This is a genomic window from Paracoccus sp. M683, assembly GCF_007096355.1.
Taxonomy (GTDB): domain Bacteria; phylum Pseudomonadota; class Alphaproteobacteria; order Rhodobacterales; family Rhodobacteraceae; genus Paracoccus.
This window is the reverse complement of the sequence record NZ_VKDF01000001.1, coordinates 113,787-170,331: the sequence shown is the minus strand read 5'-3', so window position 1 is coordinate 170,331 and position 56,545 is coordinate 113,787. Positions and strand designations below refer to the sequence as shown.

Below are 56,545 nucleotides of genomic sequence, written 5' to 3'. Positions count from 1 at the left end.
GGGCTTGCCCGTCAGCGCGTTCAGATAGGCGGGAAAGGTGGCCACAAGGGTCTTGCCCTCGCCGGTCTTCATTTCCGCGATGTTGCCCTGATGCAGGAAGATCCCGCCCATCAGCTGCACGTCAAAGGCGCGCAGGCCAAGCGCGCGGCGCGCGCCTTCGCGGCAGTTTGCGAAAGCTTCGGGCAGCAGCGCGTCCAGCGACTCGCCACCCTTGGCACGGGCCTGAAGGGCGCGCGTGGCCTCGATCAGCTGATCGTCCGTGCGGGCCTTGGCCTCGTCTTCAAGCGCGTTGACGCGCGCGACCAGCGGCCGAACCGATTTCACCTTGCGGTCATTGGGGGTGCCAAAGACCATCTTCGCCAGATTGCCGATCATGTTACCTTCACAGCTTTGGGAAAGCGCGCGGCCGGAGGGCCACTTGCCCGCACCCTCCGCCTTGCCGTATCAGGGGCCGGAACGAAAAGCGGCGGGTGCGCCTTTCTTGGTTGCGCCGGATGTATGCGCGCCCCGCCTGACTGTCAACGCCGCCGGCCCTGGTAAGGCCGGGAATGGCCTGTCCGACAAAGGATTTCCTATGCTGAAACGCACCGTAACTACCGCCCTGTTCGCGCTTGCCGTGCAGTGCGCCCCCGCCCTTGCACAGGATGCCGACACCGTGGTCGCCACCGTCAACGGAACCGAGATCACCCTGGGCGAGATGATCGTCATGCGTCAGCGCATGGCCGAGCAGGGCCAGCGCACCGCCCCTGATGCCGCGACCTGGGACATGATGCTGGATCAGCTGGTCCGCCAGACCGCCGTTGCCTCGGCCAAGGACGATGCGCTGGATGCCGCCGATCGCGCCAATCTGGAATTGCAGCGCCGGGCCTATCTGGCCAGTGCCGCGCTGGAGACGGTTGCGGAAACCGAGCCCACCGATGACGAGATTCAGGCCGCCTATCAGCAGTATTTCGGCGATGCCGAGGCCCAGACCGAATATTCCGCCGCGCATATCCTGGTCGAGACCGAGGACGAGGCCAAGGAAATCAAGGCTGAACTGGATGGCGGCGCCGATTTCGGCACCCTGGCCGAGCAGCGCTCGACCGGGCCGTCGGGCCCGAACAAGGGCGATCTCGGATGGTTCGCAGCCGAACAGATGGTGGCGCCCTTTGCCGATGCGGTGAAGGCGCTTGAGAAAGACCAGATCTCGGATCCGGTGCAGACCGAGTTCGGCTGGCATGTCATCAAGCTGAACGACACCCGCGTGGTCCAGCCGCCGGAACTGGCCGAGGTTCGCGAACAGCTGGTGACGCAGGTGCGCCGCGACCGCGTCGATGCCGAGATCGAGCGTCTGGCCGGCGGTGCCGAGGTCGAAAAGACCGAAGGCCTTGATCCCGCCCTGCTGGATGACACGGCGCTGCTTGACGTGCGCTGATTTGGGTTGTTGATCTGATCCCCACATTCACCCCTGACGGAGCACGCCATGGCCAAGGACAAGAAGAAAACCGATAAGGAAAAGCTCGGCAAGAAGGTGCAGAAGTCCGACAAGGTGAAGAAGGTCAAGGCCGAGATGGCCGAGATCAAGACAGCGGCGGCGCGTCACGTCTCGCCGCTGGCACCGGCCCATTTCCCTGATCTTCCGGTCATCGAGGGGGTCGAGTTCGCCAGCGCCTCGGCCGGGATCAAATATCAGGGTCGAACCGATGTGACGCTGATACGGATCGCGCCGGGATCGTCGATCGCCGGGGTGTTCACGCGCTCGGCCACGCGGGCGGCCAGTGTGCTGGACTGCCAGGCCAAACTGCTGCGCCCGCAAAAGACGCAGCGCGGGGCGGCGATCATCGTCAATTCCGGCAATGCCAATGCCTTCACCGGCGCGCTTGGCCAGCGCGCGGTGGATGACGTGACCGGCGCGGTCGCGGAGAAGCTGGGCGTCCCGCAGGAGCGGGTGTTTTCCTCGTCCACCGGCGTGATCGGCGAGCCGCTGCCGGCCAACCGGATCACCGCCGTCATCGACCAGCTTGCCGCCGGCCTGGATCCGGCGGGCGTGGCAGGTGCTGCCCATGCGATCATGACCACCGATACCTTTCCCAAGGGTGCCTCGGCCGAGATCGAGGGCGAGGGCGGGCCGATTCGCATTGCCGGCATAGCCAAGGGATCCGGCATGATCGCGCCGGACATGGCGACGATGCTGGTCTATATCTTCACCGATGCCGCGATCGAGCCGGAACTGCTGCAAAAGATGCTGTCGGCGCGTGTCGATGGCACGTTCAACGCGATCACGGTGGACAGCGATACCTCGACCTCGGATGCGCTGATTCTGGCGGCGACCGGGCGCTCGGCCGCCAAGCCGATCGCCCGCGCGGCCTCGGATGCCGGGCGCGCCTTTGCACAGGCGCTGGATGCGGTAATGCTGGATCTGGCCAAGCAGGTGGTGCGCGACGGCGAGGGGGCGACGAAATTCGTCGAGGTGCAGGTGACGGGCGCGGCCTCGCGCGCCGATGCCCGCAAGGTTGCCAGCGCCATCGCCAATTCGCCGCTGGTCAAGACCGCCATTGCTGGCGAGGATGCCAATTGGGGCCGCATCGTCATGGCCGTGGGCAAGTCGGGCGCACGGGCGGACCGCGACAAGCTGACCATCCGTTTCGGTGATATGGTGCTGGCCCGTGATGGCTGGCGCGACCCGGATTACGACGAGACCAAGGCCAGCATCTATATGAAGCGTCAGGAACTGATCGTCGCCGTGGATCTGGGGCTGGGCGAGGCGTCGCAGACCATGTGGACCTGCGATCTGACCCACCGATATATCGACATCAACGCCGATTACCGGTCGTGAAGATCGTTCTGGTCGCCGCCGTTCTGCTGATCGACCCTGACGGGCGGGTGCTTCTGGCGCAGCGCCCGCAGGGCAAGTCGCTGGCCGGCCTGTGGGAGTTTCCCGGCGGCAAGGTCGAGACGGGCGAAACCCCCGAGGCCGCGCTGATCCGCGAGTTGCATGAGGAATTGGGGATCGAGACCTGGCAATCCTGTCTGGCGCCCATGGCTTTCGCCAGCCACAGCTATGACGATTTCCACCTGCTGATGCCGCTGTTCGCATGCCGCAAGTGGGATGGCATCGTCCAGCCGCGCGAAGGGCAGGGGCTGGCCTGGGTTCGCGCCGAAAAGCTGGCCGACTATCCGATGCCGCCCGCCGACATCCCGCTGATCCCCCAGATCCGTATGTGGCTTTAATGCAACACTAAACCGGAACCTGCCGAAAAAGTTAACTTGGCACGATTCTGGTACGGATTGTTCATTCCTGTTTAACGAGAGTCACGGCACTGTGCTCATACCTTGAATTGAACAAGATGGTATGGACATGATTCGCACGATCACGATCGGTAGCTGTATTTCAGTCCAGGGATTGTTTGAGCGTAAGGACGCCAACGGCATGATCGCCGTTCGCGTCGGCGACAAACTTTATGTCGGCAAGCCGGTCTGACACCGGCTGACATAAATCCTTGAGTTTTACACGTTTTAAAATCTGAAAGGGCGCCGGGGAGGGCGCCCTTTCTGCTTTTCGGGAAGGCGAGACGCCAGCTTTACAGCTGACGCTCGACCTCTTCGCGTTCAAAGATCTCGATGACGTCGCCCACGCGGATGTCGTCATAATTTTCAAAGGCCATGCCGCATTCCTGACCGGATTGCACTTCCTTGACCTCGTCCTTGAAGCGCTTCAGCGTTTTCAGCGTGCCTTCGTGGATCACAACGTTGTCGCGCAGCAGGCGAACACCGGCCGAGCGGCGGGCAACGCCTTCGGTGACCAGACAGCCCGCGACCTTGCCAACGCCGGTGACCTTGAAGACTTCGCGGATCTCGGCATAGCCGATGAAGTTTTCGCGGACCTCGGCCGACAGCAGGCCCGATGCGGCGGCTTTGATGTCGTCCACCAGATCATAGATGATCGAGTAATAGCGGATCTCGACCCCCTTCTGGTTGGCGGCATTGCGCGCAGGTGCATTGGCACGAACGTTGAAGCCGATGACGGGGGCCTGGCTGGCCTCGGCCAGACCGATATCGGATTCGGTGATTGCGCCGACGCCGTAATGCAGCACGCGCACGCGTACCTCGTCATTGCCGACCTTTTCCAGCGCCTGAACGATCGCCTCGGCCGAGCCCTGCACGTCGGCCTTCACCACCACGGGCAGTTCGGCAACGGTTTCATCGGCCTTGGCCTTGGCCAGCATCTGATCCAGCGTCACCGCCGCACCAGCCGCCGCACGTTTGTCCTTGGCTGCCTGGATGCGGTAATCCGCGATCTCGCGGGCCTGCGCCTCGGTTTCGACCACGTTCAGCACGTCGCCGGCCTCGGGCGTGCCATTCAGGCCCAGAACCTCGACCGGGACCGAGGGGCCGGCTTCGTCGACGCGGTCGCCCTTGTCGTTGATCAGCGCGCGAACCTTGCCCCACTGTTCGCCGACGACAAAGATGTCGCCGCGCTTCAGCGTGCCGTTCTGAACCAGGACGGTGGCGACGGGGCCACGGCCAACATCCAGCTGCGCCTCGATCACGGCGCCTTGGGCGGCGCGATTCGGGTTGGCCTTCAGTTCCAGAATCTCGGCTTGCAGCGCGATGGCTTCCAGCAGCTGATCCAGACCCTGACCGGTCTTGGCCGAAACCTCCACATCCTGCACTTCGCCGGACATCGCCTCGACCACGACCTCGTGCTGCAACAGGTCGGTGCGAACCTTTTGCGGATTCGCATCGGGCTTGTCGACCTTGTTGATCGCCACGATCATCGGCACCTTGGCGGCCTTGGCGTGGTTGATCGCCTCGACCGTCTGCGGCATGACCGCGTCATCGGCGGCCACGACCAGCACGACGATATCGGTCACGTTCGCGCCGCGCGCGCGCATCGAGGTAAAGGCCGCGTGGCCCGGCGTATCGAGGAAGGTCAGCAACGCCCCGCTTTCGGTTTTCACCTGATAGGCACCGATATGCTGGGTGATGCCGCCGGCCTCGCCCGACACGACATTCGCGTGACGGATCGCGTCCAGAAGGCTGGTCTTGCCGTGGTCGACATGGCCCATGATGGTGATGATCGGCGGGCGCGATTCCAGGTCTTCCGACTTGTCCTCGACCGTGTGGATCACCTGTTCCACGTCCGAATCGCTGACGCGAACGGCGTGGTGGCCGAATTCCTCGATCACCAGTTCGGCGGTGTCGGCGTCGATGGCCTGATTGGCCGAAACCATCATGCCCATCTGCATCAGCGACTTGACCACATCCGAGGCGCGTTCGGCCATGCGGTTGGCCAGTTCCTGCACCACGATGGTTTCCGGCAGCTGAACGTCGCGCACCTGCTTTTCGGCGCGGGCCGACATGCCCATCGCCTTTTGCTTGGCACGTTCCTGCTTGCGCTTCATCGCGGCCAGCGACCGCTGACGGCCGCCTTCGCCACCAGCCAGCGCGTCGTTCAGCGTCAGCTTGCCGCCGCGGCGGTTGTCACGCTCGGTGCGGCCACGGCTGTCAGCGGCGCGATCGGCGCCGCGATCGGACCGGTCGCGGTCCGATTTGCGCGGCCCGCTGGCCGAGACACCCTTCGCCTCGGCGCGTGCGGCGACGGCCTCGACCGAGGCCTGGTCGGCAGGTGCCGGCTTTTCCGGGGTGGCGGGTTTGCGCACCTCGGCCTTCTTCTGCTTGCGCAGTTCGGCCTCTTCGGCGCGGCGGGCGTCTTCCTGTTCCTTGGCCTTCAGCGCCTCTTCGCGCTCGCGGTCCTCGCGTTCCTTGGCCTCGGCTTCGGCACGGCGGCGTTCGCGTTCTTCCTCGCGGGCCTTTTCCTCGGCGGCGCGGGCGGCAGCTTCCTCGACCTCGCGCGCCTTGGCGGCGGCAAGGGCCTTCAGGCGGCGCTCCATCTCGGCATCGGAAATGCCGGCGGGGCGCTTGGAGGCGCTGGCAGCCGCACGGGCCACGGCCTGAGAGGTCGCGGTACTGGTATCCGTTGCAGGTGCGCCGGGCTTGGGCACCACGACGCGCTTGCGCTTGGTTTCGACAACCACGCTTTTGGTGCGGCCATGGCTGAAGCTCTGCTTCACCTGACCCGAACGCCCGCCACCAAGGCCCAATGGCTTCTTACCGTCTTTATCGCTCATCTCGCGTCCAAATCCTTTCCGGCGGCGGATCCGCCGTCATGCTCGCGCAGGCCGGTCAGCCTGCCCGCATCCTTGATAATCCTGTCGGTCAGCCCACCTGGCGCAAGCGCGCCGTGTATGACATGTTCACGACCGAAGGACAAACCCAATTCTGACGCCGTCAGGCAGCCGAACCAGCGGCCTCCCTCGGGTGTCCACAGCTTTCCCTTGCCGCGCTCCGAGCCGTCGCTGGCTTGCAGCAGAACCTTGACCCGTCCGGCGGCCAAAGCACCTTTGACCTTTTCGAACCCGGCAATTGCATCGCCTGCCTTGCGCGACAGCGACACCAGTTCCACCACGCGCCGCGCCAGGCCATCTTCGACCTGGTCGGCCAGATCTTCGGGAGCCTTGACCGGGGCCTTAAGCCCGCGGGCAAACAGCCCCTTTCGGACGGCCTTGTCGATCTCGGCCCGACTGGCCGTGACCCAGATCCCGCGACCCGGCAGCTTCTCGGCCAGATCCGGCACGACCACACCGTCCGGTCCCGCGACAAAGCGGACCAGACCCCGTTTTGGCTGAACCTCGCCGGTGACGACGCAGCGCCGTTCGCTTGGCGCGTCGCGGTCCTTGTCCCGGCCCCCGCGGCTCATCGTTCAGGAACCCGAGGCGTTAAGCCCCGGCCTCCGCGCTGGTTTCGCCTTCGGTCTCGGGTTCTTCCTTCGGTTCCAGTTCGGTGGGGTCAACCCAGCCCAGCATGACGCGGGCAGTCATGATCATGGTTTGCGCTTCTTCAAGCGACACGTCAAAGGGTTCAAGCAAGCCATCATCCTTGACGCGCTGTCCGTCAACCGTCGTCCAGCCGCCGGCCAGTTCCCAATCGGCACAGGTGGCAAAGTCTTCCAGCGTCTTGACGCCGTCCTTGGCCAGTGCCTCGACCATCTGGGGAGTCAGCCCCTCGAATTCAATAAGGCTGTCTTCGGCACCAAGCGCGCGGGCATTTTCCAGCGCGGCGCGGTTCGCGGCCTCCAGCACGTCGCGGGCGCGGGCCTGCAATTCGTCGGCCGTATCTTCGTCCACGCCCTCTATCGACAGCAGCTCGTCCTGATCGACGTAAGCCACCTCTTCCAGATTGGTAAAGCCCTCGGCAACCAGAAGCTGAGCGAAGAATTCGTCCAGGTCCAGCTTGTTCATGAACAGCTGGGTGCGTTCGTTGAACTCGGCCTGACGGCGCTTGGATTCCTCTTCCTCGGTCAGGATGTCGATATCCAGGCCGGTCAGCTGGCTGGCCAGACGCACGTTCTGGCCGCGACGACCGATGGCCAGCGACAGCTGTTCATCCGGCACGACGACCTCGATGCTGGTCGAATCTTCGTCAAAGACGACCTTGGTGACCTCGGCCGGTTGCAGCGCGTTCACCAGGAAGGTGGCCTGATCGTCATTCCACGGAATGATGTCGATCTTTTCGCCCTGCAATTCGCCGACAACGGCCTGCACGCGGCTGCCGCGCATACCGACGCAGGCACCCACGGGGTCGATCGAGTTGTCATAGGAAATCACGGCGATCTTGGCGCGGCTGCCGGGATCGCGGGCAACGGCCTTGATGTCGATCACGCCGTCATAGATTTCCGGCACTTCCATCTTGAACAGCTCGGCCATGAACTGCGGATCGGTGCGCGACAGGAAGATCTGCGGGCCACGGGCCTCGCGGCGCACATCCTTGACATAGGCCCGGATGCGGTCGTTCGGGCGATAGCTTTCGCGGCCGATCTTTTCGTTGCGGCGCAGGATCGCTTCGCCACGGCCCACATCGACGATGATGTTGCCATATTCCTCGCGCTTCACCACACCATTGATGATCGTGCCGGCGCGGTCCTTGAATTCTTCGTATTGGCGGTCACGCTCGGCCTCGCGGACGCGCTGCAAAATGACCTGCTTGGCAGATTGCGCGGCGATGCGGCCCAGTTCGACCGGGGGCACCTGTTCCTGAAACACGTCGCCAACCAGGGGCAGGCCGGCGAATTCCTCGACCTTTTCGCCTTCGCGGGTCCAGAAGCTGGCCGGATCACGCGATTTTTCGAAATAGGGCTTCGCCTGCTGCGGCGTGAACTGCGCCTGGTAATTCTCGACTTCTTCCTCGTCCACGACGGTGCGGACGCGGGTGAAGGTGGCATTGCCGGTCTTGCGGTCGATCTTGACGCGGATGTCCATCTCGGCGCCGTAACGCGACTTGGCGGCGCGCGCGAGGCTGTCTTCCATCGCCTCGATGACCAGCTCGGGCTCGATCATCTTTTCGCGGGCGACGGCCTCGGCGGTTTGCAGCAGTTCAAGCTGGTTGGCAGAGGTGATTGCCATCACTTACTCCTTCACTGAGCCGGCGTCGTCCTCGGCGCCGTCTTCGGTTTCTTCGGTTTCGATCTCGTCAAAATGGGTCTCGTCGAGATTGTCGATCTCGATGCCCGCATCTTTCTTCTGGCGCAGCATTTCCCGAATCAGATCATCGGTCAGCAGCAGCTTGGCATCGCTCAGCAGGTCAAAGTTCAGCCCGATGGTCTGTTCCTCGCCGGCTTCCTCGATGTTGACCAGAACCTCGTCGCCCTCGACCCCGGCCAGCACGCCCTTGAACCGCTTGCGCCCGTCGATGGGCAGATTCGTTTCCAGCTTGACCTCATAGCCCTCGAAGGTCGCGAAATCCTTCAGCCGGGTCAGCGGGCGGTCGATACCGGGGCTGCTGACCTCAAGGTTGTAATTGTCCTCGATCGGGTCCTCGACATCCAGCGTCGCGCTGACCGCGACCGAGATATCGGCGCAATCATCGACATTGATGCCGCCTTCGGGGCGGTCGGCCATGATCTGCAAGGTGGCGGTCTTGCCGCCCTGCAAGCGCAGGCGGACCAGTTCAAAGCCCAGATCCTCGATCACCGGGATCAGAATCTCGGCCAGGCGCCGGTCGATGGCGGTCTTGGCGATCAGGTCGTTCGACTTGGTCAGGTCACTGGACATGGGTGTCCCCAGAAATGAAAAACGGGCCATCAGCGGGCCCGGTCGTCTTGGTCGGTGGGGCAGGTTTTGGAAGCCTGCACCGCTGTTAACGGGCTATATAGGCCTGTACTACGGCAATTGCAAGCGGCGCGTTACCACCTAGGCGGTGCCGGGTTGGCGCAGGCTGTCCATGACGCGAACCAGCTCGGTCGCGATCGGGGGTTCGGACAGGGCGTGGCCGGCAGCGCCGACGATCCGCAATTCGCACCGGTCCCATCCTTCCGCCAGTCGCCAGGCGCTTTGTGGCGGGCAGACCATGTCATAGCGCCCCTGGACGATCACTGCCGGCAGATGTTCGATCAGATGGCGGTCGCGCAGCAACTGGCCCTCGTCCAGAAAGCAGCCATTGACGAAATAGTGGTTTTCCAGCCGGGCGAAGGCGCGGGCATAGTCCACCGGCGCAGAGGTCGAGGCCGACGCGCTAAGTCCGGCCAGCGCGTTTTCCCAGATCAGCCAGGGCATTGCGTAACGAGCCTGGCGGGCGGGGTCGTCATCAAACAGCCGGCGGTGATAGGCGGCGATCATGTCGCCCTGTTCGCTTGGCGGAATGACCTCGCAGAACCGCGCCCAGAGATCGGGGAAGAACCGGCCCGCCCCGCCACCATAAAACCAGTCAAGCTCGGTCCGCATGCCCAGGAACACGCCGCGCAGCGCCAGCGCGGTCACCCGGTCGGGATGGGCCTGTGCATAGGCCAGCGCCAGGGTGGCGCCCCAGCTGCCGCCGAACAGCGCCCATTGGTCGATTCGCAGCAGGTCGCGAATCGCCTCGATGTCAGTCAGCAGATGTGCGGTCGTGTTGGCATGCACGCTGGCCGAAGGGCGCGACCGGCCACAGCCCCGCTGATCGAACAGCACCACCCGATAATGTCCGGGGTCGAAAAAGCGGCGCATGAACGGGCTGCACCCGCCGCCCGGCCCGCCATGCAGCACCAGCACGGGCTGCCCTTCGGGGTTGCCGCATTGCTCGACATAGATGTGATGGCCATCGTCGCGGTCGATCATGCGCTGGTCAAATGGGCGCGCATCGGGGTAAAGCCTCCCCGCCGTCGCGCCGATTTGTCCTGCCAATCTGTCCATATGCGCAGTATAGATCGCCCGCGAGCGACCCGCCAGCCGAAGGAGCCGTGATGAGTGACGACAGCATGACCATACCGGGCGCCCATGCCCAGGGCAGCAGCGTTGATGCCGCCGAACTGGCGAAATTCGAGGCGATGGCAGCCGAGTGGTGGGACCCGAACGGCAAGTTCAAGCCGCTGCATATGCTGAACCCGACGCGGCTGGACTATGTCGTCAGCCGCATCGCCGCGCAGTTCGGCCGCGATCCGCGTGCGCCTCGGCCGTTCGAGGGGCTGCGCCTTCTGGATATCGGCTGTGGCGGTGGTTTGCTGTCGGAACCCATGGCGCGATTGGGCGCCGATATCGTGGGTGCCGACGCGGTGGAACGCAATATAGCGGTGGCCAGTCTGCATGCGGAACAGCAGGGTCTGAAGATCGACTATCGCGCGACAACGGCCGAGGCGCTGGCCGAGGCGGGTGAGCAGTTCGATGCTGTGCTGGCGCTGGAGATCGTGGAACATGTAGCCGATCCGGCCGCATTCGTGGCCACTTGCGCGGCGCTGGCCCGGCCCGAAGGGGCGCTGATCATCTCGACCCTGAACCGCACGCCGAAAAGCTTTGCCGCGGCGATCATCGGCGCAGAATGGATCATGCGCTGGCTTCCAAAGGGCACGCATGAATGGCACCGCTTTATCACGCCCGAAGAACTGGCGGCGATGATGTCGGCGGCGGGCATGCCGGCGCTGGATCGGCGCGGCATGGTCTTTAACCCGATTCGTTGGGATTGGAGCCTGTCTGACCGTGACCTGTCGGTGAACTATATCATGACGGGCGCCAGACAGGCCGGATAGGCAGCTTGCGGTTCAGCCGTTCGGGTCGCCTTCCAGCCGCAGGCGCAATTCGCGCAGCACAGGCAGGGTGGCGCGCACACGCTCGGGTCCGATGTCGCGGACGACATCGGCGATCAGCGGCATGAAGGCGGCAATGGCGGCGTCCCGCGCCGCGCGCCCTGCCGGGCTGATCGCGACCAGCTTGCGCCGCGCATCGTCCCAATCGGGGCGGATATGGACATGGCCAGCCCATTCCAGCCGCGACAATGTGTTTGTCATCGCGCCGCGCGTGACGTGGAAAGCCGCTGCCAGTTCGGCGGGGGTGCGTTCCTCGTTCATATGGGCCAGCAGGTTCAGAACCGAAAAATGCGAAATCTGCATGCCGCGCGGCAATGCCTTGCTGATCAGGTTGCGCGACAGCTGGTCAGCGATCAGCACCTCGGCGAACAGGCTTGCGGCCAGACGGTCGGGCGCCCGGTCGTTCTGCTCGGTGGTTGGTGCGGATGCGGTTGTCTGCGAATCGGAAGGGGGCACGGCGATCTTGGCGTTCGGGGTCAAAACGGGATGGGCGACCGTGCCCCGCGGATGCCCTTCAGGTCAAGCGTGGTGATGAATGGACCTTGCGTTCCGCCCTGCGACATGGCGTCGAACGCTGCCCACCATGCATGTCCCGCCGATTCGGATGTTTGCCTGATGTGGCGCTGGTTGCCGCCGCCGGCAGGGCCGCATGGTGGCAGGCGAGGACTGGCCCCGAACTGAAGGTCGGCGCAAGCGCCGCGCCGGTGCCAGGCCCGCAGCGACAGCCGGCATCGAATCCGCGGCTGATCTTTCCGTCAACTGGTCCGGCAATGCAGCCTTGTATCCGAAATATGGCGGTTTGCGGACGCAACCAGATCCGCCTGCCGCCAAGGCCGTCAGCTGTCAGCGGTCAGAGGCAGCGTCAGCCTCGGTCGCCAGCAGCGCGTCCAGCCTGCCGGCCCGTTCCAGCGCCTGAAGATCGTCATTGCCGCCGATCGGCAGCCCGTTGATGAAAATCTGCGGCACGGTTCGGCGGCCCTCGGCCCGCTGGGTCATCGCGGCGCGCAATTCGGGCTGGTTCGATACGTCGATCTCGTCAAAGCTGACCTGCTTTTCACGCAGCAAGGCCTTGGCCCTTTGGCAAAAGGGGCAGGTAGGGGTGGTGTAGATTTCGACATGTGCCATTGCGGGACCGTTCCATTCACAAGTTTCCCCCTATCTAATGCGCCTTCACCGCCCGCGCCACCACCGCGACCGAAATCGGACCCGAGCCGGCTGCCCGCAATGCCTCGGCCGCCTGGGCCAGGGTGGCGCCTGATGTCATCACGTCATCGACCAGCAGGACGGCCCGCCCCTCGATCCGTGCCGCATGGCGGCGGCTGACGGTGATGCTGCCGGCCACATTGGCAAAGCGGTCGGACACGCCCTTGTGATCCTGACCTTCGGTATGGCGCGTGCGGTGCAGCAATTCGGGCCGGTGCTTCAGGTCGAAGGCCTGCGCGACATGGGCCGAAAGCAGCTCCGACTGGTTGTATTTCCGGCGCAGCAGGCGCCAGGGGTGAACGGGCACCGGCACCACGACCATGCCCGGCCTGATCAGGGGGCGCGCCGCCCGCGCCAGCCAGTCGCCAAGCGCAGGCGCCAGATCGGGTCGATCCGCGTGTTTCAGCGCCAGAACCAGCTGCCGGCCGGTCCCGGAATAGACCAGCGCCGCCCGGCCATGCCGCCAGGGTCGCGCCATGACCATGCAATCGTCACAGATCATCTGTGCATCGACCGGCCGGTCGCCCGCTGCCTCGCCATCGGCGGGCAGGGGCGCGCCGCAGCGGCCACAGGCGGGGCCGGTGATGAAATGCGCATCGGCCCAGCAGGATCCGCACAACCCACCCTCGGCCGAGACGGGATCGCTGCATGACAGGCATTGCGGCGGATAAAGGATGCGCAATGCGCCTTTCAACATCCCGCTTAGGCCCTTATGTTGCATCGTCATGCATGCCCTTTCCCATCCTGACCGACCGGCATTGACCGACCGCACCGCCCTGGCCCGAAACCGGGATCGCGCGAACCGCGCCGGCATGGCCGATTTCCTGCATCGAATCGCTGTCGATGAGGTCAAGGATAGGGTCGGTGAGGTTAACAGAACCTTTCGTGACATGGCGATTGTCACGGGCCATCCGCAGCTTTGGCAGCAGGCCTTTCCGCAGGCGGCGATCATCGCCGATACGCCGGCGCTGGATCTGCCCCCGCCGGGCAGTCTGGACCTGGTCATTCACGCCATGGCACTGCATTGGGCCGACGATCCGGTCGGCCAGATCATCCAATGCGCGCGCGCTCTGCGTCCCGATGGGCTTTTCATCGCCGTCTGCCCCGGAAACCAGACCCTGTCCGAGGCGCGACAGGCCCTGGCCGAGGCCGAGGCCGAGGTTGCCGGCGGTCTGTCGCCGCGCATCCTGCCGATGGGCGAGGTGCGCGACATGGGCGCGCTTCTGGCGCGTGCCGGGCTGGCTTTGCCGGTCGCCGATCTGGTCAGCCAGCGTGCCAGCTATCGCGATCTGATCCATCTTGGCCATGACCTGCGCGCCATGGGCGAGGGTAACGCGATGGCCTCGCGCCTTCGCCGCCCGACGCGCCGCGAGGTCTTGGGCCGTGCCGCCGCGATTTATGCGCAGCGTTTCCCCGACCGTGATGATCCCTCTCGTATCCGCGCGACCTTTGATCTGGTGTTTTTGACCGGTTGGGCGCCTTCGGATAACCAACAGAAACCCCTGCGTCCCGGCAGCGCCAAGATGCCGCTGGCCGACGCGCTGAAACAGATAAGAGACAGCGAATGACGTCAGCACATGCGCCAGCCGACCATCCCGCGATAAAGCCGGGCAAAACCGGCATCCTGATTGCCAATCTGGGCACGCCGGACGGCTATGACTATTGGTCGATGCGCCGCTATCTGAACGAGTTCCTGTCGGACCGTCGGGTGATCGATTATCCCGCCTGGAAGTGGCAGCCGCTGTTGCAGGGGATCATCCTGACCAAGCGGCCCTTCACCTCGGGCGCGAATTACAAGCTGATCTGGAACGAAGAGCGGAACGAAAGCCCGCTGATGACCATCACCCGCGACCAGACCGAGGCCCTGCGTGCCCGCGCCGCCGCCGAATGGGGCGATCAGGTGATGGTCGAGTTCTGCATGCGTTACGGCAACCCCTCGACCCGCGAGGTGCTGGACCGGATGATTGCGGCGGGCTGTCGGCGGATCGTGTTCCTGCCGCTTTATCCGCAATATGCGGGGGCCACTTCGGCCACGGCCAATGATCAGTTGTTCCGGGCGCTGATGGAACAGAAATGGCAGCCTTCGGTGCGCACCTGCGATCCCTATTTCGACCGGCCCGATTACATCGCCGCGCTGGCGGATTCGGTTCGGCGCGTGCTGGGCGATCGCAAGCCGGGGCGGCTTGTGGCCAGCTATCACGGGATGCCGAAACGCTATTTGACCGAGGGTGATCCCTATCATTGCCAGTGCCAGAAGACCTCTCGCCTGTTGCAGCAGGCGCTTGGCTGGCAGGACGGGATCATCGACACCACCTTTCAGTCGGTCTTCGGCACCGAGGAATGGCTGCGCCCCTATACGGTTCAGCATGTCGCCCATCTGGCGCAGCAGGGTGTGGGTGATATCGCCGTCATCTCGCCCGCCTTCGCCGCCGATTGCATCGAGACGCTGGAAGAGATCAATGGCGAGATCCGCGAAAGTTATGAACATGCCGGCGGGAAGGATTTCACCTATATCCCCTGTCTCAATGCTGATGCCGCCCATATCGAGGTGATGATGGGCATTATCCGCGACAATATCGGCGGCTGGGTCAGCCCGGCTTAGGGTGGCGAAGCCGGGGGTTTCACACCCCCGGACCCCCGTGGGATATTTCGGCACGGATGATAGGGTGATGTCGGGTCAGACCGGCATCGCCGTTGTGTATTTCGTTTGCCGCAGGACGAAATTGGTGACCGTGCCGCGCACGATGCCCAGGGCCAGCATCCGGCGCATGATGAAATGTTCCAGCCCCTCGGGATCGGCTGCCACGATCTTCAGCAGATAGTCCGAGGTGCCGGTGATTGTCGCGCATTCGATGATCTGGGCCTCGTCCTGCACGAAGCGGTCAAAGGCGGCCAGCGAAACCTCGCGGTGATCCAGAAGCGAGACCTGGACATAGGCCATGGCATGCATTCCGGCCTTGGCGGGCGGAACGATGGCCACCTGTCGGGTGATATAGCCCTCGTCCATCAGGCGTTTTACCCGCCGCCAGGCTGGTGAGGCCGACAGGCCGGCATGCTCGGCCAGCGTCTGGTTCGACAACGTGGCATCGCGTTGCAGCAGGCGCAGAAGGCGGCGGTCGGCATCATCGAGATCGGGCAAATTTATCCTCTGATCTGGCCTGTTTGGGAATATTTATTCCAGATTTTGCGCCATAACCTGCCAATCGGCAAGAAATTTCACCCGTATCAGGTAGAATATAGGCAAGGAGGATCCGCCATGCCCAAATCGACCGAATATGAGGCCAAGACGCCCGATGAGCGGGGCTTCATCGCCTATACCGCCGACGAGGATGCCGTCTGGCATGACCTGATTACCCGCCAGTTGCCTGCCGTGGGCGAACATATGGCGCAGCCCTATCTCAGGGGGTTGCAGCTGTTGGACATGCCGGTCGACCGCGTGCCGCAATGCCCCGATATTTCGGCGCGTCTGGGGGCTTTGACCGGTTGGCAGGTCGAGCCGGTGCCGGCGCTGATCGGTTTCGGAAAGTTTTTTGGCATGCTGGCCGATCGGACCTTTCCCGCCGCCAGCTTTATCCGCAAGCGCAAGCATTTCGATTATATCGAAGAGCCGGATATCTTTCATGAGATCTTTGGCCATACGCCGCTGTTGACCGACCCCGCATTCGCGGCCTTTTCGCAGGCCATCGGTCAGGCCGGAACCCGCTGTGACAAGGCGGATTACAGCTGGCTGATCCGGCTTTACTGGTTCAGCATCGAATTCGGCCTGACGCGCGAGGAGGGGCGGCTGAAGGCGCTTGGCTCGGGGCTGGCAAGTTCCGTCACGGAACTGCCCTGGTCGCTGTCAGAGGGGCCAGAGCATCGGCCCTTTGACGTGATCGACATTCTGCGCACGCCCTATCGGATCGACATTCATCAGCCGGTCTATTTCGTGATCGACGATCTGTCGGACTTGTTCGCGGCGGCAAAACGCGATCTGCTGGCCGATATCCGAGAGGCGCGGGGCCTTGGGCTGCATGCGCCGAAATATCCGCCCAGGGACGCGGCATGAAGGAGGCAAGGATGAGCAGCAGCGATCTTTTCAGCAATGAGTGCGAACCCTGTAAGGGCGGCGTGGCGCCGCTGGCCGCTGAAGCGGTCGGCGTGCTGATGGCGCAGCTTGAGGATTGGGTGCTGTCGGATGACGGCACGACTATCCGCCGGCGGTTTGCGTTCAAGGGCTTTCTGAAATCGGTCGAGATGGCGAACCTGGCTGCCTGGCTGGGCAACAAGCAGGGGCACCATCCCGATATCAGCTTTGGCTGGGGTTATTGCGAGGTCGCCTTTACCACGCATGAGGCCGGCGGGCTGACCCGGAACGATTTCATCTGCGCCGCCAAGCTGGACACGCTGGTTGCCTGAGGCGGCCGATCAGCCCTTGCCCTTGAAGGCGACCAGTGCCGGGCCAAGCTTTTCGGTCATTGCAGCGTAAAGCAGCTGCAAGGCGTTCAGCGGGCGGATCATCACTTCGAAGTCGACGATCCTGCCGTCCGCGTCAAAGCGGATCATGTCGATTCCCTTCAGCGATTTGTCACCGACGCGGGCGCTGAATTCCAGCACCACGCTGTGCCCGTCGTCACCGGCAAATTCGCGGTGATAGCTGAAATCCTCAAAGACGGTCAGGACGGTTTGCAGGGCAAGGGCAAGCGCAGGGGCCGATTCAAACCCGCGCAGCACGGTGGGCGAGCGGAACACCGCGTCAGGGGCGGTGATCTCGGCCAGTCGCGAAAGGTCGCGCGTGGCGATCATCTGGTGCCACAGCCGCAGTGACGCAAGAACGGCGGGGTTCAGGGGCAGGTCGGTTTTCAGCATCGGTGTTCCTTCGGTATGGGAAAGGGATCAGATCGCGGCGGCCAGCGTGACGCCCTGATGAATGGCGGTCTTGGCATCCAGTTCGGCTGCGACATCTGCGCCACCGATCAGGTGCACGGTCCGCCCCGCATCAAGCAGCGGCTGGAAAAGGTCGCGCAGCGGATCCTGACCGGCGCAGATGACGATATGGTCGGCGGGCAGGGTTTCGTCGCGGCCGTTAACGGTAAGGTGCAGCCCTTGATCGTCGATCCGGCGGTAGGTGACACCGGAAACCATCTGCACGCCTTTCGCCTTCAGCCCGGTGCGGTGGATCCAGCCGGTTGTCTTGCCCAGATCCTTGCCCGGCTTCGATGACTTGCGCTGCAACAGCCAGACCTGCCGGGGCGAGGGATGAGGATGGGGCGGGGCAAGGCCTCCGGGCTGGGTATGGTCGGGGTCGATGCCCCATTCGGAATAGAATTTCGCGAGGTTCAGGCTGGCGCTGTCGCCGGTATGGGTCAGCCGTTCGGCCACATCAAAGCCGATGCCGCCGGCGCCGATGATGGCGACGCGCGGGCCGATGCTGTCGCTGTCGGCCAGCGCCTGAAGATAGCTGACCACCTTGGGGTGGCCGATGCCCTGAATGTCGGGCAGGCGCGGGGTGATCCCGGTGGCCAGCACGATCTGGTCAAAGCCGCCCAGATCCTGCGGGCCAACACGCCTGTTCAGGTGCAGCGTGACGCCAAGCCGGGCGATCTCGGCCCGGAAATAGCGCAGCGTTTCGTGAAATTCCTCTTTGCCGGGAATGGTCTTTGCGATGTTGAACTGGCCGCCGATCTGATCGCCTGCGTCGAACAGGTTGATCTTGTGGCCGCGCCCCGCCGCCGTCGTGGCAAAGGCCAGACCTGCCGGACCTGCGCCGATCACGGCGATGGATTGCGGTTTCGTGGTCGGTTCGATGATGATCTCGGTCTCGTGGCAGGCGCGGGGGTTGACCAGGCAGGATGTGACCTTCAGCGCGAAGGTATGATCAAGACAGGCCTGGTTGCAGGCGATGCAGGTGTTGATCCGCCCGGCCTGGCCATTGCGGGCCTTGGTCACGAAATCCGGGTCGGCAAGAAACGGTCGCGCCATCGAGACCATGTCGCAGGCGCCATCTGCCAGCAATTGCTCGGCCAGGTCTGGGGTGTTGATGCGGTTGGTGGCGATCAGCGGGATGCCGACCTTGCCCATCATCCGCTTGGTCACCCAGGCAAAGGCGCCGCGCGGCACCTTGGTTGCGATGGTCGGAATGCGGGCTTCGTGCCAGCCGATACCGGTGTTGATGATCGTGGCGCCGGCGGTCTCGATCGCGCGGGCCAGGTCCACCACCTCGTCAAAGGTCGAGCCGCCTTCGACCAGATCCAGCATAGACAGCCTGTAGATGATGATGAAATCGGCGCCGACGGCCTGACGTGTCCGGCGGATGATCTCGACCGGAAAGCGGATGCGCTTGGCATGGGAACCGCCCCAGTGATCGTCGCGCCGATTGGTGCGGGCGGCGACGAATTCGTTGATCAGATAGCCTTCCGAGCCCATGATCTCGACCCCGTCATAGCCGGCTTGGCGGGCCAGAACGGCGCATCGGACGAAATCGTCGATGGTCGCCTGAACCTCGGCGGTCGTCAGTTCCTGCGGCTGGAACGGGTTGATCGGGGCCTTCAGTGCCGAGGGCGCGACCAGATCGGGCTGATAGGAGTAGCGGCCGAAATGCAGGATCTGCATGGCGATCTTGCCGCCCTCGGCATGGACGGCATCGGTCACGATGCGGTGGTTGGCCACGTCCCGATCACTGGCCATCATTGCCCCGCCGGGCATCGGGCGCCCGCGTTCGTTCGGTGCGATCCCGCCGGTGACGATCAGCCCGACGCCGCCTCGGGCGCGTTCGCCGTAGAAAGCTGCCATGCGCTGAAATCCGTTGGGCATTTCTTCCAGGCCGACATGCATCGACCCCATAAGGACGCGGTTCTTCAATGTGGTGAAACCCAGATCCAGCGGGCTGTTCATCAGCGGAAAATGCGTCATCTCGGGTGCCTCCTCGGGGTTCCTCGCCGGGCAAGAAGGCCATACGACCCGCATTTTTGCAACTGGTTGCATAATGGGTGGCTGGTAACGTTGCGTCGCAGCGGCTAGGACAGGCCATGTCGCTGCCCCATGCCCTTTTGACCGCGCTGACCGAAAAATCCGGTTCCGGGTTGGATCTTGCCCGCCGATTTGACAAATCCATCGGCCATTTCTGGTCCGCGACCCATCAGCAGATTTATCGAGAGCTGGGGCGTCTGGAACAGGCCGGGCTGATCAAGGCCGAGCCGCTGCCTGATTCGCGGGGACAGAAGAAGATCTATCATGTCCTGGCCGCCGGCCGTGACGAGTTGCGGCGCTGGATTCCGCTGGCCGAGGATAGCAGCCCCTTGCGCGATGCGCTGATGGTGCGCCTGCGGGCCGAGGCGTCATTGGGGCCGGCGGGGCTGGAACCTGCCTTGCTGCACCGGCTTGCGGCGCATCGGCAAAAGCTGGCGCAATACCGCCAGATCGAGGCCGAGGATTTTCCGCACGGCTCGGGTGATCGGGCGCAGGCCCTGCAAAAACTGGTCCTGGAGGCCGGGATCAGATACGAAGCCGGATGGATCGAGACGCTGGAACAGGCGCTGGTGATCCTGCGCCGGGACGACCCCGGCGCGCGGGATTAGGGGCCGACTGCCCTATATCGAACGGGTGACGCCGCCATCAACCCGCAGGCTTTGGCCAGTGACATAGCTGGAATCATCGCTGAGCAGAAAGGCGGCGGCCTTTGCCTGTTCCTCGACGCGGGCGATGCGTTTCAGCGCGGCCATTTCGGCGAATTTTCCGACATCGAGGCTGTCGGTAAAGCCGGGCAGCAGGCAGTTCATGCGGATATTCTCGGCGCCGTAGCGGTCGGAATACAGCTTGGCAAAGGACGAGACGCCGACGCGATACACGCTGGAGGTCGGAAACATCAGGCTGGGTTCAAAGGCCGAATAGGTGGTGATGCAGCAGATCGAGCCGCCGCCCTGCGCCTGCATCACCGGGGTGACCATCCGGGCCATGCGGATGACCGGCAGCAGGACCATGTTATTGGCGCGCTGCCAGTCCTGGTCGCTGATCTCCAGCAGATCGCCCTTTGGCGGGCCGCCGACATGGATCAGCACCGCGTCGATGCGGCCATAGCTGGACATCGCCAGATCAAAGACCGCCTGAAGATCGTCAGCGTCCTCGGCCCGGCCGCGATAGGCGACCCCGCCCAATTGCGCGGCCAGCTTTTCAGCACTGTCCGAAGGCGACATCAGCGCCAGTTGATAGCCCCGCTGATGCATCTCGCGGGCGATTGCCGCGCCCATGCCCCTGCCGCCGCCCACGATCAGGCAAACTTTCGTCTCGCTCATCCCGCTTTTCCTTGCCCTTTTCCGGGGCGTCGAATCGGCCCCTTTGCCATGCTTTGCCCCCGCCCAAAGGCGAAAACGGCCGCGCCCAATGGGGCGTGACCGTTTCATCATAGCGATCCCGGCGCAGGGGGAAAGCCGGCCCTATGCAGGCTGCGCGCCGCCATGTCGCGGGGCAATGGTGATGCGATTGCCCCAGGGGTCGGTGAAGCCGTCGCCACCCAGACCGGTTGCGCGATCCGGCTGCGCCGACAGAACCAGTTCTGCCAGCCCGGCGGTATCGGCACTGCGCGGCCCGGCGCCACGGCTGTTCCAGATATTCGTCGCCAGATGATGATGATACCCATCCGCCGCATAGAAGCTGGCCCCCGACCGGGCCGCCATCAGATCCAGCCCCAGGGTGCCGGTATAGAAGGCCTCGGCCATCGGAATGTCGCCCACTTGCAGATGCACATGGCCGATAACCGTATCATCCGGGGCCCCGGTCCAGTCACCCTGCGCCTGCATCAGGCCGGGGAAATCCAGCGCCGAATTGGCCATGACGACCCGCTTGGCATCACCTGTCCCCTCGAAGGTCCAGCTATCGCGCGGGCGGTCGACATAGATCTCGATGCCGTTGCCCTCGGGGTCGTGCAGATAGACCGCCTCGCTGACCAGATGGTCGGCGGCGCCGTCAAGATGCTGCTCCAGACCGCCGGCATGGCGCAGCCAGCGCCCCAGATCCTGACGCGCGGGCAGCAGGAAGGCGGTGTGATACAGACCGGCCTCTTGCGGGTGGCTGCGGGCCTGCGGATCGCGGCGCAGCTGGACCAGCGCGCGGTCGCCCTGGCCAAGGGTCAGCAGCTCGGCATCGCCGCTGATGCGGTTCAGCCCGATGACGCGCTGGTAGAAATCGCCGACCCGGTCCAGGTCGCGCACCGTCAGCGCCACATGGCTGACCGAAAGGGAAGCGTCACTTGTCGCCATCTTCATTCTCCTTGCTGTGCCGCGATTGCGGTTGCGTCAGTCTTTCGTCGCGGCCAGTGCACCGCCACCCAGAAGGGCCTGCACCAGCAGCGCCACGGCCCAGAATGCCGGATATTCCCAACCGCCCCCTTCGTTGTTGAACCAGAAGCCGTTCGCCCCATGCCCCAGGACCGCCGCGCCCAGCAGAACCGGGATCAGCGCCAGCGCCACAAGGCTGGTCTGAAAGCCCAGGATCAGCGCGATCCCGCCCAGCAGTTCGGCCGCGATCGTGGCATAGGCCAGAACGCCCGGCAGCCCGAGCGAGGCGAAATATCCCGCCGTGCCCGACGGCGTGAACACAAAGATCTTCAGCCCGGCATGGGCCAGGAACAGCACCCCAAGGGTTACCCGCAGGATCAGCGCGGCCTTGTCCGCCCCGCGTTCGGATCCAAAGCCAAATCCGGTCAGCACATTGTTCATCTGTCATCTCCTCATACATGCACGCATCGGTGCGATTTGTCGTCGGCAAACAGATAGCGCCTTGTTATTGTCTCGATAATGGCAACAGTTGGATAGTTACTGTCGCCAAATGGGGGATAATGTGGAATTTGCCGACGGGATCAGAACCTTTGTCGCCGTGGTCGAGGCGGGCTCTTTTACTGCCGGCGCGCAGCGATTGGGGATTTCGAACAAGTTGGCCGGCAAGCAGGTCGCCGCGCTAGAGGCACGGCTGGGCCGCAGCCTGCTGTATCGCACCACGCGGGCGCTGTCGCTGACCGAGGATGGCGAACGCTGGCTGCCCCACGCGCGCGAGGTTCTGGCCGCGCTGGATCAGGCCGAGGCCGCGCTGCATGATCCGGGCCGCAGCCTGTCGGGGCGGCTTCGCATCACCGCCGGCACCACCTTGGGCGAGCTTTGCCTGGCCGACGCAGCCCGCAGCTTTGTCACTGAAAATCCGCAGGTGCGGGTCGAGATGGTGCTGAATGACGGGCTGACCGATCTGGTCGCGGGTGGCTTTGATCTGGCTGTGCGCATCGGCATTCCACGCGATTCCAGCCTGAAGATGCAGCGGATCGGCCGCACTACCCCGGCCATCGCGGCCAGCCCGGATTATCTGGCCCGGCATGGAACACCGCAGCGTCCCGCCGATCTGGAAGGGCATCAGGCCATCATCGACCTGAATGAGGAAACGCCCGGCCGCTGGCCCTTGCGGGATGGCGCGGCCGAGGTGGTCATCGCGATGCAAGGCCAACTGTCTGTCAACAGCGCGGCCATCGCGATCGGCGAGGCGATCCGGGGGCATGGTCTTGTGCGCGCGCCCGACATCTTCCTTGCCCCCTATCTGGCCAGCGGCGCGCTGGTGCCGCTGCTGACCGAATCCAGACTGGGCGAGCGGCCCATCAACCTGCTGACTCAGCCGACCGCATTCAGGCAGCGAAAGATCGCCGCGTTTGCCACGGTTCTGCGCCGGCATCTGGACGCGCTGGCCTGAAAGGCCGTCGGCGCCGCGACCACCTGCATTCCGTTAGCGCTGGTCAGGTCGCTGCGGCGTATTCCGCCTCGCTGACATGTTCCAGCCAGTCGACCGTGCGGCCCTCGCTGACTTCCTGAACCGCGATATGGGACATGGCGGTCTGGTGCGATGCCCCGTGCCAGTGCTTTTCGCCTGGCGCAAACCAGATGACGTCGCCGGGGCGCAATTCGCGCAGCTCTCCGCCCCAGCTTTGGGCCAGGCCAAGGCCGGTGGTGACGATCAGCGTCTGGCCGAGGGGATGGGTATGCCATGCGGTGCGCGCGCCGGGTTCGAAGGTGACAAGCGCCCCCTGCACCCGGTCCGGGGCTTGTGGGTTGAACAGCGGATCCAGCCTGACGGTGCCGGTAAACCAGTCGGCGGGCCCCTTGGCCGATGGGGTGGTGCCTGCGCGGAAGATCTGCATCCTGCTCTCCTTTCCTGGTGGCGGGGATATGGGCCAAGCTTGGCATGTCTGGCAGGGGATCGCCAAGCGTGACTAAGCGCGCGGTTCCGAACACCGTCGCGCGAGCGGCGGTTGAACGGCGTGGCGCCTGCCCCCAACTGGAATCGCAGTCGATAAACGGGGGATTGGCATGCAGGGTATTTCGCGGCGTCAGGTGCTGCTTACCGGATCAGCGGCGCTGGCGGCGCCGGTATTGGCCTCGCGTGCCGGGGCGCAGCAGGCGGATCTGCGTGCGGTCTCGGCGCAGGCGGCGGGGCTGGGGCAATTGCGGGCGCTGGTCATTCACCGCGATGGTCAGCGGCTGCTGGCGCAGGCCTATCGTGGTCCGGCGGTGGACCGGCCGGCGAATGTCAAATCGGTGTCCAAGACGATCCTTGCGCTGCTGACTGGCATTGCCATCGACCGGGGCGTGATCGACGGCCCCGATCAGCCGGTTCTGCCGCTGTTGGGGCGCGACCCGTTCGGCGATGCCCGCGACCGGCTGACCGTGGGCGATCTGTTGACCATGCGGGCAGGGCTGGCCAGCACCTCGGGGGCGAATTACGGCGCCTGGGTGTCCAGCCCCGATTGGGTCGATTATGCGCTGCGGCAACCGCTGGAGGACGCGCCCGGCGGGCGCTTCATCTATTCCACCGGCGGCTGGCACATTCTGGGCGCGGCGCTGGCGCGTGCTGCCGGTGACGATTTGCATCAGCTGGCCCGCGACTGGCTGGCCGGCCCGCTGGACATTGCCATGCCGCCATGGATCCGCGACCCGCAGGGACGTTTTCTGGGCGGCAATGACATGGTGGTCAGCCCCTTGGGCCTGGCCCGGATCGGTGATCTGATGCTGAATGGTGGCCGGGTCCAGGGTCGGCAGGTCGTCAGCGCGGCCTGGCTTGAAACATCGTGGCAGCCCCGCGCGCGATCACCCTTTTCGGGCGATGACTATGGCTATGGCTGGTTCCTGACCCGCTATGCCGGCAGGGATGCCGTTTATGCGCGCGGATATGGCGGACAGATGCTGGCTGTGGTCCCTGATCTGCGGCTCAGCGTGGCCATCACCTCGGACCCGAATCTTCCGGCGCGGGGCGAGGGGCATTTCGGCGACCTGCGCCGGCTGATGGATCAGATCGTGGCGAGTGTCTGAGGCAGGATCCGCCCGCCGTCAGCCCATGATCGCGCGCTTGGCCAGGTTGATGAACTGGGCGCGCTCGGCATCTGACAGATTGCCCAGAATCTCGGCCTGCAAGGCGGCGACCATCGGGGACAGCTGCATCAGCAGCTTGTGACCTGCCGGGGTCAGCGTCAGCCTGCGGGCGCGGCGGTCGTTCTCGTCGATCTGACGCGCGACCAGACCCTTCTGTTCCAGCCGCTGCACAACCCCGCCAATCGTTGCCCGATCATAGGCGATCATGGTCGCAAGACCTGCCTGATCCGTGCCGGGGTGCAGGTTCAGCATGTCCAGCGCCGCGAATTGCACCGATGTCAGGTCATGACCTGCTTCCTTCATCCGATCCTGAAAAATGGCCGTAGAGCGCTGGTTCAGGCGGCGGATCAGATGCCCCGGCAATTCGGTCAGATCAGAGGTCGATGTCATGGCATCCTTCCGGCACTTAATATGCATACATACTATATTGACAGATCGGGCGGATGTCCAGTATCTGGTAGTAAGCATGCATATCATTTGTGGAGGGGAAGGATGCAATATCATCAAAACGGCTTTCGTGCCGGTGATCCGTCGGTATTGCCTGCGGCGGATGATGCGGCGGTGCGGGCCGACAAGGTCGATGTCCTGATCGTGGGCTGCGGTCCGGCGGGGCTGACGCTTGCGGCGCAGCTTTCGGCCTTTCCCGGTATCGTGACCCGGATCACCGAGCGGAAATCCGGGCCTTTGCAGGTCGGTCAGGCTGATGGGGTGGCCTGCCGCTCGGTCGAGATGTTTCAGGCCTTCGGCTTTGCCGACCAGGCGATGAAAGAGGGGTATTGGGTCAACGAGGTCGCCTTTTGGCGGCCGGTCGAGGGCACCGCCGGGTTGGCGCGTGCCGACCGCATCCGCGATGTCGAAGAGGATCTGTCCGAGATGCCGCACTTGATTCTGAATCAGGCGCGCATTCATGATTTCTATCTTTCCGTGATGCGCAATTCGCCCCGCCGGCTGGTTCCAGACTATGACCGCGACCTGATCGGGCTTCAGGACTCCGGCGACCCGGACTATCCGGTTCTGGCCCGGTTCCGCTGTCTCGACGACGATTCCGGCCGGGTCGAGACGATCCGCGCGCGGTATGTCGTGGGCTGTGATGGCGCGCGCAGCACCGTGCGCGCGGCCATGGGGCACGTCTTGAAAGGCGAGGCAGCGCGTCAGCTTTGGGGCGTGATGGATGTGCTGGCGGTGACAGATTTCCCCGACATCCGGCTGAAGGTGGCGATCCAATCCGCCGATCAGGGCAGCATGATGATCATCCCGCGCGAGGGCGGCTATCTGGTCCGCATGTATATCGAGCTGGACGCGCTGCATGGCGATGAACGCGCCGCCGACCGCAAGATCACCCCGGATCAGTTGATCGCAAAGGCCCGCGCGATCCTGTCGCCCCATAGCCTTGAGGTCAAGGAAGTGTCCTGGTGGTCTGCCTACGAGATCGGCCAACGTGTCTGCGATGCCTTCGACGATGTTCCGAAGGCCGAGCGTGGTCTTCGTCAGCCGCATATCTTCATTGCCGGTGATGCCTGCCACACGCACAGCCCCAAGGCGGGGCAGGGCATGAACGTGTCGATGGCCGACAGCTTCAATCTGGGCTGGAAACTGGCTGCCGTTCTGAACGGGCAGGCGGGGCCGGCGCTTCTGGATACCTATTCGGCCGAGCGTCAGGCCAAGGCGAAGGAACTGATCGACTTTGATCGCGACATGGCGCGGCTGTTCAGTGCCCGCCCCCGCAATCCGGCCGAGGCCTCTGTGTTTCAGGGCTATTTCAAGAAGCACGGGCGATATACGGCCGGGGTCGAGACGCGCTATGACCCCTCGCTGATCACGGGGAATGACCGGCATCAGGCGCTGGCCTCTGGTCAGATTGTCGGCAAGCGGTTCCATTCGGCGCCCGTCACCCGGCTGGCCGATGCCCGAGTGATGCAGCTGGGTCATGCGCTGCTGGCGGATGGTCGGTGGCGTCTGATGGCTTTTGCGCCAGCGGGTGACGAAGGGCAGCCCGGCGGTGCCATTGCGACCCTGTGCCGGTTCCTGGACCGTGATCCTGCCAGCCCGTTGCGGCGCCATACGCCCGCCGGGGCCGATATCGACAGTGTCCTTGACCTGCGGGCCGTGTTCCAGCCAGACCACCGGCAGATGCGGCTGGACCGGCTGCCATCGCTGTTGCTGCCGGCCAAGGGGGCGCTTGGTCTGGTTGATTACGAAAAGGTTTTTTGTGCGGGCAGCGCGGGTGCAGGGGCCGACATCTTCGACATGCGGGGCATCGACCGGCAGCGCGGCGCGCTGCTGATTTTGCGGCCCGATCAATATGTTGCCCAGGTCCTGCCACTCGACGCATTTGACGATCTGGTCCGGTTCTTCGCGGGTTTCATGCAGTTGCAGAACGTCCCGGAGATGGCGATGGATAATGGTTATTGACTATAACTATTATCCATCATACCAATATGACGGGAAGAGGGGGAATCATGTCGCAACCGGATGAACAAGCCGAAGATGGCACCGCGCGGATCATCGAGGATACGGTGCTTGGCGGGCTGATCGGCTATCGGCTGAAGCGGGCCTATATGCTGATCCAGCCGCGGGCCCATGCCGTTCTGGCCGAGGAAGGTCTGCGCGTCGCCAGCTTTTCCTGCCTGTCGATCATCATCGACAATCCCGGCATCGTTCAGTCCGAACTGTCCGATGCCTTGCAGATCGAACGCTCGAACCTTGTCGTCGTCATCGACGAACTGGAACAGCGCGGGCTGATCTCACGCAAGCGGGTTCCCACCGACCGCCGGCGTTACGCGCTGACGGCGACCCTGCGCGGTCGCCATATGCGCGACCGCCTGACGAAAAAGACCCATCTTGCCGAAGAGGTGATCTTTGGCAGGCTGAACCAGGAAGAACGCGCCCAGTTCCTGCACCTGCTGGAACGGCTGGAGGGACGGCCGGCGCGCTGACCGCAAGACATCGGCGCGCCGGATGAGGAGATCCGGCCGCTTTGTGACCCAAGGAGGAAGCCCATGACAACGCGCATTGCCGCGACCCTGTTCGCATGTTCGATTTCCGTGCTGGCGGTGCAGGCCTCGGCCGACACCATCCGCGCCACCAGCGCCTTTGGCCCGAACCACGCGGCCGCCAAGGATGTCTATCCGACGATCTTCAGCAAGCTGGAAGAGCTGACCGAGGGCCGCTGGACCGGGCATGACACGCCTTCGGGACTTGTCGCCCCGAATGAGATGTCGACCGGTCTGCGCGATGGCGTGACCGAGTTCGGCCCGTTGCTGATGCCCTATTTCGTTGCCGAATATCCCGAATCCGGGCTGGTCTCGGAACTGTCGATGCTGGGGTCCAGCGCGCAGGTCGTGTCCGCCACCGTCACCGAATATATCGTCACCTGCGAACCCTGTCAGGCCGAGTTCACGCGCAACGGTCAGGTCTATCTGGGCTCGGATACGACGCCGATCTATCAGTTGCTGACCACCAAGCCGGTTCGCACGCTGGCCGATATGAAGGCGCTGAAGGTGCGCAGCGGTTCGCCCTTCTATGCGGCCTATATCGAGAAGATGGGCGGCGTCGCGGTGCAGATGCCCTCAAGCGAGCTGTTCGAAAGCCTCAGCCAGGGTGTCGTGGATGCGACCTTCAGTTCGCCGCACGAAATCATCGCCAACCGGCTTGGCGACGTGATCAACTATGTGACCGAACTGAACGAGGGCGTGTTCAACGGTGCCGCCGTCGCCACCGCCAGCAAGATGCTGTGGGACCGGATGGATGCGCAGGACCGTCATGCGCTGGCAACGGCCTCGCAATACGGGCTGGCGGCGGGCGTCGCGGGTTTTGACGCGCAGGTCGCCGAGGTCAAGGCCGGTGACGAGGTCGAATTCATCACCCCCGATCAGGCCGTTCTGGATGCGCGCGACGCCTATAACACCGAACGCCTGGCAGGCGCCGCGGCGATCCTGGAACAGCGCGGCGTGACCGATGCCCAGGCCAAGATCGACCGCTATGCGGCGCTGATCGAGAAATGGGAAGGCCTGATCACCCCCGAAATGACCCCCGAGGAACTGGGCGCGCTGCGTGAGCAGGAAATCTGGTCCGGCGTCGATTTCGCCACCTACGGCCAGTAAGCTTCAGGCACGCGCCGGCTGACCGGCGCGTGCCCTTCGCCAAAAAACCCCCGCATTTTCTGGAGGATCGGATGCTGAAACCGATCGAAACTGCCATTGCGCGGTTCAGTATGGTCATGGGCGGCCTGGTGTTGATCGCGATGATGTTGCAGGTCGTGATTGATGTGCTGATGCGCAGCTTTCTTGGCGCAGGCTTTCCCGCCACCGCCGATCTGGTCGGCAAGTATTACATGGTCGCCGTCAGCCTGCTGCCGCTGGCCCTGACGGAACTGAAGCGCCGCCATATCGAGGCGACGATCTTTACCCAGAACCTGACCGGAACGCCGCTGCGGCTGGTGCAATTGTTCGGCTTTCTGGTCTTTGCCGCGGTGCTGGCGGTGATGCTTTACGGCTCGACCAACGAGGCGCTCAGCAAGATGGCCAGCGGCGCCTATATCGAGGCCGGCACGATGCGCTTTGTGACCTGGCCCAGCTATTGGATCCCGCCCTTTTCCTTCGGCCTTGCCCTGATCGTCATGCTGATCCGCATCTTTGAGGTGCTGACCGGCCGCTTTACCGACGGCGATCACGATCCGCTGGAAGAGCTTCAGGCCACGCAGGAGGAGGCGTGATGGAACCGATCACCATTGGCATTCTGGCATTGGTCGCGCTTCTGGCGCTGATCGCGCTGCGCGTGCCCATTGCGGCCTCGCTGATCGGGGTGTCATTCGTCGGCATCTGGGCCGTGGCCGGCCTGCGACCGGCGCTGTCGATGCTGTCGACGATCCCATATACCACCTCGGCCAGTTGGACGCTGTCCTCGATCCCGATGTTCCTGCTGATGGGCTATATCGCCTATCACTCGGGCCTGACGCGCGGGTTGTTCGAGGCCGCCCGCGTCTGGTGGGGCTGGTTGCCCGGCGGGCTGGCCATCGCCTCGCTTGCCGGTGCCTCGGGCTTTGCGGCGGTGTCGGGGTCATCGGTCGCCTGTTCGGCCGCCATCGGCCGGATCGCGGTGCCCGAAATGGCGCGACAGGGCTATGACCTGCGCATCGCCACCGGCTCGGTGGCAGCAGGGGGCACGATCGGCGCGCTGATCCCGCCCTCGATCATCCTGATCCTTTACGGGATCCAGGCCGAGACCTCGATCAACCAGCTGTTTCTGGGCGGGCTGTTCGTGGGGCTTGCCTCGCTGGCCTTCTATATCGCTGCCGTGCTGATCGTCTGGTGGCGCAATCCCGAAAGCCTGCCGCGCGCCCAAGCCTATACGATGGGCGATCGCTGGCAAAAGACGGCCGAGATCTGGCCGGTTCTGCTGCTGATCGCAGCGGTGTTCGGCGGGCTGTTCAGCGGCTTCTTCACCGCGACCGAGGCCGGCGCTTTCGGCAGCTTCGTTGCCATCCTGATCGGGCTGGTGCGGCGCTCGCTCAGCTGGAAGGGGTTCAAGGAAAGTCTGGTCGACACACTTTTGTCGGGCGGGGCGCTGTTCATCATCGCCATCGGCGCCAACCTGTTCACGCGGCTTGTCGCCATGTCGGGCCTGTCGATGCAGATCAGCGGCTTTGTCGAGGGGCTGGGGCTGGGCACATTCGCGCTGCTGCTGGCGATCGTCGTGATCTATCTGATCCTTGGCATGTTCCTGGAACCGATCGGTGCGCTGCTGCTGACGCTGCCGCTGTTCCTGCCGATCCTGGCCCAGCATGGCGTCGACAAGCTGTGGTTCGGCCTGCTGGTCGCCAAGCTGCTGGAGATCGGGATGATCACGCCGCCCGTCGGGTTGAACGTCTTCGTCATCCATTCGGTCGCGCGGGATTATGTGCGGCTGGAACAGGTTTTCGCCGGGATCGTGCCGTTCATTCTGGCCGATCTGGCGCTGGTCGCGGCCATGCTGGCCCTGCGCGGCTTCATGTAAGGAAAAGGGGTAACGAAATGGATATTTCGGGACAGATTGCACTGGTCACCGGCGGCGGCAGCGGGCTGGGCGAGGCCACGGCCCGGCGGCTGGCCCGGCAGGGGGCGCGGGTTGCCGTGCTGGACCTGTCGGCTGATGCGGCGGCGCGGGTCGCGGATCAGATCGGCGGGATCGGGATCGCCGTCGATGTGTCGGACCCCGCCGCTGTCGAGGCTGCCTTTGCCCGCGTCGCGGCCGAACTGGGTGTTCCGCGCATCGTGGTGAACTGTGCCGGGATCGGCACGGCGGGTCGCATCCTGCCGCGCGATGGCGCGCTGCCGCTGGAAGCCTTTGAACGCACCCTGCGGGTGAACCTCTATGGCAGCTATGTCGTGCTTAGCCATGCGGCGCGTGCCATGGCCGGGGCCGAACCGCTGGACGGCGATGGCGCGCGGGGCGTGATCATCAACACCGCATCCGTGGCCTGGCAGGATGGCCAGATCGGGCAGGCCGCCTATGCCGCGTCCAAGGGCGGCATCGTGTCGATGACCTTGCCGGCGGCGCGCGAACTGGCGCGGTTCGGCATCCGGGTGATGGCCATCGCGCCGGGCCTGTTCGAAACCGCCATGAGCGCCGGCCTGCCGCCCGAGGCGCGCACCGCGCTGGAAGCCGGGCTTCCCTTTCCCTCGCGGATTGGGCGCCCCAATGAATTTGCCATGCTGGTCGAGCAGATCGTGCAGAACCCGCTGTTGAACGGCGAGGTGATCCGCATCGACAGCGCCGTGCGGCTGGCCCCCAAATGACCGTCCTGAAGGAGACAACGATGTCCGAACATGCGAAATATCTGACCACCGAACTGGACGGCCAGATCGCCACCATCACCATGATCCGCACCGACAAGCGCAACGCCATGAGCGATGGGCTGATCGCCGCCATCGAAAACGCCTATGCCACGCTGCCCGAACAGGTGCGGGTGGTGATCCTGACCGGGTCGGGCGGGCATTACTGTTCCGGGCTGGACCTGTCAGAACATGTCGAGCGCTCGGCCGAGCAGGGCGTTTATCATTCGCGCAAGTGGCATCAGATCATGGACATGATCCAGTTTGGCGGGCGGATCACCATTTCCGCCATGCAGGGCGCCGTGATCGGCGGCGGGCTGGAACTGGCGACCGCGACCCATGTGCGCATTGCCGAGCCGTCGGTGATCTTCCAGCTGCCCGAGGGCCGGCGCGGTATTTTCGTGGGCGGCGGTGCCTCGGTCCGGGTCGGGCGCATTCTGGGCGCCGACCGCATGGTCGAGATGATGCTGACCGGCCGCAAGTATGATGCCGATGACGGGGTGCGCCTTGGCCTGGCCCATTACAGCGTGGCCGATGGCGAGGCACTGCCTCTGGCCCGCAAGCTGGCCGCCGACATCGCCGGCAACGCGCCGATGTCGAACTATTTCATGGTGCAGGGGCTAAGCCGCATCAGCGACATGTCCCATGCCGAGGGCCTGTTCACCGAAAGCCTGTGTGCCGCGCTGGTCCAGACCACGCCCGACGCGCAAGAGGGGCTGCGCGCCTTTCTGGAAAAGCGCGCGCCGGTATTCCGCTGACCTGCCAGAACCGGAGGATCGAGATGGAACATATCGAACTGCCGCCAACCACGCCCGAGAACTTCCGCGAGCGTGCCGAATGGGCAAGAGAACGCACCCTGACGCATTATCTGCCGCATCGGGTCGAACGCGAGGACCGGGCCGATGGCACCATCCTGCTGCGCTCGGGCTATCCGCTGCCTGATCATGTGCGCAACACCGGCGAATGGTTGCATATCTGGGCGGAAAAGGCGCCAGGCCGCGTCGCCGTTGCCGAACGCGAAGGGCCGGGCTGGCGCAATGTGACCTTTGGCGAGCTGTTGCCGATGGTGCGCCGGGTGGCCTCGGGGCTGCTGGCGCGCGGTATGGGGGCCGATGACCGCATCGTCATCATGTCCGGCAATGGCGTTGATCACCTGATCCTGTCGCTGGCCGCGCAATATGTGGGCGTGCCGGTGGTGCCGCTGGCCGAACAGTATTCGCTGATCCCCGATGCCTATCCGCGCCTGACCTATGTGCTGAACAAGACGCGCCCGCGCATGGCCTTTGTCGATGACGCGGCGCGTTATGCCGGCGCACTGGCTTTGCCGGAACTGGCGGGGGTCGAGATCGTCGCCGCCCGGCCGGCAGACGGTGCCAATGGGCAGACCCCCATGGCCGACCTGCTGGCGCATGAGGTGCATCCCGATCTGGACAGGGTCCATGCCGGTATCGGGCCGGATACGCTGGCCAAGATGATGTTCACCTCGGGGTCCAGTTCCGACCCCAAGGGCGTGCTGACCACGCATCGGATGCTGTGCGTCAATCAGGTGCAGATGTATTCGGTGATGCCCTATCTGTCGGACGCGCCGCCGCGCATCACCGACTGGCTGCCCTGGAACCATGTCTTTGGCGGCAATCACAACGTCAACATGACGCTGGCCCTTGGCGGCACGATGCATATCGACAGCGGCAAGCCGACCGGCAAGGGCTTTGCCACCACGCTGGCCAATCGTCAGGCATTCCCCGGCACGCTGGCCTTCAATGTGCCCATTGGCTACGTCATGATCGCCGATGCGCTAGAGGCCGATCCAGCCCTGCGTCACCGGTTGCTGAAGGATATCGACCTGATCTTCTATGCCGGCGCCTCGCTGCCGCAGGATGTCTGGGACCGGATCGAACGCGCCATGATCGAGGTGCGCGGCGGGCTGCCGATGATGGCGTCCAGCTGGGGGCTGACGGAAACCGCGCCCTCTTGTGTGGCGGTTCACGAGCCCATCGGCCGTTCCGGTGTGATCGGCGTGCCGCTGCCGGGGGTGGAATTAAAGCTGATCCCGGATGACGACATGCGCTGCGAGATCCGCGTGCGCGGGCCGAATGTCATGCCCGGCTATTTCGAGGATCCCGAGCGGACAGCGAAAGCCTTTGATGAGGAAGGATTTTTCATCACCGGCGATGCGGTGCGTTTCGTCGATAATGACGATGCCTCCCTGGGGCTGATCTTCGATGGCCGCGTGTCCGAGGATTTCAAGCTGGGCACCGGCACTTGGGTTCAGGCCGGCGCGCTGCGGATGACCGTGCTGAAGGCCCTGGCGGGGCTTGTGCAGGACGTGGTGATCTGCGGCCATGACCGGGGCGAAGTCGGGCTGTTCGTCTTTCCCGTCCCCGGCACCGCGACCGATGACAACACCACACGCGGCGCGGTCACCGATGACGCGCTGAAAGCCCGGATCGAGGCGGCGCTGCGGGCGATGAACGCGGGCGCCACCGGATCGGCCAAGCGCATCACCCGTGCGCTGATCCTGGCCGAGCCGCCCTCGGTCGAGGGGCAGGAAGTCACCGACAAGGGCTCGCTCAACATCAACAAGATCCTGACCCGCCGGGCCGATCTGCTGGAACGGCTTTACGACAACGAAGACCCGGCGCTGATCCGCGTCTGAAAGGGGGACAAGATGAACAAGATCGACTTTGAAAAGATCCGCGCCATCGACTTTCACACCCATGCCGAGGAAAGCTGTGGCTGCCATGCCGATGACGGCTATGACGACCTGCAATCGACCATGGCGAAATATTTCGGCGCCCCGTGGAATCATCCGCCGACCATCGACCAGACCGCCGACCACTATCGGCAGATGAACATCGCGGCGGTGATCTTTCCCGTCGATGCCGAACGCGAGACCGGCTATCGCCGATACAACAATTACGAGGTGGCCGATGCCTGCGCGAAACATTCGGACATCCTGATCCCCTTTGCCTCGATCGACCCGGCCAAGGGCAAGCTGGGCGCACGCGAGGCCCGTGATCTGGTGGAAAACCACGGCATTCAGGGGTTCAAGTTCCACCCGACGATGCAGGGCTTCTATCCCAACGACCGCAGCGCCTATGTCCTGTACGAGGCGATCGCCGAAAGCGGCAAGCCGGCGCTGTTCCATACCGGGCAGACCGGCGTGGGCTCGGGGATGCCCGGTGGCAACGGGATGCGGCTGAAATATTCGAACCCGATGTATATGGACGATCTGGCCGTCGATTTCCCCGACATGCCGATCATTCTGGCCCATCCGTCCTTCCCCTGGCAGGAAGAGGCGCTGTCGGTCGCCCAGCACAAGCCCAATGTCTATATCGACCTGTCGGGCTGGTCGCCCCGGTATTTCCCGCCGATCCTCGTGCAATACGCCAACACGATTCTGAAAAAGAAGATGCTGTTTGGCAGTGACTGGCCGATGATCGCGCCTGAAAAATGGCTGGACGCCTTTGACAAGGCCGATTTCCGCGACGAGGTCCGCCCGCTGATCCTGAAAGAAAACGCCATGCGACTGCTGGGTCTGACGGCCTGAACGGCTGACCCCGACCGCCTGCGGAACGCGGCCCGGCCGCATAGCAAACCCAAGGAGGATATGATGACTTCACTCAGGACGCTTTGCGTCACGGGGGCGGCTGCGCTGACGGCGCTTGCCGTCACCCTCGCCATGCCCGCCATCGCGCAGGAAGCCGCGCTCGCCACTGCGCCCGATGCCGCGCCCGCGGATGATCTGGTCGTCACCTTGCTGGGCACGGGCACGCCGGCCTTGCATTCCGACCGCTTCAGTTCCGCCAATCTGGTGCAGGCAGGCGGGTTGAACCTTTTGTTCGATGCCGGGCGCGGCGCCACCATCCGCATCAAGCAGGCCGGGCTGAATATCGGCCAGATCGACGCGACCTTTCTGACCAATTTCCATTCCGATCATGTCAACGGATTGGCCGATGTGTTCATGACCGGCTATATCCGCGTGCCCTATATCGGAACCCGGCAAGAGCCGTTTCAGCTTTATGGTCCGATCGGCACGCAGAAGCTGGCCGATGGGCTGCGGATGACGCATCAATGGGATATCGACACGCGCATCCTTGATGAACAGATACCCGAGCCAGCGACCCGGATCGAAGCACATGAAAGCGAAAGCGGCGTGGTGTTCGAACAGAACGGGGTGAAGGTCACGGCCTTTCCGGTCAAACACGGCGACAAGATCGAAAACGCCATCGGCTATCGCATTGATTATGGCGACAAGTCGGTGCTGATCAGCGGCGATACCACCTTTGATCAGAACGTGGTGGAATTCGGCAGGGATACTGATCTTGTCATCCACGAAGTCGGCATGGCCGTCCAAGACATGATGGACAGCCCCGCCGTTCAGACCGCATTGGCCCATCACACCAGCCCCGAGGATGTCGGCCGCGTCTTTGCCGCCGCGCAGCCCGATTTCGCCGTCTATTCGCATATGGTGCTGATGGGAAATCCGCCGGTGGATGAGCTGATAACGCGGACACGCACGACCTATGACGGGCCGCTGGTGATCGGCAAAGACCTGATGCAGTTCCGGCTGTCCGATCAGGGAACCTCTATCCAGGTCCTGAAAGAGTGAACGGAACACAGCCATGAAACAGCTTTTCCTTGGCGCGACCGCCCTGATCCTTGTCGCCCCGACAGCTTTGGCGCTGGATTGGACGACACCCTGACGCCCAAGGCGATGGCTTGACCGGCCGCCCCCGGCGACCGGCGACCGGCGGCATGACGCTGCGTGGCCTTGGATCAAACCAGAGGAGAATCCCATGACTTTATCCAGAACGCATTGTGCCATCTGGGCTGCCGCCGCGCTTGTCGCCCCCGCCCCGGTCGCCGCCCAGCAGGAGGCACCCGAAGCCGCCCCCGAAGCCAGCGCCGAGGCCGCGGTATCCGGCGATCTGGTCGTTACGCTGCTGGGAACCGGCACGCCGACGCTTAGCGAAACCCGCTTTGGCGCGGCCAATCTGGTGCAGGCCGGCGGGCTGAACCTGCTGTTCGATGCCGGGCGCGGGGCCAGCATCCGGGTGGCGCAGGCAGGCCAGACGCCGGGCACGCTGGACGCCGTTTTTCTGACGCATTTCCATTCCGATCACGTCAACGGCTTGTCAGACATCTATCTGACCGGATATTTTGTGGGCGCCACGCTTAAGGGTCGGACCGAGCCGTTCCAGATCTACGGCCCGACCGGCACGAAACAGCTGATGGACGGGCTTCAGGCCGCCCATAGCTGGGATATCGAGACGCGCCGCATCGACGAGGGCACGCCCGAGGCCACCGCACAGGTCGTCGCGCATGAGGCCGATGAAGGCGTTGTCTTCGAACAGAACGGCGTCACGGTCACCGCCATTCCCGTCAATCACGGCCAGAACATGTTTCCCGCCGTGGCCGCGAGGATCTGATGCAATTCGTTCTGTCAGATCAGGGTAATACCATCCGCGTCATTGAAAGGTAGCATCATGAAACGCCTTGTCCTCTGCACCACTGCACTGATCCTCGCGGCCCCGGCGGCCTTCGCGCTGGACTGTGATGACCGCCTGACCCCCGAGGCCATGGGCCTGACCGGCGTGACCTTTACCGAGGTCGCAGCCCTGCCCGCAGGCGATGAAAGCCCCGCCGCGCAATGCCGTATCCGTGCCCGCACGGCGGAACGGACGGGCAGCGACGGCAAGCCCTATGCCCTGTCCTTCGAACTGGCGCTGCCCGACGACTGGAACGGCGATTTCGTTCATCAGTTCAACGGCGGCAACGACGGCGCCGTGGTGCCGGCGACGGGCGGGCGGTTGACCGGCACGGGCGAAACCTCGGCCCTGGCGCGTGGCTATGCCGTGGTCAGCAGCGATGCGGGCCATGACGGCAAGGCCAATCCCGATCTGGGGCTGGCCGGCGGCGCGGCCTTTGGTTTCGATTTCGAGGCGCGGCAGATGTATGGCTATAAGGCGGTCGCGGTCCTGCAACCGCTGGCCTTGCAGATGGTCGCGGCCTTCTATGGCCAGCCGGCGGGGCGCAGTTATGGCATTGGCTGCTCGAATGGCGGGCGGCATGCGATGGTGGCGGCGGCGCGCATGCCCGATGCGTTTGACGGGTTGCTGATCGGTGCCCCCGGCTTCAACCTGCCGCGCGCTGGCATCCAGCATGCGCTGGATGTGCAAAGCTTTGCCAAGGTGAATGCTGATATAAGACAGGCATTTTCACCGGCCGACCTGCGACTGGTGGCTGATGGCATCCTGGCCAGTTGCGATGCGCTGGACGGGCTGTCCGATGGGCTGGTGAATGACACCGCCGCCTGTCAGGCCAGCTTTGACATCACGTCGCTGCAATGCGCCGAGGGTCAGAACTCTGCCTGCCTCAGCGCGCCGCAGGTTCAGGCCCTGCAAACGATTCACGCCGGGCCGCGCGGCGGGGATGGCCAACAGCTTTACAGCGACTGGGCCTGGGATCCGGGCATTGCCGGGGCTGACTGGCGGTCGTGGAAGCTGGAAAGCACGATTCCGCCCTGGGACAACATGCCGATTATCGCGGTTATGGGCGCGGCCTCGCAGGCGCAGATCTTTACGGTGCCGCCGACCCGCGTGGGCGGCAGCCCCGCCGATCTGGTGCAGTTCCTGCTGGAGTTCGACATTGCCGCACAGGCCGGCCGGATCGAGGCGACCGACGACCAGTTCCCGCAATCGCCGATGCAGGTCATGGCACCGCCGGGTGCCGACGATCCCGAACTGGCGGATTTCCGCGACGCGGGCGGCAAGATGATCCTGTATCACGGCGTGGCCGATGCGGTCTTTTCGGTGAATGACACGGCCCGCTGGTATGACCGGCTGAACGCCAATAACGATGGCGCGGCTGCCAGTTTTGCGCGGTTCTACCCGATGCCCGGCATGAACCACTGCGATGGCGGCCCCGCGACTGAGGTTGTCGACCTGCTGACCCCTCTGGTCGAATGGGTCGAGGCCGGCACCCCGCCCGAGGCCATCACCGCCGCCGCACATCCCGAAAGCGCCGACCTGCCCGAGACGCTGCAAGGTGCGACCCGGCCGCTGTGCCCGGCGCCTCAGGTTGCGCGCTATCAGGGCGGGGACGAAAAATCTGCTGCCAGCTTCCAGTGCAAGTGAGGTCGCGATGACACCCTTCAAAGCCCCCGTCGAAGATATCCTGTTCAGCCTGCACCAGATCGCCGGTGCAGGCAGCCTGCCCGATTGGGACAGCGCCCTGTCGGCCGAGATCATCAGCCATTTCGCCGGCTTTGCCGAAGGCGTGCTGGCACCGCTGAACGCCCCCGGCGACCGGCAGGGATGCGCGCTGGAAAACGGGCGGGTGCGGATGCCCGATGGGGTCGGCGCGGCCTATGCGCAACTGGCGGGCGATGGCTGGCAGGGGCTGACAGCGCCAGAAGAGTTCGGCGGGCAGGGAATGGATCATCTAACCGCCGCCGCCGTGTCCGAGATCTTCTCGGGTGCGAACCATGCCATGCAGATGGTCACCGGGCTGGTTCCTGGTGCCGTCTCGACGCTGCTGGCCCATGGATCACAGATGCAGCAGGCCGCCTATATCCCCAGGCTCGCCTCGGGTGAATGGCTGTCGACCATGTGCCTGACCGAGGCCGAGGCCGGATCGGACCTGTCGCGCATCCGCACGCGGGCTGTCCCCGATGGCGATGGCTGGCGGATCGACGGGCAGAAGATCTTCATCTCGGGCGGCGATCAGGATTTGTCGCAAGGCATTCTGCATCTGGTGCTGGCCCGGACCGGCACGCCCGAAGATGGCGTGCGCGGTTTGTCGCTGTTTCTCTGCCCATCGGAAACCGAGGCGGGCCGCAATCACATCAGCGTCACCCGGATCGAGGAAAAGCTGGGTCTGCATGCCTCGCCCACCTGCCAGATGGCCTTTGAGAATGCTCGGGCGGAACTGATCGGGCAGCCGGGGCAGGGGCTGGCGGCGATGTTCACCATGATGAACCATGCGCGGCTGGACGTGGCCTTGCAGGGCGTCGCCCATGCCGCGCGCGCCCATGACATCGCCTCGGCCTATGCCGCCGAGCGCTGGCAGGGACGCAAGCCAGATGGCAGCCCGGCGGCGCTTGCGGATCATCCCGATGTGCGGCGGATGCTGGACGAACAGCGCGATCTGGCCGTAGTGTCGCGCGCGATGTGCCACCTTGCCCTTGTCGAGATCGAACGGGGCCAGCGCCCCGCGCTGGTCGAGTTCCTGACCCCTCTGTGCAAGATCCACGCGACCGAGGCCGGCATTCGCGCCGCCGATCTTGGGATACAGATCCTTGGCGGCTATGGCTATCTGGAAGAATACGGCATGTCGCAGATCTGGCGTGATGCACGGATCACGGCGATCTACGAGGGCGCAAATGGCATTCACGCGCTGTCCCTCGCCACGCGCGGGTTGCGGCTGAACGGCGGCGCGGCCATTGCCGAATTTGCCGCGCTGGCGCAGGAACTGGCGCCTGGTGATGACCTGCTGCGGCAGATGGCCGGTGCGTGGCAGGACCGGGCGCGACAATTGGCCGGGGCGTCGGACGTTCGCGCCGATGCCCATGGTTTCGCGATCCAGACGGCGGCGCTGCTGGCGCAGGCGATCCGGTCGCGGTTGCGGGCCCTGTGACACCGCAGGGCAAGTGCGGACACTGGCCTGCGCGCTGACGGGGTGGGACATGCCTGCCCTTGCGCGACGCGGACAACCGTTGGATGCTGCGCTCCATGACAAACCTGCATCCTGAATTTTTCCTGCGACTGTATTTCACCCAATCCGAGATGATGGGGCCGGGCAAGGCCGCGCTTCTGGATGGGATTCAGCGGACCGGCTCGATTTCCGCCGCCGGGCGCGAATTGGGAATGAGCTATAAGCGCGCCTGGATGCTGGTCGAGGCGATGAATGCCATGTTCCGCGAACCCGTGGTCAGCAGCGCGCGCGGCGGACCGGGTGGCGGCGGGGCCGAACTGACGCAGACCGGGGCGCAGGTGCTTGACCTGTTTCGCCAGATCGAAGCCAGCGCCGCCGAGGTCAATGCCGACCGGATCGGGCAGATGAAGGCGCTGTTGGCCGATATTCCCGAAGGAAAATAACGCTTGCCCAATGGCGTCGGTTGGTTATGTTCGACGAGACATAACCATGAAAGGCCGCTGATGATGAAACCACTTCGCCCGCTTTTTGCGCTGCCGCTGTTCATTGCAGGTCTGGCCATGCCTGCGATTGCCGAGGATGTGACGGTCTTTGCTGCCGCGTCGATGAAAACCGCACTGGACCCTGTAGCCGCGGCCTTCCAAGAGGCGACCGGCAATACCGTGGTGATCAGCTATGCCGGTTCGAATGCGCTGGCCAAGCAGATCCTGGAAGGCGCGCCGGCCGACATCTTCATCTCGGCCTCGGTGCAATGGATGGACGAGGTCGAAAAGGGTGGCGAGGTGCAGGACGGCGCGCGTGCCGACCTGCTGGGAAACGCGCTGGTGCTGGTCGCCCATGATGCCGCTGCCCCGGCTGTCGAACTGACCAGGGAAACCGATCTGGTCACCTTGCTGGGTGAAGGCAAGCTGGCCATGGCACTGGTCGATTCGGTGCCCGCCGGCCAATACGGGAAAGAGGCGCTGACCTCTTTGGGGTTGTGGGACGCGGTCGCGCCTTCGGTCGCGCAGGCCGATAACGTGCGCGCGGCGCTGGCACTGGTTTCGACGGGCGAGGCGCCCTTTGGCATCGTCTATGCGACCGATGCGGCGGCAGATCCGAATGTTCATGTGATCGGTACCTTCCCGGCCGACAGCCATAAACCCATTGTCTATCCGGCTGCCCTGCTGAAGAATGGCGCCGATGAGGCTGATCGTGCCTTCTATGACGCGCTCAGCGCGCCCGAGGCCGATGCAGTCTTTGAAGAACAGGGCTTCACGATCCTAAACTGAGGGTCTGAACCAACAGCCTGAACTGGCGCCCGAAACCGAGGGATTGATGACAGACTGGCTTAGCCCCGCCGAGTGGGACGCGCTGCGGTTGTCGCTGCGCGTGTCGATCTGGGCAACGGTGGTCAGCCTGCCTTTTGCGTTGCTGGCCGCGCATGCGCTGGCGCGCTGGCGGTTTCCCGGCCATGGGTTGCTGAACGGCATCGTGCATTTGCCGCTGGTGATGCCGCCAGTGGTCACCGGCTATCTGTTGCTGCTGACCTTTGGCCGGCGGGGGTGGGTCGGTGAATATCTGGATCAATGGTTCGGGATCGTCTTTGCCTTTCGCTGGACCGGCGCGGCGCTGGCCGCCGGGATCATGGCCTTTCCGCTGATGGTGCGCGCGATCCGGCTGTCGATCGAGGCGGTGGACCCACGGCTGGAACAGGCTGCGGGAAGTCTTGGCGCCAATCGCATCTGGGTCTGGTTCACGGTGACGCTGCCGCTGATCCTGCCCGGCGTCATCGCAGGTGCGATTCTGGCCTTTGCCAAGGCGATGGGCGAATTTGGCGCGACGATTACCTTTGTGTCGAACATCCCCGGCCAGACCCAGACCCTGCCATCGGCGATCTACAGCTTTCTTCAGGTGCCAGGGGGCGAATCCTCGGCAGCGCGGCTGGTCATCATCTCGATCATCGTGGCAATGGCGGCACTGATCCTCTCAGAGTGGCTGGCGCGCCGGGTCGCGCGACGGGTGGCGGGCCAATGACGGTTTCGGTCAGGCTGGCGCATGCCTTTGCGGAATTCTCGGTTGATCTGGATTTTCAGGCCCCGCCCGGCGTGACCGTGCTGTTCGGCCCCTCGGGGTCGGGCAAGTCGACGGTGCTGAACGCGGTCGCCGGCCTTCTGCGCCCCGATGCGGGCCGGATCGCGGTTGATGACATCGTTCTGACCGACACGGCACGGCGCCTGTTCGTGCCGCCCCATCGCCGCCGTCTTGGCGTGATCTTTCAGGACGGGCGGCTGTTTCCGCATCTGACCGTCCGGCAGAACCTGCGCTATGGCCGCCGGTTCGCACCGCGCGGACCCGGCAGCACATCCGAGGCGTCCGTGGTCGAGATGCTGGGCATCGGCGCACTTCTGGATCGCGCGCCCGCCACGCTGTCGGGCGGTGAAAGGCAGCGTGTCGCCATCGGCCGGGCCTTGCTGTCGGAACCGCGCCTGATCCTTGCGGATGAACCGCTTTCCGCGCTGGACGGGGAACGCAAGGCCGAGATCATGCCTTATCTGGAGCGGCTGCGCGATGAATTGCGTGTGTCCATGCTGTATGTCAGCCATTCCTCGGCCGAGGTCGCCCGCATCGCCACGACTGTCGTGACGATGGATCGCGGCCGCATCACCCGGATCGGCCCCGCCGCCGAGGTGCTGTCGGACCCTGCGCTTGCCGGGCGCGGGCGTGATGCCGGTGCGGTGATCGAGGCGCGGATCACCCGCCATCACGACGACGGCGTTACCGAACTGGATGCTGGCGGCGTGCCGCTGTTTCTGCCGCACCTGCCCGCTGCCGCGCCGGGCGACCGGATGCGGCTGCGGATCGCCGCGCAGGATGTGATGCTGGCCCACGACCGGCCCGAGGGCTTGTCGGCGCTGAACATGCTGCCGGGGCAGGTGGAAAGCCTGCGCGACGAAGGCGATGTGGTGCTGGTGCGGCTGACCACGCCCGCAGGGCCGATCCTGTCGCGGATCACCCGCCGCTCGGCCCGGCAACTGGGCGTCGCCCCCGGCGCGGCGATGACCGCTATCGTCAAGTCGCTGTCCCATGACCAGGGCGATATCGGCGCGCCGCTTCACTGACCTCTCTGCCGTGTCATGCGCCTTTGGTCTTGGGGGGGTTCCCGCAAAGGCCTGTTCGGCGGCGTATCCCTTGCACCTATGTCGAATTGGCCGGTTCGGGTGGCGGGATATATTTTGACGGAAATATCGAATCCGTGACGTCGCGACCCGGCCAGACCATCGGGCGTCACGCGGAAACCCACGGCAATGGCGGTCACCCGGCCGCCCATCAGGAGGAGAGAGATTTGAACAAGGTAGAACATTTCCGCACCAAGGCCGCGCCGTTCAAGACCCGCTATGACAATTTCATCGGCGGCAAGTTCGTCGCCCCCAGAAAGGGCCGCTATTTCGAAAACAGCTCGCCCGTGACCGGCAAGGTGCTGTGCGAGATCGCCCGTTCCGACGCCGATGATGTCGAGGCCGCGCTGGATGCCGCCCATGCCGCAAAGGATGCATGGGGCCATGCCAGCCCGACGGTGCGTTCCAACGCCCTGTTGAAGATCGCCGACCGGATGGAGCAGAACCTGGAACTGCTGGCCACCGCCGAGACCTGGGACAATGGCAAGCCGATCCGCGAAACCATGGCCGCCGATCTGCCGCTGGCCATCGACCATTTCCGTTACTTCGCCGGTGTGCTGCGCGCGCAGGAAGGCGGCATCAGCGAGATCGACGCCGATACCATCGCCTATCACTTCCATGAACCCCTTGGCGTGGTCGGCCAGATCATCCCGTGGAACTTTCCGCTGCTGATGGCCTGCTGGAAGCTGGCCCCGGCACTGGCTGCGGGCAATTGCGTCGTGCTGAAGCCGGCCGAACAGACCCCTGCCAGCATCATGGTTCTGGCCGAGCTGATCGCAGACATCCTGCCGCCGGGCGTTCTGAACATCGTCAACGGTTTCGGCCTGGAGGCAGGCAAGCCGCTGGCCTCGAACCCGCGCATCGCCAAGATCGCCTTTACCGGCGAAACCTCGACCGGCCGGCTGATCATGCAATATGCCAGCCAGAACCTGATTCCGGTCACGCTGGAACTGGGGGGCAAGTCGCCCAACATCTTCTTCGCGGACATCGCCAACGAGGATGACGATTTCTTCGACAAGGCGATCGAAGGTTTCGTGATGTTCGCGCTGAATCAGGGCGAGGTCTGCACCTGCCCCTCGCGCGCGCTGATCGACGAACGCATCTATGACCGCTTCATGGATCGCGCGCTGAAGCGGGTCGAGGCCATCGTGCAGGGCGATCCGCTGGACCCGGCGACGATGATCGGGGCGCAGGCTTCCAGCGAGCAGCTGGAAAAGATCCTGTCCTATATCGACATCGGCAAGCAGGAAGGGGCCGAGTTGCTGACCGGCGGCGAACGCGCCGTGCTGCAAGGCGATCTGGAAGGCGGCTATTATGTCAGGCCGACCGTGTTCAAGGGCCACAACAAGATGCGGATCTTCCAGGAAGAGATTTTTGGCCCGGTCGTTTCCGTCACCACCTTCCGCGACGCTGACGAGGCGCTGTCGATCGCCAATGACACGCTGTATGGCCTTGGCGCCGGTGTCTGGAGCCGCGAGGCCAATACCTGCTATCGCTTTGGCCGCGCGATCAAGGCCGGCCGTGTCTGGACGAACTGCTATCACGCCTATCCGGCCCATGCGGCCTTTGGCGGCTACAAGCAGTCGGGCATCGGGCGTGAAAACCACAAGATGATGCTGGATCACTATCAGCAGACCAAGAACATGCTGGTCAGCTATAGCCCCAAGAAGCTGGGCTTCTTCTGATCCGGTCCTGTCGGATCCAGGGGCGGCGCGGGGTTTCTTGCCCCGCGCCGCCATCACGCATTTTCAACCGATGAGGACGGACATGACGAGCACCCGCCATGACAAGGTGACAGCAACCCCCGCCGCATTGGACCTGCTGGCCCAGATCGTCGCTGATCATGGGCCGGTGCTGTTTCACCAATCCGGTGGCTGTTGCGACGGGTCCTCGCCGATGTGCTATGGGCAGGGCGATTTCCTGATCGGCGATCAGGATGTGCAGATGGGTGAAATCGGCGGCATGCCCTTCTATATCTCGAAAAGCCAGTTTCAGGCCTGGCAGCACACCGATCTGATCATCGACGTGGTCGAGGGGCGGGGCGGCATGTTCAGCCTGGACAATGGCCGCGAGCGGCGCTTTCTGACCCGCTCGACGATTTGCGTGCCGCCGGCGGCAGGGCAGGGCTGACAGCGGCCAGAAACAACAGGTCGCATCTGCGGATGGCCTATGGCGGTGGGCGCGGGCCGGTTTCGGCCCGCGCCTTGTTATTTCCCGGCGACGTCGTTGGGGTGTTCGTTCAGGTCATTACGCCCCAGCAGGCGGCGCATCAGCACATAGAACAATGGCGCGAACAGGATGCCCAAGGCTGTCGCGGCAAGCGTTCCGCCCAGCACCGTGGCACCGATGGCGTTGCGGCCGTTCGACCCGGCCCCGGATGACAGAACCAGTGGCAGAACCCCAAGCGAAAAGGCGATCGAGGTCATGATGATCGGGCGGAAACGCTGGCGCGCTGCCTCGACCACGGCCTTGAACAGCGGCACCCCCGCCTGCGATTGTTCTCGGGCGAACTCGACGATCAGAATGGCGTTCTTGCCTGTCAGGCCGATCACGGTCAGCAGCCCGACCTGGAAGAACACGCCATTGTCGAACTGGCCCAGGAAGGCCCCCAGCAGGGCACCCAGCACGCCGATCGGCATGACCAGGATCACCGCCAGCGGGATCGACCAGCTTTCATACAGCGCGGCAAGGCACAGGAACACCGCAGCCAGCGACAGCGCATAAAGCAGGGTTGTCTGGTCGCCGGATTCGCGTTCTTCCAGCGACAGGCCGGTCCAGGCAGCGGCGAAACCGGGTGGAAGCTGGCTTACCAGCCGCTCGATCTCGGCCATGGCCTCGCCCGAGCTGACGCCGGGCGCCGGGGCCCCCTGGATCTGCATCGACGGCACGCCGTTATAGCGGCTAAGGCCCTGCGGCCCGAAGGTCCATTCCCCCTCGGCGAAATTCGAGAAGGGCACCAGACCGCCGCTGGCATTGCGCACCCGCCACTTGTCCAGATCCGAGGGCACGGCGCGGCTGTCGGCCTCGCCCTGGACATAGACGCGCTTGATCCGGCCGCGATCGACGAAGTCGTTCACATAAAGCCCGGTCCAGGCCACTTGCAGCACATTGGCGACATCGGTGGCGGTCACGCCCATCGCGCCGGCCTGCCGCCAGTCGATGTTCAGCCGATATTGCGCCGCATCCTCCAGCCCCGAGGGCCGGGCCTGGGTGATCAGCGGGCTTTGAGCAGCCATGCCCAGCAGTTGATTGCGCGCCTCGACCAGTTGTTCGTTGGACTGGCCGCCGCGTGCCTGAAGATAGAAGTCAAAGCCCGAGACGTTGCCCAGTTCGATGACCGAGGGCGGCACGATTGGGAACACCATGGCGTCGCGGATCTGGCTTAGCGCGCCAAAGGCCCGCCCTGCCACCGCCTGCACCGACTGGTCAGGACGCGGACGTTCGGACCAGTCCTTCATCCGCACAAAGGCCATACCGACGTTCTGGCCCTGACCGGCAAAGCTGAAGCCGGTGACGCCGAACATCGCCTCGACGTTCTCGGACTCGGCGTTCAGGAAATAGTCCTGCACCTGTTCGATCACGGCGGCGGTGCGCTCGGTCGTGGCGCCGGTCGGACCCTGGATCAGGACGAACATGATCCCCTGATCCTCGTCCGGCAGAAAACCCTCGGGCGTGCGCATGAACAGCAACACCATCGCGGCACCCAGGCCGGCATAGACCAGCAGCGTGCGCAGCGGCCGCCGCACGATATAATTGACCGAGCTGGTATAGCCATGGGTGGTCTTGTCGAAGCCGCGGTTGAACAGGCCGAACAGACCGCGTTTCTTGCCATGCGAGGGCTTCAGCATCGAGGCGCAGAGCGCCGGCGTCAGCGTCAGCGCCACGACCACCGACAGGCCCATGGCCGAGACGATGGTGATGGCGAATTGCTGATAGATCACCCCGGTCGAACCACCGAAGAACGCCATCGGCACGAACACAGCCGACAGGACCAGTGCAATGCCGATCAACGCGCCGGTGATCTGGCCCATGGATTTGCGCGTCGCCTCGCGCGGGGACAGGCCTTCGTCCTCCATGATCCGCTCGACGTTTTCGACCACGACGATGGCGTCATCGACCAACAGACCGATGGCCAGAACCATGGCCAGCATGGTCAGCGTGTTGATGGTGAAACCGAACAGCGCCATGATGCCAAAGGTGCCCAGCAGAACGATCGGCACGGCCAGCGTCGGGATCAGCGTCGCCCGCCAGTTCTGCAAGAACACGAACATCACGATAAAGACCAGAACGATGGCCTCGATCAGCGTCTTGACCACTTCCTCGATCGAAATCTCGACAAATGGCGAGGTGTCGAAGGGGATGACGTAATCGACGCCTTCGGGGAAGAATTCGGCGAATTCCTCCATCCGTTCCTTGACCCGCTCGGCCGTGTCCAGCGCGTTCGCGCCCGGTGTCAGGCTAAGCGCCATCCCCGATGCGGGGCGCCCGTTATAGGTCGCATCGGCGGCATAGCTTTCGGCGCCGATCTCGATGCGGGCCACGTCCTGCAACAGAACCAGCCCGCCGTTTTTCTCGGCGCGCAGCACAATCTGGCGAAATTCCTCGGGCGTGGAAAGCAGCGATTGCGCCGTCACCGTGGCGTTCAGCTGCTGGCCCTCGACCGCCGGCTGGCCGCCGAATGCGCCCGCCGAAATCTGCGTGTTCTGCGCCGAAACCGCGCCGACCACGTCCGAAGGCGTGATCTCATAGGCGGCCATCTTGGCCGGATCCAGCCAGATGCGCATGGCATATTGCGCACCAAAGACCTGGACGCTGCCGATGCCCTCGATCCGGCTGAGATCGTCGACAAGGTTCGCCACCATATAGTCGGACAGGTCGGTCTGATCATAGCTTTCATCGCCGATCAGGCCGATCACCATCAGAAAGCCCGAGGTGGCCTTTTCGACGGTGACGCCCTGGCGCTGCACCGGTTCGGGAAGCATCGAGGTGGCCTGCGACAGCTTGTTCTGCACCTGCACCTGGGCGATGTCGACATCGGTGCCCGTCTCGAAGGTCAGCGTCGTCGTCGACGTGCCCGCCGAGGTCGAACTGGAGGACATATAGCGCAGCCCGTCCAGTCCGGTCATCTGCTGTTCGATGATCTGGGTGACGGTATTGCTGACGGTATCGGCCGATGCGCCCGGATAGGTCGCACGGATCGAAACCGAGGGCGGTGCGATCTGCGGGTATTGCGCCACGGGCAGGCTGAGGATCGACAGGATGCCGACCCCCATGATCAGGATCGAGATCACCCAGGCGAAAACCGGACGGTCAATGAAGAAACGGGCCATGGTTCAGCTTTCGATGATCCGGGATGGGATTAGTTGCCGGCGCTTTCGCCGGATGCTTCGGCGGGGGCGTCGGTTCCGGCTTCGGATCCTGCCTCTGCCGGGGCTTCGGTTTCCGCCTCGGTGGCGTCAGGCGCTGCGTCAGCCTCGGCCGGTGCGGCGTCAGTCGCTGCGGCAGCAGCGTCGGCTGCGGGTTCGGCCTGCCGTTCCTCGGGGGTGACGGTCATGCCGGCACCGATGCGCTGAAAGCCCTCGACGATCAGCCGTTCGCCGTCGTTCAGCCCCTCGCGGACGACCCAGGTATTGCCCCGGTCCTGCACGATATCCAGCATCCGTTCCTCGACAACATTGTCGGCATTCACGACATAGGCGACGGGGCGGCCGCGACGGTCACGGGTGACGCCTTCTTGCGGGGCAAGGACGACGCCCTGGATCTCGGCCTGCGGAATTTCCGCCAGCACATACATGCCGGGCAGCAGCAGGTTGTCGGGATTGGGGAATTCCATCCGCAACGTCACCACGCCGGTGGTTTCGTCCACATGCGGCTCGGCTGCGGTCAGCGAGCCGGTATGTTCATAGCTGCTGCCATCGGCCAGCAGCAGCGTGACCGTGCGGTCCACGCCGTCGGGCAGCGCGGCCTGCGCGCCCTGACGCTGCCAGCGAACGATTTCAGCCGCCGATTGGGTCACATCCACGCGGATCGGGTCGATGCTGCGGATGACCGCCAGCGGTGTCGCCTGGCTGGCCGTGACCAACGCACCTTGCGAGGTCTGGGCAAGGCCGATGACCCCGTCCAGCGGTGCCGTGATCGTAGTGCGGTCAAGGTCGATCTGCGCTGTGTCGACCTGCGCCTCGGCGGCCTTGACGGCGGCGTTGGCCGCATCGCGTGCGGCGATGGCGCTGTCCTCGGTCTGCTCGCTGGCCACGCGACGATCGCGCAATGTTGCCACACGCTCGGCCTCGCGCACGGCGGCATCTGCCTGGGCCACGGCTTGCGCCAGCGAGGCCTGGGCCTGTGCCATCGCCGCCTCGTAGCTGCGTGAATCGATGCGATACAGTGGATCGCCTGCGGCGACGACGCTGCCTTCGCTGAACAGTCGTTCAGTGATGATTCCGTTGACCTGCGGGCGCAGCTCAGCCTCGGCCGAGGCTAATGCGCGGCCCGGCAGGGTCGAGGTCAGCGTCACGTCCTCGGCATGCAGGGTCACGACGGTGACCGCAGGCGGCGGGGCTTCGCCGCCGGCCTGCTGCGCGGCGGTTTCGGCCGCCGAAAGGGTGAAGGCGGCAAGGGACGCCACAGCAAGAATGTTCAGAGATGACATGGTTTCCGCCAGCAGCAGCTTGAAAATATGACAGGAACGTTCCGGCCGTTGGCAGCTTGCCGGAGCGGGGGTTCCGGCAACTTAGGGTGTAAATGCAGGGGCTGCAATTCCCGAATGGTAATTTTACGCCGGTCACAAATCCGTGACAGCGATAACCGCAGCGGCAAAAAACGAGCCGCCGGGACGGGCTGAACAATATCCCGTCACGGCGGCTGGGGAGGGGTATCTGACAAATACCTGGAAGGAAAAAGTCACTCGTTACTAAATCTGTTCCTGCATCTGGACAAGACGCCGCACGGGGATCACGGCTGGGTAACGATCACTCTTCACTTCACGGTTTCCACAATACGACGGCACTGCGGATGCGTATATGCGTGTTATTACCTAGGTAGATTTGCCTAGCCCGGTCGCGGTGCCAGCTTGGCCTTGCAGTTTCTGCCGGGCTTGGGGATTCTGGGCGGACCGCGCATCTGGACGCAGGAGAAAACATGGCCAGCCCCGACACCACCCTTTCCGGCGACGCGCCAGCAACCCGGAGCGAGCCACCGCTGACCTCGCTGTCCCATGGCGGTGGCTGCGGGTGCAAGATCGCGCCGGCGGTGCTGTCGCAGATCCTTGCGGGGACGCCGTCCTTCCCGGCCCCGCGCGATCTGCTGATCGGCAACGAGACCGCCGATGACGCCGCGGTCTATCGGCTGAATGACCAGCAGGCGTTGGTCGCGACGACCGATTTCTTCATGCCCATCGTCGATGATCCGCATGATTTTGGGCGCATCGCCGCGACCAATGCGATTTCCGATGTCTATGCCATGGGCGGGCGGCCGATCATGGCGCTGGCCCTGGTCGGCATGCCGGTCGACAAGCTGTCACCCGAGACGATCGGCAAGATCCTGTCGGGCGGGGCCGAGGTCTGCGCGGCGGCGGGCATTCCGGTGGCTGGTGGCCATACGATTGATTCGGTCGAGGCGATCTATGGGCTGGTTGCGCTTGGGCTGGTCCATCCCGACCGGGTGCGCACCAATGCGGGCGCGCGGCCGGGCGATGTGCTGGTTCTGGGCAAACCCATCGGCGTGGGGATCCTGTCGGCGGCGCTGAAGAAAGGCGCGCTGGACGATGCCGGCTATGGCCGGATGATCGACACCACCACCCGGCTGAACACGCCCGGCCCGGATCTGGCCGATCTGGACGGCGTTCACGCGATGACCGACGTGACCGGATTCGGCCTTGCCGGGCATGCGCTGGAAATGGCGCGGGGATCAGGTGCCGAATTGCGGCTGGACTGGGCTTCGGTCCCGCTGATCGACGAGGCGCGCGGATTGGCTGAAAGGGGCTTTGTCACCGGCGCATCCGGGCGGAACTGGGCCAGCTATGGACAGGGTGTCAGGCTGGGCGAGGGGCTGGATGCGACAGATCGGGCGCTGCTGACCGACCCGCAGACGAGCGGTGGGCTGATGGTCGCCTGCGACCCCTCGGCGCTTGATCGGGTGCTGGCGATCTTTCGTGATCACGGCTTTGACAGGGCGGCCGTCATTGGCGAGGTGGCACCCGCCGACACCCCCGGCGTGACCGTCCGCTAGCGCCCTTCTGCCCGACCTGTCCGCAGGGCATGGCGCCGCCCCTTGGCTGGTGCTACGCCCATGCGGGATGCAGCGAGTCGGGGAGGGGCATGCATGCGGCAACATTATGACGTGGTCGTCATCGGCGGTGCGGTGATCGGCTCGGCCGTGGCCTATTACCTGATGGCCGATCCGGGGTTCAAAGGCAGCGTGCTGATCGTGGAACGTGACCCGGCTTTCCGTCAGGCCTCGACCTCGCTGTCGGCGGCGTCCATCCGCACGCAGTTTTCCAATGCGATCAATGTGAAGATCAGCCAGTATGGCGCGCAGGTGATCCGCGATTTCGGCGACCTGATGGCCGTTGGCGATACGCGGCCCGATCTGAATTTTCACCCCGGCGGCTATCTGTTCCTGGCCGCAAACGAGACCCAGGCCGAAACGCTGCGCCTGAACCATGTCGTTCAGCACGACTGTGGCGCCGATGTCGTGCTGTGGAGCCCGGATGAACTGGCCGAGGCCTTTCCTCATCTGCGGGTCGATGATGTGCTGCTGGCATCCTATGGCCGCTCGGGCGAGGGGTGGTTCGACAATTCCGGGCTGATGAACGGATTTCGCGCCAAGGCCCGTGATCTGGGTGCCGATTATGTGGTGGACGAGGTTACCGGCATTGCCCGGCAGGGCGGGCGCGTCACCGGCATCACGCTGGCCAGCGGCGGCCAGGTCCAGGCGGGCACCATCGTCAACGCCGCCGGCCCGCGCGCGGCGCGGGTGGCGGCGATGGCCGGGTTGGCCATCCCGGTCGAGCCGCGAAAGCGCAGCGTTTTCGTCTTTGACTGCGCCGCCACGCCCGAAGGCAGCGCGCGGCTGAACCATGGCCGCCTGCCGCTGCTGATCGACCCAAGCGGCGTCTATGTCCGGCCCGAGGGGCGCTTCTTCCTGACCGGCTGCCCACCGGTCGCCGACCCGGCCGTCGATTGCGACGACTTCCAGCCCCGCCATGAAGAGTTCGAAGAGATCATCTGGCCGGTTCTGGCCGAACGCTCGGCGGCCTTCGAGGCGATCAAGCTGGTGAACATGTGGGCGGGGCATTACGCCTTCAACACGCTGGATCACAACATGATCGTCGGACGCCATCCCGAGGTGGAAAATTTCATCTTCGCCAACGGTTTCTCGGGGCACGGGCTGCAACAGGCCCCGGCGACCGGGCGCGGGGTGTCGGAACTGATCGTGCATGGCGGTTTCCGCACGCTGGATCTGTCGCCGCTTGGGGTGGAACGGATCCTTGAGAACCAACCGTTTCTGGAACGCGCGGTGATCTGAGGCGGGGTCGGGGGGCTGCAACTGGCTTCGCTGTCAGCTTTGGTGCCGGCCGAACATGTTCCAGATGCGGCGCCTCTCCGGCTGTGGCTGGTTTCGCCCCATCCACAGCTGCGCCCCGCGCCTGCCGCCTTGCAGATGGCTTGCGCGGTGACGTGATCACCGGCGCAGATGCGCTCGACAACGCGGATGATGTGATAGGCAGAGGGGATCTGGGGCCGCTTGGCCCGGATCGCGCTGGACGGGTCGTAGTCGCGCCACAGGCCGGTGCTGTCATGGCAGGCTTGCGCAAAGGTCAGCACGCGGGTGGCGCGGTCCGATGAAGAAAGCGCGGGATCAAAGGTTTCGAAGGCAAGGGCCGGGGTGGGGCAGGTGAACCAGCCGGTGAAATGCAAGCTGGCCGGTTTCTGTTCGTTTCCGGTGATCTGCATGATCGACCACAGCAGATGATCCCACCTGACGGGCTTGGCGAAAAAGTTGATCTGGGTGGGGGCCAGACGGCACGGCTGGACGCCCAGACCCCTATCGTCGGTGCGCCGGTTCAGAATGTCCCGTTTGACAGATCAGCCCGTCCCCTTGGCGGTGGCGCGCATCGCATCGGACTGTTCCTTCAGCGTTTCCTTGCGCATTGCGGTCGACGCATCTTTTGACAGGCGGGGCCTTTCAACCATCACTGGCGGCACACTATCGTGCCAGAGCCTGCCCGCCGCAACCTCCCGACGCCCCGACGCCCCGGTGGGAACCGGGACTGCGGGCAGGGCGGCAGGTCTTAGCGATCGGGTGCCTTGATATGTTCGTGCCGGTCGCCCTCGGGCAGGTCGAACAGGCCCTTGCCCCATTGGGCTGCCTGCCATTCCTGCTTGGCATGGTCGATCTTTTCCTCGCTGGACGCGACGAAGTTCCACCAGACATAGCGCGGCCCGTTCAGCGTCGCCCCGCCAAGCGCCATCAGCCGCGCGCCCTGCGGACCGGCGGAAACGGTGATCTTGTCGCCGGGGCGGAAAACCATCATCCGGCCGGCCTCGAATGTCTGGCCCGCGATGGTGACCGAGCCTTCGGTGATATACAGCCCGCGATCCTCGTGATCATCGGGCAATGGGAACCGCGCGCCGGGGATCAGCGTGACATCCAGATAGAAGGTTTCCGAATACAGCGTCGCCGGGGCCTTTTCGCCATAGGCATGGCCAAGGATCAGCCGGGCGGTGACGCCCTCGGCCTCGAACTCGGGCAGGGTTTCGCGGCCGTGATGTTCAAAGATCGGGGCCATGTCCTCGCGGTCTTCGGGCAGGGCGATCCAGGTCTGGATACCGTACAGGCTGTGAGGGCCCTGGCGGCCCGTGCTGCTGGTGCGTTCGGAATGGGTCACACCCTTGCCCGCCACCATCCAGTTCACTGCGCCGGGCAAGATCACCTGATCGGTGCCGATGCTGTCGCGATGGTGGAAATCGCCGCTGTAGAGATAGGTCACGGTGCCCAGTCCGATATGGGGATGGGGGCGCACGTCAATGCCCTGTCCGGTCAGGAACTCTGCCGGGCCGGCCTGATCGAAAAAGATGAACGGCCCGACCATCTGTCGTTTCGGGGCGGGCAGGGCACGTTTGACCTCGAAACCGCCAAGATCGCGGGCGCGGGGGATAATCAGCGTCTCGATGGCATCGACGCCGATTTCGTCGGGGCAACCGGGTTCAAGCGCGGGGTTCCAGCTCATGACGGGTCCTTTCGTTCCTTGCGTCACGGTAATTCGCGATTTCGGACGGCGCAATCTAAGAAGGGTTCGTGATTTGCGAACGCCGCATCCGCGCGGGGCGTCTGGACAACGCGCGACGCCATCACCACGATACCACCACCAGCAAGGAGATTCCCGATGCCCACACTTTACTACGCCCGAGGTGCCTGTTCGCTGGCGCCCCATATTGTGCTGGAATGGATCGGCGCGCCCTATGACGCCGTCCGGGTCGACTATGGCGCCAAGGAATTGCTGGCGGTGAACCCTTCGGGCGCGGTGCCGACGCTGCGCGAGGATGATGGCTGGCTGCTGACGCAGGCCGGCGCGATTCTGGAATATCTGGCCGCGAAACACCCCGAGGCCGGGCTGAGCGGCGGCGAATCCCTGCGCGACCGGGCCGAGGCGCATCGCTGGTCGTCCTTCTTTACCAGCGACATGCATGCCTCGTTCTGGCCGATCTTCATGCCTTATCGCTATACGACCGATGCAAGCGACGCTGCCAAAAAGGCCGCGGTCGAGGCCGGGCAGGTGCTGGCTGACAAGCAGTTCGCGGTGCTGAACCGGCATATGGAGGGGCGTGACTGGGTGCTGGGCGCAGGGCGCGGGCAGCGCTCGGTCATTGATGCCTATGCCTTTCCGATGATCCGTTGGGGCACCAAGACGCTGCCCGGCGGGTTGGCCGAATACCCCAATGTTCTGGCGTTGCATGACCGGATCGCCGGGGATGAGGCCGTGCAGCGGGTTCTGGCGCGCGAGGCGGCGAAGTGACCACTGGTATCCATCACGTCACCGGGCTGACCCGCAGCGTTCAGAAGAACGTCGATTTCTATGTGGGCTTTCTGGGCCTGCGGCTGGTCAAGCAGACTGGTGGCTTCGAGGATGCCGAACAGCTGCACCTGTTCTATGGCGATGCCCTGGGCAGCCCCGGTTCACTGATCAGCTTTCTGGTCTGGGAATCCGGCGCCTCGGGCCGGATCGGCCATGCGCAGGTGGGCGAGATCGCCTTTGCCGTGCCCCCCGCCAGCATTGGCGACTGGCTGCAACGGGCGATGGCCGCGCGTGTGCCGGTCGAGGGGCCGATGCGCGAGATGGGCGAGACGGTCCTGCGCCTGAAGGATCCCGACGGGATCATCGTCAAGCTGGTCGGCCTTGACATGCCCGCCGCCGCCCCCTTGCCCGACCCGATCGCGCCGACGCGCATTCGCAGCGTCACCATCCTGACCGAGAATGCCGATGCCACGGCTGCCTTCGCCGAACGCTTCGGTTATCGCACCGCCAGGACCGAGGGGACGATCCGGCGGATGGTCTCGGACACGGATGTGATCGACATTCGCGATGCGCATGGCTTCTTTCCGGGCATTCCGGGGACCGGGATCTTCGATCATGTGGCCTTCCGCGCCCCTGATGCCGATGCGGTGCGCCGGATGCGGCTGGACCTGCGCGACCATGACGGGCTGACCCATGTTCATGACCGCAAGTATTTCCTGTCGCTTTACGTCCGCGAACCGGCCGGCACGCTGTTCGAATATGCCACCGACGCCCCCGGTTTCATCGTGGACGAGCCGGCCGAGCATCTGGGCGAGACGCTGCTGATCCCGCCCCATGACGCCGCCCGTGCCGAGGAATTGAAAGTGATGCTTCCGCAATTCGCCCTGCCCGGCGAGGAAAGGATGCCCATGCGCGACCTGCCTTTCATTCATCGCTTCCATACGCCGGACGAGCCCGACGGCTCGACCATCGTGCTGTTGCACGGCACCGGCGGGAACGAGGCCGATCTGATGCCGCTGGCCTTGCGGATGAACCGCCACGCCACCCTGCTGGGGGTGCGCGGACGATCCACCGAGGAAGGCATCAACCGCTGGTTCCGCCGCTATGACGCGACGACCTATGATCAGGCCGATATTCGCGCCGAGTCCGAGGCATTCGCGGGTTTCGTCGAAGGCGCGATCCGGGGCTATGGGCTGGATGCGTCGCGGATGACCTTCCTTGGCTATTCC

55 protein-coding genes (2 of these 55 only partly in view) are annotated in these 56,545 nt (G+C 64.4%); 35 read left to right on the top strand and 20 right to left on the bottom strand.

Annotation, left to right across the window (positions count from 1 at the left end; translation table 11 throughout):
- Window positions 1-375: the 5' portion of a preprotein translocase subunit SecA gene (gene secA / locus FNJ84_RS00765; protein ID WP_143791009.1), read on the bottom strand. The gene continues 2,322 nt to the left of window position 1, outside the view; 375 of the gene's 2,697 nt are visible here — the first part of the coding sequence; its start codon is at window positions 373-375; its stop codon lies off the left edge, out of view.
- Between the two features lie 199 nt (window positions 376-574).
- Between secA and FNJ84_RS00760 the strand changes: the two genes are divergently transcribed.
- From FNJ84_RS00760 to FNJ84_RS22290, 4 genes are all read left to right on the top strand, one after another.
- A complete protein-coding gene (locus FNJ84_RS00760; RefSeq protein WP_143791008.1) occupies window positions 575-1,414 on the top strand; it encodes a peptidylprolyl isomerase in 840 nt (279 codons plus the stop codon).
- Between the two features lie 48 nt (window positions 1,415-1,462).
- Complete coding sequence (gene argJ, locus FNJ84_RS00755) at window positions 1,463-2,815, top strand: bifunctional glutamate N-acetyltransferase/amino-acid acetyltransferase ArgJ (protein ID WP_143791007.1); 1,353 nt, start codon at window positions 1,463-1,465, stop codon at window positions 2,813-2,815.
- Complete coding sequence (locus FNJ84_RS00750) at window positions 2,812-3,210, top strand: (deoxy)nucleoside triphosphate pyrophosphohydrolase (protein ID WP_143791006.1); 399 nt, start codon at window positions 2,812-2,814, stop codon at window positions 3,208-3,210. Before argJ ends, FNJ84_RS00750 begins: the two co-directional genes overlap by 4 nt.
- A gap of 127 nt (window positions 3,211-3,337) precedes the next feature.
- On the top strand, window positions 3,338-3,460 hold the full coding sequence (locus FNJ84_RS22290) for a hypothetical protein (RefSeq protein ID WP_255470992.1): 123 nt from the start codon (window positions 3,338-3,340) through the stop codon (window positions 3,458-3,460).
- Between the two features lie 100 nt (window positions 3,461-3,560).
- Here FNJ84_RS22290 and infB read toward each other — a convergent pair whose 3' ends face one another.
- The 5 genes from infB to pip form a co-directional block, all read right to left on the bottom strand.
- The gene (gene infB / locus FNJ84_RS00745) at window positions 3,561-6,110 is read right to left on the bottom strand and encodes a translation initiation factor IF-2 (protein ID WP_143791005.1); all 2,550 of its coding nucleotides are present in this window, start codon (window positions 6,108-6,110) and stop codon (window positions 3,561-3,563) included.
- Window positions 6,107-6,739: an RNA-binding protein gene (locus FNJ84_RS00740; protein WP_143791004.1), complete on the bottom strand. Its 633-nt coding sequence runs from the start codon at window positions 6,737-6,739 to the stop codon at window positions 6,107-6,109. Before FNJ84_RS00740 ends, infB begins: the two co-directional genes overlap by 4 nt.
- 19 nt (window positions 6,740-6,758) lie before the next feature.
- Window positions 6,759-8,441 carry a transcription termination factor NusA gene (gene nusA, locus FNJ84_RS00735; protein ID WP_143791003.1) on the bottom strand — a complete coding sequence of 561 codons (1,683 nt, stop codon included), beginning with the start codon at window positions 8,439-8,441 and terminating at the stop codon, window positions 6,759-6,761.
- 3 nt (window positions 8,442-8,444) lie between these two features.
- Complete coding sequence (gene rimP, locus FNJ84_RS00730; RefSeq protein WP_255470991.1) at window positions 8,445-9,119, bottom strand: ribosome maturation factor RimP; 675 nt, start codon at window positions 9,117-9,119, stop codon at window positions 8,445-8,447.
- 108 nt (window positions 9,120-9,227) lie between these two features.
- The gene (gene pip / locus FNJ84_RS00725; RefSeq protein ID WP_143791002.1) at window positions 9,228-10,205 is read right to left on the bottom strand and encodes a prolyl aminopeptidase; all 978 of its coding nucleotides are present in this window, start codon (window positions 10,203-10,205) and stop codon (window positions 9,228-9,230) included.
- Between the two features lie 50 nt (window positions 10,206-10,255).
- On the opposite strand from pip, the gene ubiG reads away from it, so the two are divergent.
- Window positions 10,256-11,035 (top strand): bifunctional 2-polyprenyl-6-hydroxyphenol methylase/3-demethylubiquinol 3-O-methyltransferase UbiG, encoded by a 780-nt coding sequence (gene ubiG / locus FNJ84_RS00720; RefSeq protein WP_255470990.1) that lies wholly within the window; start codon window positions 10,256-10,258, stop codon window positions 11,033-11,035.
- A 12-nt stretch (window positions 11,036-11,047) separates the two neighbouring features.
- Here the strand turns inward: ubiG and FNJ84_RS00715 are convergent, their stop codons facing one another.
- The 3 genes from FNJ84_RS00715 to FNJ84_RS00705 form a co-directional block, all read right to left on the bottom strand.
- Complete coding sequence (locus tag FNJ84_RS00715) at window positions 11,048-11,476, bottom strand: MarR family winged helix-turn-helix transcriptional regulator (RefSeq protein ID WP_143791459.1); 429 nt, start codon at window positions 11,474-11,476, stop codon at window positions 11,048-11,050.
- A 459-nt stretch (window positions 11,477-11,935) separates the two neighbouring features.
- A complete protein-coding gene (gene grxC, locus FNJ84_RS00710; RefSeq protein WP_143791001.1) occupies window positions 11,936-12,217 on the bottom strand; it encodes a glutaredoxin 3 in 282 nt (93 codons plus the stop codon).
- Between the two features lie 34 nt (window positions 12,218-12,251).
- Complete coding sequence (locus FNJ84_RS00705) at window positions 12,252-13,022, bottom strand: double zinc ribbon domain-containing protein (protein ID WP_255470989.1); 771 nt, start codon at window positions 13,020-13,022, stop codon at window positions 12,252-12,254.
- Here FNJ84_RS00705 and FNJ84_RS00700 point away from each other — a divergent pair.
- A complete protein-coding gene (locus FNJ84_RS00700; protein ID WP_143791000.1) occupies window positions 13,021-13,863 on the top strand; it encodes a methyltransferase domain-containing protein in 843 nt (280 codons plus the stop codon). The two genes, FNJ84_RS00705 and FNJ84_RS00700, sit on opposite strands and share 2 nt — an antisense overlap.
- Entirely contained in the window at window positions 13,860-14,897 is a 1,038-nt protein-coding gene (gene hemH / locus FNJ84_RS00695; RefSeq protein ID WP_143790999.1) for a ferrochelatase, read from the top strand. Before FNJ84_RS00700 ends, hemH begins: the two co-directional genes overlap by 4 nt.
- A 75-nt stretch (window positions 14,898-14,972) precedes the next feature.
- Here hemH and FNJ84_RS00690 read toward each other — a convergent pair whose 3' ends face one another.
- The gene (locus tag FNJ84_RS00690) at window positions 14,973-15,434 is read right to left on the bottom strand and encodes an Lrp/AsnC family transcriptional regulator (RefSeq protein WP_143790998.1); all 462 of its coding nucleotides are present in this window, start codon (window positions 15,432-15,434) and stop codon (window positions 14,973-14,975) included.
- 117 nt (window positions 15,435-15,551) lie between these two features.
- Between FNJ84_RS00690 and FNJ84_RS00685 the strand changes: the two genes are divergently transcribed.
- Entirely contained in the window at window positions 15,552-16,343 is a 792-nt protein-coding gene (locus FNJ84_RS00685; protein WP_221931903.1) for a phenylalanine 4-monooxygenase, read from the top strand.
- An 11-nt stretch (window positions 16,344-16,354) separates the two neighbouring features.
- Entirely contained in the window at window positions 16,355-16,693 is a 339-nt protein-coding gene (locus FNJ84_RS00680; RefSeq protein ID WP_143790996.1) for a 4a-hydroxytetrahydrobiopterin dehydratase, read from the top strand.
- 9 nt (window positions 16,694-16,702) lie between these two features.
- Here the strand turns inward: FNJ84_RS00680 and FNJ84_RS00675 are convergent, their stop codons facing one another.
- Window positions 16,703-17,143, bottom strand: coding sequence for a nuclear transport factor 2 family protein (locus tag FNJ84_RS00675; RefSeq protein ID WP_143790995.1), 441 nt, complete (start codon window positions 17,141-17,143; stop codon window positions 16,703-16,705).
- Window positions 17,144-17,170: 27 nt separating this feature from the next.
- A complete protein-coding gene (locus tag FNJ84_RS00670) occupies window positions 17,171-19,186 on the bottom strand; it encodes an NADPH-dependent 2,4-dienoyl-CoA reductase (protein ID WP_143790994.1) in 2,016 nt (671 codons plus the stop codon).
- A gap of 116 nt (window positions 19,187-19,302) precedes the next feature.
- Here FNJ84_RS00670 and FNJ84_RS00665 point away from each other — a divergent pair, with 116 nt between their 5' ends.
- A complete protein-coding gene (locus FNJ84_RS00665) occupies window positions 19,303-19,851 on the top strand; it encodes a PadR family transcriptional regulator (RefSeq protein ID WP_143790993.1) in 549 nt (182 codons plus the stop codon).
- A gap of 12 nt (window positions 19,852-19,863) precedes the next feature.
- Here the strand turns inward: FNJ84_RS00665 and FNJ84_RS00660 are convergent, their stop codons facing one another.
- From FNJ84_RS00660 to FNJ84_RS00650, 3 genes are all read right to left on the bottom strand, one after another.
- Entirely contained in the window at window positions 19,864-20,565 is a 702-nt protein-coding gene (locus FNJ84_RS00660) for an SDR family oxidoreductase (RefSeq protein WP_143790992.1), read from the bottom strand.
- A gap of 141 nt (window positions 20,566-20,706) precedes the next feature.
- Window positions 20,707-21,528, bottom strand: coding sequence for a VOC family protein (locus FNJ84_RS00655; RefSeq protein ID WP_143790991.1), 822 nt, complete (start codon window positions 21,526-21,528; stop codon window positions 20,707-20,709).
- 36 nt (window positions 21,529-21,564) lie between these two features.
- The gene (locus tag FNJ84_RS00650; RefSeq protein WP_143790990.1) at window positions 21,565-21,987 is read right to left on the bottom strand and encodes a DoxX family protein; all 423 of its coding nucleotides are present in this window, start codon (window positions 21,985-21,987) and stop codon (window positions 21,565-21,567) included.
- A gap of 109 nt (window positions 21,988-22,096) precedes the next feature.
- Between FNJ84_RS00650 and FNJ84_RS00645 the strand changes: the two genes are divergently transcribed.
- Complete coding sequence (locus FNJ84_RS00645) at window positions 22,097-22,999, top strand: LysR family transcriptional regulator (protein WP_143790989.1); 903 nt, start codon at window positions 22,097-22,099, stop codon at window positions 22,997-22,999.
- A 43-nt stretch (window positions 23,000-23,042) separates the two neighbouring features.
- Here the strand turns inward: FNJ84_RS00645 and FNJ84_RS00640 are convergent, their stop codons facing one another.
- The gene (locus FNJ84_RS00640; protein ID WP_143790988.1) at window positions 23,043-23,444 is read right to left on the bottom strand and encodes a cupin domain-containing protein; all 402 of its coding nucleotides are present in this window, start codon (window positions 23,442-23,444) and stop codon (window positions 23,043-23,045) included.
- A 169-nt stretch (window positions 23,445-23,613) separates the two neighbouring features.
- Here FNJ84_RS00640 and FNJ84_RS00635 point away from each other — a divergent pair, with 169 nt between their 5' ends.
- Window positions 23,614-24,612, top strand: a complete 999-nt coding sequence (locus FNJ84_RS00635; RefSeq protein WP_143790987.1) for a serine hydrolase — start codon at window positions 23,614-23,616, stop codon at window positions 24,610-24,612.
- 18 nt (window positions 24,613-24,630) lie between these two features.
- Here the strand turns inward: FNJ84_RS00635 and FNJ84_RS00630 are convergent, their stop codons facing one another.
- Window positions 24,631-25,062 (bottom strand): MarR family winged helix-turn-helix transcriptional regulator, encoded by a 432-nt coding sequence (locus FNJ84_RS00630; protein WP_143790986.1) that lies wholly within the window; start codon window positions 25,060-25,062, stop codon window positions 24,631-24,633.
- A 102-nt stretch (window positions 25,063-25,164) separates the two neighbouring features.
- Between FNJ84_RS00630 and FNJ84_RS00625 the strand changes: the two genes are divergently transcribed.
- From FNJ84_RS00625 to FNJ84_RS00535, 19 genes are all read left to right on the top strand, one after another.
- Window positions 25,165-27,084 (top strand): FAD-dependent monooxygenase, encoded by a 1,920-nt coding sequence (locus FNJ84_RS00625; protein WP_143790985.1) that lies wholly within the window; start codon window positions 25,165-25,167, stop codon window positions 27,082-27,084.
- A gap of 47 nt (window positions 27,085-27,131) precedes the next feature.
- Window positions 27,132-27,608, top strand: a complete 477-nt coding sequence (locus FNJ84_RS00620; protein WP_185968377.1) for a MarR family winged helix-turn-helix transcriptional regulator — start codon at window positions 27,132-27,134, stop codon at window positions 27,606-27,608.
- Window positions 27,609-27,671: 63 nt separating this feature from the next.
- Window positions 27,672-28,775, top strand: coding sequence for a C4-dicarboxylate TRAP transporter substrate-binding protein (locus FNJ84_RS00615; RefSeq protein WP_143790983.1), 1,104 nt, complete (start codon window positions 27,672-27,674; stop codon window positions 28,773-28,775).
- 71 nt (window positions 28,776-28,846) lie between these two features.
- Window positions 28,847-29,386 (top strand): TRAP transporter small permease, encoded by a 540-nt coding sequence (locus FNJ84_RS00610; RefSeq protein ID WP_143790982.1) that lies wholly within the window; start codon window positions 28,847-28,849, stop codon window positions 29,384-29,386.
- Entirely contained in the window at window positions 29,386-30,666 is a 1,281-nt protein-coding gene (locus FNJ84_RS00605) for a TRAP transporter large permease (protein ID WP_143790981.1), read from the top strand. The genes FNJ84_RS00610 and FNJ84_RS00605 overlap by 1 nt, the downstream gene beginning before the upstream one ends.
- 17 nt (window positions 30,667-30,683) lie before the next feature.
- Entirely contained in the window at window positions 30,684-31,448 is a 765-nt protein-coding gene (locus FNJ84_RS00600; protein WP_143790980.1) for an SDR family NAD(P)-dependent oxidoreductase, read from the top strand.
- A 20-nt stretch (window positions 31,449-31,468) separates the two neighbouring features.
- Window positions 31,469-32,242 (top strand): crotonase/enoyl-CoA hydratase family protein, encoded by a 774-nt coding sequence (locus FNJ84_RS00595; protein ID WP_143790979.1) that lies wholly within the window; start codon window positions 31,469-31,471, stop codon window positions 32,240-32,242.
- A 23-nt stretch (window positions 32,243-32,265) separates the two neighbouring features.
- Window positions 32,266-34,140 (top strand): feruloyl-CoA synthase, encoded by a 1,875-nt coding sequence (locus FNJ84_RS00590; protein ID WP_143790978.1) that lies wholly within the window; start codon window positions 32,266-32,268, stop codon window positions 34,138-34,140.
- A 12-nt stretch (window positions 34,141-34,152) separates the two neighbouring features.
- Window positions 34,153-35,034: an amidohydrolase family protein gene (locus tag FNJ84_RS00585; RefSeq protein ID WP_143790977.1), complete on the top strand. Its 882-nt coding sequence runs from the start codon at window positions 34,153-34,155 to the stop codon at window positions 35,032-35,034.
- A gap of 63 nt (window positions 35,035-35,097) precedes the next feature.
- Window positions 35,098-36,096 carry an MBL fold metallo-hydrolase gene (locus FNJ84_RS00580; RefSeq protein ID WP_185968376.1) on the top strand — a complete coding sequence of 333 codons (999 nt, stop codon included), beginning with the start codon at window positions 35,098-35,100 and terminating at the stop codon, window positions 36,094-36,096.
- Between the two features lie 187 nt (window positions 36,097-36,283).
- The gene (locus tag FNJ84_RS00575; RefSeq protein WP_143790976.1) at window positions 36,284-36,916 is read left to right on the top strand and encodes an MBL fold metallo-hydrolase; all 633 of its coding nucleotides are present in this window, start codon (window positions 36,284-36,286) and stop codon (window positions 36,914-36,916) included.
- A gap of 57 nt (window positions 36,917-36,973) precedes the next feature.
- Complete coding sequence (locus FNJ84_RS00570; RefSeq protein WP_143790975.1) at window positions 36,974-38,623, top strand: tannase/feruloyl esterase family alpha/beta hydrolase; 1,650 nt, start codon at window positions 36,974-36,976, stop codon at window positions 38,621-38,623.
- 7 nt (window positions 38,624-38,630) lie between these two features.
- Window positions 38,631-40,124 carry an acyl-CoA dehydrogenase family protein gene (locus FNJ84_RS00565; RefSeq protein ID WP_143790974.1) on the top strand — a complete coding sequence of 498 codons (1,494 nt, stop codon included), beginning with the start codon at window positions 38,631-38,633 and terminating at the stop codon, window positions 40,122-40,124.
- A gap of 95 nt (window positions 40,125-40,219) precedes the next feature.
- Window positions 40,220-40,585 (top strand): winged helix-turn-helix domain-containing protein, encoded by a 366-nt coding sequence (locus FNJ84_RS00560; protein ID WP_143790973.1) that lies wholly within the window; start codon window positions 40,220-40,222, stop codon window positions 40,583-40,585.
- A gap of 60 nt (window positions 40,586-40,645) precedes the next feature.
- A complete protein-coding gene (modA, locus tag FNJ84_RS00555; protein WP_143790972.1) occupies window positions 40,646-41,413 on the top strand; it encodes a molybdate ABC transporter substrate-binding protein in 768 nt (255 codons plus the stop codon).
- A gap of 46 nt (window positions 41,414-41,459) precedes the next feature.
- Entirely contained in the window at window positions 41,460-42,158 is a 699-nt protein-coding gene (modB, locus tag FNJ84_RS00550) for a molybdate ABC transporter permease subunit (RefSeq protein WP_143790971.1), read from the top strand.
- Window positions 42,155-43,243, top strand: a complete 1,089-nt coding sequence (modC, locus tag FNJ84_RS00545) for a molybdenum ABC transporter ATP-binding protein (RefSeq protein ID WP_143790970.1) — start codon at window positions 42,155-42,157, stop codon at window positions 43,241-43,243. Before modB ends, modC begins: the two co-directional genes overlap by 4 nt.
- A 224-nt stretch (window positions 43,244-43,467) precedes the next feature.
- On the top strand, window positions 43,468-44,985 hold the full coding sequence (adh, locus tag FNJ84_RS00540) for an aldehyde dehydrogenase (protein WP_143791456.1): 1,518 nt from the start codon (window positions 43,468-43,470) through the stop codon (window positions 44,983-44,985).
- 82 nt (window positions 44,986-45,067) lie between these two features.
- Window positions 45,068-45,430 carry a DUF779 domain-containing protein gene (locus FNJ84_RS00535; protein WP_143790969.1) on the top strand — a complete coding sequence of 121 codons (363 nt, stop codon included), beginning with the start codon at window positions 45,068-45,070 and terminating at the stop codon, window positions 45,428-45,430.
- 77 nt (window positions 45,431-45,507) lie between these two features.
- Here FNJ84_RS00535 and FNJ84_RS00530 read toward each other — a convergent pair whose 3' ends face one another.
- A complete protein-coding gene (locus FNJ84_RS00530; protein ID WP_143790968.1) occupies window positions 45,508-48,630 on the bottom strand; it encodes an efflux RND transporter permease subunit in 3,123 nt (1,040 codons plus the stop codon).
- Between the two features lie 29 nt (window positions 48,631-48,659).
- Entirely contained in the window at window positions 48,660-49,949 is a 1,290-nt protein-coding gene (locus tag FNJ84_RS00525) for an efflux RND transporter periplasmic adaptor subunit (protein ID WP_143790967.1), read from the bottom strand.
- A gap of 488 nt (window positions 49,950-50,437) precedes the next feature.
- Between FNJ84_RS00525 and selD the strand changes: the two genes are divergently transcribed.
- Together selD and FNJ84_RS00515 are read left to right on the top strand one after the other, a co-directional pair.
- Entirely contained in the window at window positions 50,438-51,526 is a 1,089-nt protein-coding gene (gene selD / locus FNJ84_RS00520) for a selenide, water dikinase SelD (protein ID WP_143790966.1), read from the top strand.
- Between the two features lie 93 nt (window positions 51,527-51,619).
- Window positions 51,620-52,825 carry an FAD-binding oxidoreductase gene (locus tag FNJ84_RS00515; protein WP_143790965.1) on the top strand — a complete coding sequence of 402 codons (1,206 nt, stop codon included), beginning with the start codon at window positions 51,620-51,622 and terminating at the stop codon, window positions 52,823-52,825.
- 766 nt (window positions 52,826-53,591) lie between these two features.
- Here the strand turns inward: FNJ84_RS00515 and FNJ84_RS00510 are convergent.
- The gene (locus FNJ84_RS00510; RefSeq protein ID WP_143790964.1) at window positions 53,592-54,530 is read right to left on the bottom strand and encodes a pirin family protein; all 939 of its coding nucleotides are present in this window, start codon (window positions 54,528-54,530) and stop codon (window positions 53,592-53,594) included.
- Window positions 54,531-54,686: 156 nt separating this feature from the next.
- Here FNJ84_RS00510 and FNJ84_RS00505 point away from each other — a divergent pair, with 156 nt between their 5' ends.
- Together FNJ84_RS00505 and FNJ84_RS00500 are read left to right on the top strand one after the other, a co-directional pair.
- Window positions 54,687-55,316: a glutathione S-transferase family protein gene (locus tag FNJ84_RS00505; RefSeq protein WP_143790963.1), complete on the top strand. Its 630-nt coding sequence runs from the start codon at window positions 54,687-54,689 to the stop codon at window positions 55,314-55,316.
- On the top strand, window positions 55,313-56,545 hold the 5' portion of the coding sequence (locus FNJ84_RS00500) for a VOC family protein (protein ID WP_143790962.1). 285 nt of this gene lie beyond the right edge of the window; 1,233 of the gene's 1,518 nt are visible here — the first part of the coding sequence; the start codon lies at window positions 55,313-55,315; the stop codon falls past the right edge of the window. The genes FNJ84_RS00505 and FNJ84_RS00500 overlap by 4 nt, the downstream gene beginning before the upstream one ends.

Coding starts and splice junctions, on each gene's coding strand:
- FNJ84_RS00760 (WP_143791008.1), top strand. CDS start 575: ATGCTGAAACGCACCGTAACTACCGCCCTGTTCGCGCTTGCCGTGCAG.
- argJ (WP_143791007.1), top strand. CDS start 1,463: ATGGCCAAGGACAAGAAGAAAACCGATAAGGAAAAGCTCGGCAAGAAG.
- FNJ84_RS22290 (WP_255470992.1), top strand. CDS start 3,338: ATGATTCGCACGATCACGATCGGTAGCTGTATTTCAGTCCAGGGATTG.
- infB (WP_143791005.1), bottom strand. CDS start 6,110: ATGAGCGATAAAGACGGTAAGAAGCCATTGGGCCTTGGTGGCGGGCGT.
- FNJ84_RS00740 (WP_143791004.1), bottom strand. CDS start 6,739: ATGAGCCGCGGGGGCCGGGACAAGGACCGCGACGCGCCAAGCGAACGG.
- nusA (WP_143791003.1), bottom strand. CDS start 8,441: ATGGCAATCACCTCTGCCAACCAGCTTGAACTGCTGCAAACCGCCGAG.
- rimP (WP_255470991.1), bottom strand. CDS start 9,119: ATGGCCCGTTTTTCATTTCTGGGGACACCCATGTCCAGTGACCTGACC.
- pip (WP_143791002.1), bottom strand. CDS start 10,205: ATGGACAGATTGGCAGGACAAATCGGCGCGACGGCGGGGAGGCTTTAC.
- ubiG (WP_255470990.1), top strand. CDS start 10,256: ATGAGTGACGACAGCATGACCATACCGGGCGCCCATGCCCAGGGCAGC.
- grxC (WP_143791001.1), bottom strand. CDS start 12,217: ATGGCACATGTCGAAATCTACACCACCCCTACCTGCCCCTTTTGCCAA.
- FNJ84_RS00700 (WP_143791000.1), top strand. CDS start 13,021: ATGCATGCCCTTTCCCATCCTGACCGACCGGCATTGACCGACCGCACC.
- FNJ84_RS00705 (WP_255470989.1), bottom strand. CDS start 13,022: ATGACGATGCAACATAAGGGCCTAAGCGGGATGTTGAAAGGCGCATTG.
- hemH (WP_143790999.1), top strand. CDS start 13,860: ATGACGTCAGCACATGCGCCAGCCGACCATCCCGCGATAAAGCCGGGC.
- FNJ84_RS00685 (WP_221931903.1), top strand. CDS start 15,552: ATGCCCAAATCGACCGAATATGAGGCCAAGACGCCCGATGAGCGGGGC.
- FNJ84_RS00680 (WP_143790996.1), top strand. CDS start 16,355: ATGAGCAGCAGCGATCTTTTCAGCAATGAGTGCGAACCCTGTAAGGGC.
- FNJ84_RS00675 (WP_143790995.1), bottom strand. CDS start 17,143: ATGCTGAAAACCGACCTGCCCCTGAACCCCGCCGTTCTTGCGTCACTG.
- FNJ84_RS00670 (WP_143790994.1), bottom strand. CDS start 19,186: ATGACGCATTTTCCGCTGATGAACAGCCCGCTGGATCTGGGTTTCACC.
- FNJ84_RS00665 (WP_143790993.1), top strand. CDS start 19,303: ATGTCGCTGCCCCATGCCCTTTTGACCGCGCTGACCGAAAAATCCGGT.
- FNJ84_RS00660 (WP_143790992.1), bottom strand. CDS start 20,565: ATGAGCGAGACGAAAGTTTGCCTGATCGTGGGCGGCGGCAGGGGCATG.
- FNJ84_RS00655 (WP_143790991.1), bottom strand. CDS start 21,528: ATGGCGACAAGTGACGCTTCCCTTTCGGTCAGCCATGTGGCGCTGACG.
- FNJ84_RS00650 (WP_143790990.1), bottom strand. CDS start 21,987: ATGAACAATGTGCTGACCGGATTTGGCTTTGGATCCGAACGCGGGGCG.
- FNJ84_RS00645 (WP_143790989.1), top strand. CDS start 22,097: ATGGGGGATAATGTGGAATTTGCCGACGGGATCAGAACCTTTGTCGCC.
- FNJ84_RS00640 (WP_143790988.1), bottom strand. CDS start 23,444: ATGCAGATCTTCCGCGCAGGCACCACCCCATCGGCCAAGGGGCCCGCC.
- FNJ84_RS00635 (WP_143790987.1), top strand. CDS start 23,614: ATGCAGGGTATTTCGCGGCGTCAGGTGCTGCTTACCGGATCAGCGGCG.
- FNJ84_RS00630 (WP_143790986.1), bottom strand. CDS start 25,062: ATGACATCGACCTCTGATCTGACCGAATTGCCGGGGCATCTGATCCGC.
- FNJ84_RS00625 (WP_143790985.1), top strand. CDS start 25,165: ATGCAATATCATCAAAACGGCTTTCGTGCCGGTGATCCGTCGGTATTG.
- FNJ84_RS00620 (WP_185968377.1), top strand. CDS start 27,132: ATGTCGCAACCGGATGAACAAGCCGAAGATGGCACCGCGCGGATCATC.
- FNJ84_RS00615 (WP_143790983.1), top strand. CDS start 27,672: ATGACAACGCGCATTGCCGCGACCCTGTTCGCATGTTCGATTTCCGTG.
- FNJ84_RS00610 (WP_143790982.1), top strand. CDS start 28,847: ATGCTGAAACCGATCGAAACTGCCATTGCGCGGTTCAGTATGGTCATG.
- FNJ84_RS00605 (WP_143790981.1), top strand. CDS start 29,386: ATGGAACCGATCACCATTGGCATTCTGGCATTGGTCGCGCTTCTGGCG.
- FNJ84_RS00600 (WP_143790980.1), top strand. CDS start 30,684: ATGGATATTTCGGGACAGATTGCACTGGTCACCGGCGGCGGCAGCGGG.
- FNJ84_RS00595 (WP_143790979.1), top strand. CDS start 31,469: ATGTCCGAACATGCGAAATATCTGACCACCGAACTGGACGGCCAGATC.
- FNJ84_RS00590 (WP_143790978.1), top strand. CDS start 32,266: ATGGAACATATCGAACTGCCGCCAACCACGCCCGAGAACTTCCGCGAG.
- FNJ84_RS00585 (WP_143790977.1), top strand. CDS start 34,153: ATGAACAAGATCGACTTTGAAAAGATCCGCGCCATCGACTTTCACACC.
- FNJ84_RS00580 (WP_185968376.1), top strand. CDS start 35,098: ATGACTTCACTCAGGACGCTTTGCGTCACGGGGGCGGCTGCGCTGACG.
- FNJ84_RS00575 (WP_143790976.1), top strand. CDS start 36,284: ATGACTTTATCCAGAACGCATTGTGCCATCTGGGCTGCCGCCGCGCTT.
- FNJ84_RS00570 (WP_143790975.1), top strand. CDS start 36,974: ATGAAACGCCTTGTCCTCTGCACCACTGCACTGATCCTCGCGGCCCCG.
- FNJ84_RS00565 (WP_143790974.1), top strand. CDS start 38,631: ATGACACCCTTCAAAGCCCCCGTCGAAGATATCCTGTTCAGCCTGCAC.
- FNJ84_RS00560 (WP_143790973.1), top strand. CDS start 40,220: ATGACAAACCTGCATCCTGAATTTTTCCTGCGACTGTATTTCACCCAA.
- modA (WP_143790972.1), top strand. CDS start 40,646: ATGATGAAACCACTTCGCCCGCTTTTTGCGCTGCCGCTGTTCATTGCA.
- modB (WP_143790971.1), top strand. CDS start 41,460: ATGACAGACTGGCTTAGCCCCGCCGAGTGGGACGCGCTGCGGTTGTCG.
- modC (WP_143790970.1), top strand. CDS start 42,155: ATGACGGTTTCGGTCAGGCTGGCGCATGCCTTTGCGGAATTCTCGGTT.
- FNJ84_RS00535 (WP_143790969.1), top strand. CDS start 45,068: ATGACGAGCACCCGCCATGACAAGGTGACAGCAACCCCCGCCGCATTG.
- FNJ84_RS00530 (WP_143790968.1), bottom strand. CDS start 48,630: ATGGCCCGTTTCTTCATTGACCGTCCGGTTTTCGCCTGGGTGATCTCG.
- FNJ84_RS00525 (WP_143790967.1), bottom strand. CDS start 49,949: ATGTCATCTCTGAACATTCTTGCTGTGGCGTCCCTTGCCGCCTTCACC.
- selD (WP_143790966.1), top strand. CDS start 50,438: ATGGCCAGCCCCGACACCACCCTTTCCGGCGACGCGCCAGCAACCCGG.
- FNJ84_RS00515 (WP_143790965.1), top strand. CDS start 51,620: ATGCGGCAACATTATGACGTGGTCGTCATCGGCGGTGCGGTGATCGGC.
- FNJ84_RS00510 (WP_143790964.1), bottom strand. CDS start 54,530: ATGAGCTGGAACCCCGCGCTTGAACCCGGTTGCCCCGACGAAATCGGC.
- FNJ84_RS00505 (WP_143790963.1), top strand. CDS start 54,687: ATGCCCACACTTTACTACGCCCGAGGTGCCTGTTCGCTGGCGCCCCAT.